Origin of the sequence: Prosthecobacter sp. (assembly GCF_034366625.1) — a bacterium.
GTDB lineage: Bacteria > Verrucomicrobiota > Verrucomicrobiia > Verrucomicrobiales > Verrucomicrobiaceae > Prosthecobacter.
Genome location: NZ_JAXMIH010000015.1, coordinates 1 through 57671, shown reverse-complemented (window position 1 = coordinate 57671; position 57671 = coordinate 1). Strand labels below are relative to the sequence as shown.

Annotated in this window: 40 protein-coding genes and 1 pseudogene (1 of these 41 running past the window's edge); 10 read left to right on the top strand and 31 right to left on the bottom strand. The window is 59.5% G+C overall.

Annotated elements, in window-relative coordinates:
• The 21 genes from U1A53_RS17715 to U1A53_RS17615 all read right to left on the bottom strand — a co-directional run.
• Positions 1-1344 carry the 5' portion of a glycosyltransferase gene (locus U1A53_RS17715; protein ID WP_322283023.1) on the bottom strand. Its footprint begins 291 nt before the window's first position, so only the first 1344 of its 1635 coding nucleotides appear in the window; its start codon is at positions 1342-1344; its stop codon lies beyond the left edge, outside the window.
• The gene (locus tag U1A53_RS17710; protein WP_322283021.1) at positions 1332-2414 is read right to left on the bottom strand and encodes a glycosyltransferase family 4 protein; all 1083 of its coding nucleotides are present in this window, start codon (positions 2412-2414) and stop codon (positions 1332-1334) included. The genes U1A53_RS17715 and U1A53_RS17710 overlap by 13 nt, the downstream gene beginning before the upstream one ends.
• A 14-nt stretch (positions 2415-2428) precedes the next feature.
• Positions 2429-2806 (bottom strand): DapH/DapD/GlmU-related protein, encoded by a 378-nt coding sequence (locus U1A53_RS17705; protein ID WP_322283020.1) that lies wholly within the window; start codon positions 2804-2806, stop codon positions 2429-2431.
• A gap of 61 nt (positions 2807-2867) precedes the next feature.
• Entirely contained in the window at positions 2868-4067 is a 1200-nt protein-coding gene (locus U1A53_RS17700) for a glycosyltransferase family 4 protein (RefSeq protein ID WP_322283019.1), read from the bottom strand.
• An 11-nt stretch (positions 4068-4078) separates the two neighbouring features.
• Positions 4079-5233 (bottom strand): glycosyltransferase family 4 protein, encoded by a 1155-nt coding sequence (locus tag U1A53_RS17695; RefSeq protein WP_322283017.1) that lies wholly within the window; start codon positions 5231-5233, stop codon positions 4079-4081.
• A gap of 27 nt (positions 5234-5260) precedes the next feature.
• On the bottom strand, positions 5261-6616 hold the full coding sequence (locus U1A53_RS17690) for an O-antigen ligase family protein (RefSeq protein WP_322283015.1): 1356 nt from the start codon (positions 6614-6616) through the stop codon (positions 5261-5263).
• A gap of 1 nt (position 6617) precedes the next feature.
• On the bottom strand, positions 6618-7292 hold the full coding sequence (locus U1A53_RS17685; protein WP_345786497.1) for an acyltransferase: 675 nt from the start codon (positions 7290-7292) through the stop codon (positions 6618-6620).
• A 7-nt stretch (positions 7293-7299) separates the two neighbouring features.
• Positions 7300-9534 carry a glycosyltransferase gene (locus tag U1A53_RS17680; protein ID WP_322283014.1) on the bottom strand — a complete coding sequence of 745 codons (2235 nt, stop codon included), beginning with the start codon at positions 9532-9534 and terminating at the stop codon, positions 7300-7302.
• A gap of 20 nt (positions 9535-9554) precedes the next feature.
• Positions 9555-10313, bottom strand: a complete 759-nt coding sequence (locus tag U1A53_RS17675; RefSeq protein WP_322283012.1) for an FkbM family methyltransferase — start codon at positions 10311-10313, stop codon at positions 9555-9557.
• Entirely contained in the window at positions 10310-10747 is a 438-nt protein-coding gene (locus tag U1A53_RS17670; protein WP_322283011.1) for an acyltransferase, read from the bottom strand. The genes U1A53_RS17675 and U1A53_RS17670 overlap by 4 nt, the downstream gene beginning before the upstream one ends.
• A gap of 204 nt (positions 10748-10951) precedes the next feature.
• A complete protein-coding gene (locus U1A53_RS17665) occupies positions 10952-11848 on the bottom strand; it encodes a glycosyltransferase (RefSeq protein WP_322283010.1) in 897 nt (298 codons plus the stop codon).
• Between the two features lie 14 nt (positions 11849-11862).
• A complete protein-coding gene (locus tag U1A53_RS17660) occupies positions 11863-13026 on the bottom strand; it encodes a glycosyltransferase family 4 protein (protein WP_322283009.1) in 1164 nt (387 codons plus the stop codon).
• Positions 13027-13057: 31 nt separating this feature from the next.
• Positions 13058-13960 carry a hypothetical protein gene (locus U1A53_RS17655; RefSeq protein WP_322283007.1) on the bottom strand — a complete coding sequence of 301 codons (903 nt, stop codon included), beginning with the start codon at positions 13958-13960 and terminating at the stop codon, positions 13058-13060.
• Between the two features lie 17 nt (positions 13961-13977).
• Positions 13978-14907, bottom strand: coding sequence for a glycosyltransferase (locus U1A53_RS17650; RefSeq protein WP_322283006.1), 930 nt, complete (start codon positions 14905-14907; stop codon positions 13978-13980).
• A gap of 28 nt (positions 14908-14935) precedes the next feature.
• Positions 14936-15877, bottom strand: a complete 942-nt coding sequence (locus tag U1A53_RS17645) for a glycosyltransferase (RefSeq protein ID WP_322283005.1) — start codon at positions 15875-15877, stop codon at positions 14936-14938.
• A gap of 8 nt (positions 15878-15885) precedes the next feature.
• Positions 15886-17157, bottom strand: coding sequence for a prenyltransferase/squalene oxidase repeat-containing protein (locus U1A53_RS17640; RefSeq protein WP_322283004.1), 1272 nt, complete (start codon positions 17155-17157; stop codon positions 15886-15888).
• Positions 17154-17780 (bottom strand): class I SAM-dependent methyltransferase, encoded by a 627-nt coding sequence (locus U1A53_RS17635; protein WP_322283001.1) that lies wholly within the window; start codon positions 17778-17780, stop codon positions 17154-17156. Before U1A53_RS17635 ends, U1A53_RS17640 begins: the two co-directional genes overlap by 4 nt.
• A 60-nt stretch (positions 17781-17840) precedes the next feature.
• The gene (locus U1A53_RS17630) at positions 17841-19103 is read right to left on the bottom strand and encodes an ABC transporter ATP-binding protein (RefSeq protein WP_345786498.1); all 1263 of its coding nucleotides are present in this window, start codon (positions 19101-19103) and stop codon (positions 17841-17843) included.
• A gap of 94 nt (positions 19104-19197) precedes the next feature.
• The gene (locus U1A53_RS17625; protein ID WP_322282998.1) at positions 19198-20049 is read right to left on the bottom strand and encodes an ABC transporter permease; all 852 of its coding nucleotides are present in this window, start codon (positions 20047-20049) and stop codon (positions 19198-19200) included.
• A 60-nt stretch (positions 20050-20109) separates the two neighbouring features.
• A complete protein-coding gene (locus tag U1A53_RS17620) occupies positions 20110-21480 on the bottom strand; it encodes a UDP-glucose 6-dehydrogenase (protein WP_322282996.1) in 1371 nt (456 codons plus the stop codon).
• Between the two features lie 20 nt (positions 21481-21500).
• Complete coding sequence (locus U1A53_RS17615) at positions 21501-22496, bottom strand: UDP-glucuronic acid decarboxylase family protein (protein ID WP_322282995.1); 996 nt, start codon at positions 22494-22496, stop codon at positions 21501-21503.
• 614 nt (positions 22497-23110) lie between these two features.
• On the opposite strand from U1A53_RS17615, the gene U1A53_RS17610 reads away from it, so the two are divergent.
• From U1A53_RS17610 to U1A53_RS17600, 3 genes are all read left to right on the top strand, one after another.
• Positions 23111-24262 carry an O-antigen ligase family protein gene (locus tag U1A53_RS17610; RefSeq protein ID WP_322282993.1) on the top strand — a complete coding sequence of 384 codons (1152 nt, stop codon included), beginning with the start codon at positions 23111-23113 and terminating at the stop codon, positions 24260-24262.
• Positions 24263-24390: 128 nt separating this feature from the next.
• Positions 24391-25797, top strand: a complete 1407-nt coding sequence (locus tag U1A53_RS17605; protein WP_322282990.1) for an exopolysaccharide biosynthesis polyprenyl glycosylphosphotransferase — start codon at positions 24391-24393, stop codon at positions 25795-25797.
• A 145-nt stretch (positions 25798-25942) separates the two neighbouring features.
• Positions 25943-26284, top strand: a complete 342-nt coding sequence (locus tag U1A53_RS17600) for a hypothetical protein (RefSeq protein WP_322282988.1) — start codon at positions 25943-25945, stop codon at positions 26282-26284.
• A 79-nt stretch (positions 26285-26363) separates the two neighbouring features.
• On the opposite strand, the gene U1A53_RS17595 is transcribed toward U1A53_RS17600, so the two are convergent.
• From U1A53_RS17595 to U1A53_RS17575, 5 genes are read right to left on the bottom strand one after another with little or no spacing between them, the layout of a single operon-like run.
• Complete coding sequence (locus U1A53_RS17595; protein ID WP_322282986.1) at positions 26364-28796, bottom strand: secretin N-terminal domain-containing protein; 2433 nt, start codon at positions 28794-28796, stop codon at positions 26364-26366.
• Positions 28793-29614 carry a hypothetical protein gene (locus tag U1A53_RS17590; RefSeq protein WP_322282985.1) on the bottom strand — a complete coding sequence of 274 codons (822 nt, stop codon included), beginning with the start codon at positions 29612-29614 and terminating at the stop codon, positions 28793-28795. Before U1A53_RS17590 ends, U1A53_RS17595 begins: the two co-directional genes overlap by 4 nt.
• 14 nt (positions 29615-29628) lie before the next feature.
• Positions 29629-30186, bottom strand: coding sequence for a hypothetical protein (locus tag U1A53_RS17585; protein WP_322282983.1), 558 nt, complete (start codon positions 30184-30186; stop codon positions 29629-29631).
• Positions 30173-31384 carry a hypothetical protein gene (locus U1A53_RS17580; protein WP_322282982.1) on the bottom strand — a complete coding sequence of 404 codons (1212 nt, stop codon included), beginning with the start codon at positions 31382-31384 and terminating at the stop codon, positions 30173-30175. Before U1A53_RS17580 ends, U1A53_RS17585 begins: the two co-directional genes overlap by 14 nt.
• A 5-nt stretch (positions 31385-31389) precedes the next feature.
• A complete protein-coding gene (locus U1A53_RS17575; protein ID WP_322282980.1) occupies positions 31390-32349 on the bottom strand; it encodes a type II secretion system protein GspK in 960 nt (319 codons plus the stop codon).
• 321 nt (positions 32350-32670) lie between these two features.
• On the opposite strand from U1A53_RS17575, the gene U1A53_RS17570 reads away from it, so the two are divergent.
• Both U1A53_RS17570 and U1A53_RS17565 read left to right on the top strand, forming a co-directional pair.
• Positions 32671-33861: a TIGR02597 family protein gene (locus tag U1A53_RS17570; RefSeq protein WP_322282978.1), complete on the top strand. Its 1191-nt coding sequence runs from the start codon at positions 32671-32673 to the stop codon at positions 33859-33861.
• 56 nt (positions 33862-33917) lie between these two features.
• The gene (locus U1A53_RS17565) at positions 33918-34571 is read left to right on the top strand and encodes a PEP-CTERM sorting domain-containing protein (protein WP_322282976.1); all 654 of its coding nucleotides are present in this window, start codon (positions 33918-33920) and stop codon (positions 34569-34571) included.
• A gap of 108 nt (positions 34572-34679) precedes the next feature.
• Here the strand turns inward: U1A53_RS17565 and U1A53_RS17560 are convergent, their stop codons facing one another.
• Positions 34680-36434 (bottom strand): hypothetical protein, encoded by a 1755-nt coding sequence (locus tag U1A53_RS17560; protein WP_322282974.1) that lies wholly within the window; start codon positions 36432-36434, stop codon positions 34680-34682.
• A 148-nt stretch (positions 36435-36582) separates the two neighbouring features.
• Positions 36583-38313, bottom strand: coding sequence for a hypothetical protein (locus tag U1A53_RS17555; protein ID WP_322282973.1), 1731 nt, complete (start codon positions 38311-38313; stop codon positions 36583-36585).
• Between the two features lie 297 nt (positions 38314-38610).
• Here U1A53_RS17555 and U1A53_RS17550 point away from each other — a divergent pair, with 297 nt between their 5' ends.
• From U1A53_RS17550 to U1A53_RS17535, 4 genes are read left to right on the top strand one after another with little or no spacing between them, the layout of a single operon-like run.
• Positions 38611-45699, top strand: coding sequence for a DUF1800 family protein (locus U1A53_RS17550; RefSeq protein WP_322282972.1), 7089 nt, complete (start codon positions 38611-38613; stop codon positions 45697-45699).
• A 6-nt stretch (positions 45700-45705) separates the two neighbouring features.
• Positions 45706-47169: a DUF1501 domain-containing protein gene (locus tag U1A53_RS17545; RefSeq protein ID WP_322282971.1), complete on the top strand. Its 1464-nt coding sequence runs from the start codon at positions 45706-45708 to the stop codon at positions 47167-47169.
• A 2-nt stretch (positions 47170-47171) separates the two neighbouring features.
• Complete coding sequence (locus U1A53_RS17540; protein ID WP_322282969.1) at positions 47172-47717, top strand: hypothetical protein; 546 nt, start codon at positions 47172-47174, stop codon at positions 47715-47717.
• Positions 47718-47722: 5 nt separating this feature from the next.
• Entirely contained in the window at positions 47723-48997 is a 1275-nt protein-coding gene (locus U1A53_RS17535) for a hypothetical protein (protein WP_322282967.1), read from the top strand.
• A gap of 37 nt (positions 48998-49034) precedes the next feature.
• Here the strand turns inward: U1A53_RS17535 and U1A53_RS17530 are convergent, their stop codons facing one another.
• A complete protein-coding gene (locus tag U1A53_RS17530) occupies positions 49035-49559 on the bottom strand; it encodes a hypothetical protein (RefSeq protein ID WP_322282966.1) in 525 nt (174 codons plus the stop codon).
• A gap of 212 nt (positions 49560-49771) precedes the next feature.
• Between U1A53_RS17530 and U1A53_RS17525 the strand changes: the two genes are divergently transcribed.
• Positions 49772-51793 carry a PKD domain-containing protein gene (locus U1A53_RS17525; RefSeq protein WP_322282965.1) on the top strand — a complete coding sequence of 674 codons (2022 nt, stop codon included), beginning with the start codon at positions 49772-49774 and terminating at the stop codon, positions 51791-51793.
• 42 nt (positions 51794-51835) lie between these two features.
• On the opposite strand, the gene U1A53_RS17520 is transcribed toward U1A53_RS17525, so the two are convergent.
• Complete coding sequence (locus U1A53_RS17520) at positions 51836-54409, bottom strand: PQQ-dependent sugar dehydrogenase (RefSeq protein ID WP_322282963.1); 2574 nt, start codon at positions 54407-54409, stop codon at positions 51836-51838.
• Between the two features lie 105 nt (positions 54410-54514).
• Positions 54515-57671: pseudogene (locus tag U1A53_RS17515) on the bottom strand (hypothetical protein); the annotation flags it as partial.

The following is a 57671-nucleotide window of genomic DNA, read 5'->3' as shown; positions in this document are numbered from 1 at the left end:
TGGCTTGCAAGCCAGCATGCCTTCTACGATGACGCGGCCAAAAGGCTCGGGGAAAACGGATGCGTGAACCACCACATCCGCCATGTCGAAAAACGGAAGTGTCTCAGATTGAAAACCCGCAAAGTGAACTCGGCCTGCAAGCGCCGGCACGGCAGCCTGCACATGCAATCTGCGGGCATATTCACGGTCTTCATCTGTGAACAGCGCATCTCCAAGCAGTACCGCGTGTGCATCTGGCATGGCTTGCAGCGCCTCCAAGAGGACATGCTGCCCTTTCCAGTGCGCCAGACGTCCGGCCATCAAAACAATCCACGCATCCGGTGGAATGCCAAGGCTGGAACGCCTTGATTCGATGTCCGCCGCCGTCGATCGGACTTCTGGAATGAGGAAACCATTCGGAATCACCACACAGCGCTCCGCACGGCCTCCGCTGGAGATGAAGGCGGCTTTCGTCGCCTCCGAATTGGCGATCACGGCGTTTGCAAAGGTGTTCGCGCAGAAAATCAGCAAACGACGGTTGAGCGCGCTGAAGTGTCCGTCCGCCACAATGTCGTGGAGATGGAACACCAGCGGACACCCGGCCAACTTGGCCGCAGGACCGCCGATGATCAGAGCCTTGGCGGTATTGGCATACACCACATCGAACGATCGTGCTGCACGTGCGATCCGCAGCATCAGATCGACCAGACCCGGCACACATCGTAAAGCGCGGCTCAAGCCAGCCTGTCTGTCCACTGCCGAAGCTTCATCGCCAAGCCTGAAAACTCTTGTTTTCACGCCTGCGCTCTCCAGTGCCGCACGAAACTCGCCGTCATGGAACAAAATTACTTCACTGTCAGCAGCACGTGCGGAGGCGATGTCGAGCAGCATCAGTTCCGCACCGCCCAGGCGACCAGTTTGATCGAGAAACAGCACCTGCGGCACGGCATTGTTGGGGTGCCTGCCGTTCATCAGCCGCTGACTGACCAGCCCGCTCGCAATTCCTATCACACATCCAAGCAGGCCCGCCCACAGATCGGCCATGTCCACCGCTCTGCCTGGAATCGACGTTTGAACCAGCTCAAGCAGCACATTCAGCAGCGTGATGATGCCGACCATCACAAACGCCCTGCTCAAAATCTTCTCCTTCGTCCCAAACGCCAGCCAGGCGGTGATCCCGAGAAGCCCGAACGCGCCCAGATTGAACCAGAAATCCATAAAATCGACATACTCCGACCACCGCACTGGCAGAAATGTGAGTCGCCGGTTGCCAATCGTCGGCTTCAAGGCCAGCCACAATCCAGCGGTCAACAGTACCATCAATGCAATGCGTGCGTTTCTCTTCATCATGATCATGGCTGCCATCCTGCTTCGCGGTAAACCTCGCAGACTCTCCGTGCGATGCTGTCCCAGGTGAACCCACGCATCACATGCTCGCGACATGCTTCGCGCGACGGCAGACGCAGCGTCCCATCCAGCCAGCCACGCAGTCCTTCGGCGATTTGATCTGCCCCCGTGCCTTTCAGCACCAAGTCATCTCCCAGGCCTTTCACCGTGTCAGGCAAACCACCCACGGGCGTCACCAGCACCGGTGTGCCGCAGGCCAGTGATTCGAGAGAGATCAATCCAAAGCCTTCCAGCGCCGCGCTCGGCACAATCGACAGGTCTGCTGCAGCATAAACCGAGGGCAGCACGCTTTCCGGGACGAACCCAAGAAATTGCACGTTCTTGGCCAGCCCCGCCCTCAGCACCTGCTGCTCCAGTTCCTCACGCAGCGGCCCCTGCCCTCCAATCATGAGCTTCACGTCGGGATGATGAACGGTGGCCTTGCCAAACGCCTCAATCAACGTCTCCAAACCCATTCGCCTGGCCAGCCGACGAACGCAGACGATGATCTTCTGCTTTTGCGGCCACACGAGTCGATGGCGTGCTTCCACGACATCGACGGGAGCGAACTTGTCTGTCTCCACACCGCCAGGAACCACATGCACGCGATCCTCAGACACGCCATACCCTTGGCAGAGCTGGTCGCGGAACGCCTTTGACAGGACGATGAAGCGATCTGCGCGTTGATAGACCGATTTTTCCATCAGCCGTTTGCAAAAGACCGTGTGTAGTTTCCCACCCTCGCGTTTCGATTCACTCGCCCACGGTCCGTGGAAATGTACCACATGCGCGTCCCAGCGCCGGCCAAGCACCGCAGGCAGCGCATAAAGCGCAAAATGAGATGCCAGCAGTTTTCCACGCTGTGGAATAACCTGCTGCCGTACCGCCTTCCACCTCTGCATGAGCGGCTTGTTCACCGGGCCGAGGCTGCTGTCTTCAGATGTCTCGCCAAAGCCATACGCCGTCGTCTGCACGCTCTGGCGGGCCAGTGTGGTGTTCAAGGCGTTGAAATAACGGTCCACTCCGCCTGCGGAAGCTTTCAAATGCATGCCAAGCTGTGCGATCATAAAGGTTGCGGCACTTCGCCGATCTTGCGGGCCGGATTACCGGCCCAGATTTCAAATGGGGGAACATCTTTCGTCAGCACCGATCCCGCTCCGAGCACGGATTTGCGACCGATTGTCAGTGGTGTGTTCGGTCTTGCCACCACAATGCTGTGTGCGCCGATGGTTGCATCGTCTTCGAGTTTGATAAAATGCGGAGAACCAATCCACGTCTCCGCCGCAAGCGTGACATGATGATAAACGCGGCAGCGGTTGCCGATGCGCACCTGCGGATGCATCACAATGCCCATCCCATAGTGCTCCAGAATCACGCCATCGCCCACTTCGGCCTCTGCAGGCAGCAGACACTTGTGCAGCGCGAAATTCAGCGTCTTCACCAGGCGCGCCGGAAGACTCCAACCGCGACGATGCAACTCGCGGCTCCACTTCCAGAGCAGTTCAGGACTGTGCAAACGCATGGCTTGGTTTGAGCGGCTGAAGTTTCTCGACGCACTCGCGCTCTTTGCTTGCGGCCGCGGTTCCAAAAGCGTCGATCATTTTCTGCGCCACCGCAGGCACCGAAATGTCTCGTTCCACCCAGCGACGGCCGTTTTCCGCAAGCTGACGGCGCAGCTTCGGTCCCATGACGAGCTGGCGCAGCACAGTGGCAAGTTCGTCCGGCTGACGCTGCGTAAACACAAGACCGCCTTCACTTTGACGGATGAGATGCGGGATCTCGCCAGAGTCTGAACCGACCACGGCGGCACCGCAGGCCATCGCCTCAGGAATCACGCGGCCAAACTGCTCCTCCCAGTTCGGCTGGGTCTCGGAAGGCAGCACCAGCATGTCCATCGAGGCCAGCCATCGCGGCGTTTCATCGTGCGGAACGTATCCAGCAAAGAAAACACGGTCACGCACCGCGCGTTCGGTCAGCAGACGCTCAAACTCCGGCTGAAACCCGCCCGTGCCCACCAACACCATGCACCAGTCGAGATCACGAATGCCACCAAGGGCTGTGGCGAGAGTGCGCAGACCTTTCGGCTCAATCAAACGGCCCACATAGCCGATCACGGGGGCGTTTGTCTGGGGAAAGCGTTCTGGTGGAGTCGCCCTCAAGCGCGGATGATAGCGTTCGGGATCCAGCGGCAGTGCACAGACTGTTTGTCTGCCGCGATAGCCTTTTGCTGACAACACATCCGCCACGCGATCGGTGATCGGCAGCGCAAAGCTCGATGAACGATACACCATGGATTCCAACCACGAGAACGGCCGCGGATACTGCTTGTTGATGTTCTGGCAGGAGTAGAAGCCAAATGGCACTCGGATGGAGCGATTGTTCGCCCAGCACACCTGCGCCGTGGCCAGAGCATATGGCTCGTGATTCATGTAGATCACGTCCGGTTTCAGTTCGCGCAGGAAGCGTTGCCAGCGCATGCGATAGACGTGGAAGATGATGCTGCCATTCTTCCACACGGCACAGCGGATCAGCGAAGTTTCCAGTCCTTGGCAGGGTTCCTGCCGCAAGGCATTGCCAAACTCATCATGCCAGCGGTCCGGGATCACCACGGTGATCTTCCAGCCGGTTTCACGCTGAATGCGCGCATAGATTTCCTGATTGAGCGCTGTGGCGCAGGAATGACTGACGACAAGAATGTGCATGGTGGTGAAAATCAGTTCGAGCTGCTCAAATAGGCCTTGTAGGCGTCCTCGGTCATCTGTGCGATCCGGTCCCAGGTGTAGCTCATCTCCACCCGCTCGCGTGCATTGGCACCCATGACCTTCAGATGATCCGGCTGCGCGCACAGCCTTCGTAGCACAGTGGCGATCTGCTCCGCATCATGCTCGATGAAGTCGCCATTCTCTCCTGGAGAGATGAAATCCTCCGTGCCGTTGATGCGCGTGGCCACCACCGGCAGTGCGCAGGCCGCAGCCTCGATCGTGGCGAGACTGAAAGCCTCATACCAACTCGGGAACAGAAAGAAATCCGCCGCGCCAAGCGCCTGCGGCATGTCCTTGCGGAAGCCGCCGAAGATGACGCGATCCGCCGCGCCTGCATCGCGTGCCATGTTGATGAAGCGCGCGCGGTCGGGGTCATCGCCGGCCACGAACAGTGTCAGTGGCACATCTTTGAGATGCCCCATCGCCTGAATGGCAAAATCGAGGCCTTTGCGCGCCCATTCGCCGCCAGCGAAGATCGCCATCAGTTGATCCTGCGGCACGTTGTTTTGCGCGCGCCATGCCTGGCGTGCTTCGGTGCTGAGCGGCTTAAAGCGCTCTGTGTCCGCCGCATTTGGCACGATCCGCACCTGCGCCGGACCGATATTGTAGTGCTTCTGCAACTCCGCCGCGACGCCACGCGACACCGGAAGGAACATGGGAGCCCTTCGTCCGGGCTTGTGCTGATACAGGCGCTTCTCTGCGGCGCAGGTGGCACTTAAATACAGCCAGCGTGTGAGACGTCGTGCAGGAGAAACTTTTTCATCACGGCCAAGACGGTCGAGGATCTGCTTCTTCGCCGGTTGGATGTTTTGAATGGTGACCACATTGCCTCGTTGTGTGTTGCAGCCAATGGTGTGGACAATTTCAAACTGGCCAGGACGCACACGGCGGTTCACTTCAAGATAGTAGCTGCCGAAGTCGATCACCTCCGCCCAGTTCACGCCTGGCACGCGATGCCATGCAATGCGCGAGAGGTCGAGGTCCTCCGCCTTGCGCGCATAGAGATGCACCTCGTGTGTGCGCGCCAGACGTTCGGCGACTTCGTTCACCGCGCGGGCGCTGCCGTCCCGGCGGTTGCAGTTGATCATGGCGTAGGCGATTTTCATTGTGATTTGTGTTTGAGTTTCAAAGTTTCATCCAAGAGCAGTGCGCGGCATGTCCCATGGCATTGAGGGAATGACTGCCGGCACCACCTGACGGGACTTCACGACGGGCTTCGTCAGGCGGTTGAGCGAGATGCCGAGGAAGACCCAGAAGAGCGAGAAGCCGCCGAAAACGTTGCCGACGTAGAGGAACACCAGGCAGCCGAGCAGCACGGCGCGGCCGGTGAAAAGGAAGGCGTCTTTGCCGCCCTGACGAATGCGACGCGTCAGTTCATTCCAGATTTGCGCCATCGCAGCGAAGAAGGCGAGACCACCAATCCAGCCGAACTGGCTGAACACCTCGATGTAACCGCTGTCACACCAGCCTTCCTTCGCACCGCCGCCGATGCGTCCTGCGCCGAAGCCGGAACTGCCAAGTCCGAGGCCCAGCGGGTGTTTCAGCACCCACGGAATGCCGGTGGTGAGAATTTCCAGGCGCCCTTGGTAAGAACCATCGTTCTGGATGTCCTTCACTGTTTCAAAGCGCTGTTGAATGCGCTCCGCACCAGGCATGTGTTCCAGTCCGTAGTTTGCACCGATGGACAGCAGCGCGGCAAAAAACAACACCCGGCCCAGGCCGCGTCCTTTGGACAAAGCTGGCTGCAACAACGCCACCAGTGCGACGATGATCAACATGCTGCGGCTCAGTGTCAGCAGCACCACCGAGAACAGCAGCAGGATCGTCAACCAACCACCGAGAATGCGCCAGCGCGGGTGCAGGATCATGGGAATCGCCGCCCAGGCCAGGAAGCTCGCACAGGGGCCACGTTCATGCATGGTGGAGAACACAGACATCTCTGTCGGCCGCAACTGACCGAGGTAGCCCACAAATTTCACCTCGGTGACCCAAAAGGCGTCCCAGGGAGGAATGGTGAGGTATTGATACCAACCATACAGCGCCACAAGCAACGCGGCATAACCAGATGACTTTAACCAGCGGTCTGCCGTCGCTGATGAAACCGGCGCCGTCGCTGCGAATAAGAACGCGCCAAAGCCCGCCATCCACTCGCCCATCGAATACACGGCTCCGATGCCCGAGTTCAGCACGCCCACCGCCAGTCCATGCACCAGCGCCAAGGTGATCAGAGCTGCGATCTTGCGCGTCTTCGGGCTGAGCTGGTTGAAACGCCCCAGCACAGGGAGCAGCAGCAGTGCGCTGACGACCAGCGGCGTCAGGCTGATGGTCGATAGCGGGTTGAAAGCCTCATTGATGTAGTAATCCACGAGTCTGCGGATACCACGGTTCAACGCGACGACGAAGAACACATAGTCGAGCAGATAACTGGAACGTGACGCGGCCAGATAGAAGGCCGGCAGCACGATCAAGATGGAAATGAGCCACTCCATGTCAGTGCGGGAGAAGTTCCTTCGGCAACGAGATCGTCGGCGGCTCGGCAGCGGCCCCCATTGCTGGTTCCAATCGATCAATCACGGGATTCCGACCCACCCAGGCCATCACTGGTGCAAACCATGACGACGGGATGTAATTGAAGCTCTCGATGTTGCGGGAACCGATTTCTTTGGCCGGATTGCCGCCAACCACGCTGAACGGACGGACGTTTTTGACGACAACCGCTCCTGCCGCGACCACGGCACCACGTCCGATCGTCACGCCCTTCAAGATCATCGCATCCGTCGCGATCCACGCATGGTCCTCGATCACAATCGGCGCGAAAACATGCTCATAAGTGGGCGAGTGAATGTCATGCGAGCCGGTGATGAGCCTGACGCCATCGTTGATCACGACACAGTTGCCGATTTGAATGCGCTCATGCGTCTGCATGCGGGTGATGCCGAGACAGCAGCAGTCACCGATGGCAAGATTTCTGGCGTCACCATGCACGGTCAGTTGCGCCATGACGGTGGAGGAGGCGATCTGCGCGCCTTTCATCCGCCAGCGCAGGGATTGCAGGCAGTAGCCCAGCAGCGGGGGCAGCGTCCAGATGCGCTTTAGCCAGGTGCGCACCCAGGCGCGGCTGAACAACTGCGGTTTGGTGCGGTGATGCAGAAGGAAAGTGATCATCGATTTTTCATCGAGCGGCGGCGGGAACTTGATCAGCCAACATGTTGTCTGCCCCGGTCTTCCGGCCAAGGCACTGCCTGACAGCCACGATACGGCCCGCCAGCGTGGCAGCGAATCGCTGCCACGGCTGACTTTTTGGGCGCAGCAGAAAATCAACGGCTCGCGCCAGTCCGGGGCAGACATGGCTGCCCACGCAGATCTGCCAAAGTGGAATCGTCCAGCGCACGAGGCCGCTTCCATGCTTCAAAGCCACCAAGGTTTCGTTAAAGGCGATGTCGCTGGTGCCAGTGAAGTTGAAGATGCCGCGATGCACGGTGTCTCCATCATGACGTGGCGCGACATTGTGAATGACCTGCACAGTGGGATCAAAAATCATGCGCTGCTTCTTCGTGCGTGCTTGAAGTCCCAAGGCGAGTTCCCAGTTCACCTGCGCGCCCTTGCCGCGCAACTCACGCTCAAAGCCGCAACGACGCAGGAAATCGCCGTTGAACAGACAGTTGGAGCCACGCAGCACCTGGACCAACCGCGCTTTGCCACCACCACGATGATGACCGCCTGTGATCCGCCCAAACCAGTGAATCAGGCCCACATCCTGAATCAGCGGCTCGGTCCGGCGCATCTCGGGGTAGTCCATCAGCAAGTCTTTGCCGCCAGCCGCCACGACATCCGGCCTGGAGCGCAAGTGAGCGATCATGGAGCTGAGCCAGTGCGGCGGGATCACCACATCATCATCCACCAGCGCCACCCAAGCGGCATCGCTTTCTGCCAGGCATGAATTCATGGAACCCACGACACCAACTCCTTTTGCCTCCACGGCACGAACCGGGAGCACACTTTCAAACTCACGAATCAGCTCGCGGCTTTGTTCATCATCCGCACGAACACCCACGAAGATCTGATCGACGGCTGTTTCCTGGTTTTTCAGGGCCTCAAGGCACCGCCGGAGGTGATCAGGTCGTTTGAGCGTTGGAATGATGACATCAATGCGTTCCATGTTCGGTTTCATGCGAGGGCTTGGTTCTGCGCAGGTGGTTTGAGTTACCGCGTGCAGGATGGTGGTGAACTGCTCGGTCAGGCGGCTGAGATCGAAATGCTGCTCCGCCAGCGCCCGGGACTCAGCGGGTGATCCTGCCGGTTGAGCACACAGTTGCACCAGTGCTCTGGCGAATGTCTCTGGACGGTCGTCAGCGAGATGAATGTCACGGGCGCAGAGGTAATCCGCGTTGCCGTTGGTGTGTCCGACGATGACCGGCAATCCGCAGGCCTGAGCCTCAGCGACGGATGAACCAAAGTTTTCTTCGTCGCTCGGCTGCACCAGCACATCATGCTGCTGGAGCAACGCTGGCACCTGCTCACGCGGCATGCCTTTGATCCACTTCAAACGATCCGGAAAGGGAAACGCCTCGATCAACTTCTCATAGCCGGGGATGAAGCCAGAGCCGCCGACAATCGTCGCCTTCACTGGCAAACCGCGCCGGATCGCTGTCTGCAAGCCATCCAGGAAGAGATCCAGACGCTTGCGGGGAATGATGCGGCCCAACCAGAGCACACGCAGGGGTGTGTCGCATGCTGCCGGGCCTGAAGGTGCCGGACGGAAGAGATCCAGATCAATCGGATACGGCATGGCCGAGGTGCGCGTCGGAGACACGCCATAACGATGGTGCAGTGTCTGGCGCGCTTGCTCGCTGCCAACAATGATGTGATCCGAATGCTTAAAATTTGGAAGTCCCACGACTGAGAGCCGAAGTTGCGCCAACAGCCACCACTTCAGTGCTTTCCAACGGCCCGCGAGCCTGCGAATCTCGTGATAACGGGCAACAATCGAGCGCGCATCGGTGCCAGGAGGCCCTTGCGCAAAGCTGACCATCGGCACCCCTTTCACGCGGCCAGGAACATAGTCGCCAAGCCACAGACAGAGATCATAGCGTCGGGTTTGATGCTCGCGCTGCATGAGACGCAGCAGCAAACGAAGGTAACTGGAGCAATCCCAGCGGCAGGCCAGAAAGCCGAGCAACGGCACCCGCTGCACCCGCGCCCGAAACCGGTCCGCGCGCACATTGTCCGTGCAAATGAAGCGAAATCCCACACGCTCGCCAACTGAAGGCCGTGGATCGACAAACGACGGCTTGGAGAAGAAGTCCACTTCGTGCCCGGCGTCCAACAGAGCGCGCAGCAGCAGTGCATTGGCCGAGGCCACACTGCCAGCCTGTTCAGAGACATATCCTGTCGCAGCGATCTTCATATCAGTGAGGCCTGAGTTTGCTAGGCACGAACCGCGTACGGAGTGCAACGCGCATGCTCCGTCGGCAGCGCCACGATGTCCGAACAGGTGATCTGATCCTGGGTGAAAGGCGTGGTGTCGCTGGCCGTCATGGATCGCCACGCGTAACCGACCTCACGCAGCAGGTTCTCAATGGCGATACCGGTTTCTCCCCCGGTGCATTCACAAACGAGCACCGGCCGGCACTGGCGCAGTGTCTCGATGCAACCGTTCAAAACCAGATGCTCAGCACCTTCGACATCAATCTTGATGACGGTCGGATCCGGCAGACCTGCACGCAGGCTGTCCAAGGAAAACACGGGAACCTCAAGCTGGATTCCCCCGGCCTCAAATCGGCCAAATCCACTCAGGCTGTTGGCTGCCGAGCGGTAGGCGGACAATTGAAACTGTACAGTTCCGCTGCTCTCCGAAACGGCAAATGGGCACAAGACAACCGGCGCCTCCTCGGCCAGCCGATACTTGCGGGAACGGTCAATGAGCGACGCGCACTGAACGTCTGCCTCGATGGCGATCACCCGCCCCTTCGCGCCAGCGAGCACAGCGGCTGCGTAGGTGAAAATCCCGCAGTTGGCACCCACATCCCAGACAGTGTCTCCCGGACGAATCCAGTTCTCGACACTTTGAAACAGATCCGCATGGATTGATGTCAAGCTGTGCAGGTAATAGCGCCGATAAGCCTGTGTTGAAACCAGAACACGACGGTTATGGAACATTGGCGGGAGTTTTTTGGAGAGAATCATGAATGTGTTGTTTGGCTGTTGGAATGTGATGGCTGAAGTGGTGTCCCGGATGCCCGCAGACGCCGTGCAGGCACCCCGGCCCAGGCTTCGCCTGCCGGAACGGATTTGGTGACGACTGATCCAGCCCCGATGATCGCCCCGCTGCACAGACGCACGCCTTTCAGCACGACGCATTGCGCGCCAAGCCAGACATTGTCCTCGATCACGATGGGTGAACCACGGCCCTGCTGAACATTCATCGGCTGGCCCGGCGTCGTTCCATGATCGCTGTCGATGAAGGTGCAGCCGGAGGCGATCAGGCAGTCGTCGCCGATGGTGATGCCCTCACGGATGTTAAACTCGGTGCCGCAGCCGATGAACACGCGATCGCCGATCTGGATGGAAGGTCCGGGCTTCCAGAAACCATCATGTTTGAAATAGACATCCGGTTCCACGGTGCAGCGACGGCCAATCGACAACTGATGAGGCCAAGGAACCCGCACCCGCGGAAGCCAAGTCCCACTCCCGATCCGCGCGCCGCGCAACCGCAGCAAGGTCATGCGCAGCCACTGGACAGGGCCAGGGAGCAAGTCACAACGCCGCGACGCCCGCTGGATAATTTCTTGGATACTCATCGGTGTCTTCGCTTCAACGAATGGCTACAAGCCGTAACGTCGCGGTGCTTTTCCCAGCGCTTGCTGCATTTCCCAAAACGGGCTGCGCGTGGACTTGGCGTGCTTCCACAACCAGGCAGGCAGCAGCCAGATGAACCAGGCAAACTCACGCGCAAAGACCACGCCTGCGCGCGCTGAATCCCAAGACATGCCTCTGTTGCGGAAGCGCGAGAGAATGACCATCGCCACATGCTTCGTGAGCAATAGGGCGAGCACACCTGGTCGGGCTCCCAAGTCGAGAGCGGAGATCACACGTGTCTCCCAGCGACGCGCGAGCTTGCCTGGTGCAGGCAGCGGCCTGCGCGGATGATGGACGGCAGCCTCGGGGACGAACCTGCACTCCTCGCCTTGCGCTTTCAGTCGTGAGGAAAACTCCATGTCTTCGAACGAGGGATTGAAGCGCTCATCAAATCCACCCGCTTGCTCGTAGAGGCTTCGGCGAATAGCAAAGTTGCAGGACGGAAAGAGATCCAGTTTCTCCAAAACCTCGGGAGCCTCCCATAGCAGTGAGCTGGTCGCAGGCATGGACCGTGTGAGACCGTGGAAGATGCCGTGATCGCCTGCTTCGTTCAAGACATCCAGATAAGCCTTCAAAAAACCAGGCTCTGGAATGACATCGTCATCAATGAAGATGAGCCATAGGCCGGTGGCATGGCACGCGCCTGCGTTGCGGTTGGCAGCAGGGCCGCAGCGTGGGCCTGGAATGACTTTGACCCAAGGAAACTGTGCCGCCAAGAGCTGGCGTGTGCGTTCATCACGACTGTCGTCTGCCACAATCACCTCGCAGAGCTGAGTGTCGAGCTGCGGTTGAAGAGTCTGCAGGCAACGCCGCAGGTCTTCAGGACGATTGCACGTCGGGATGATGATAGATGCGCGAACCATATCGAAGGTTTGCTTCAATTGAGCGAGACAGCTCCCCAGGCTTTCATGTGGGAGTCGAGCATGTGCTCTGCGGTGTAGTTCATCCGTTGATGCTGCATACCCGACACACCGAGCTGCAGGGCGTATTCCGGGTCTAACAGCAGCCGCAGCAGGCTCGAGGCCAGTTGCTGCGGCTGCTGATCAGCCCACACACCTGTAACACCATCTTCCACAAGCTCTCGGCTTGCTGGAGCAGTGCCACAAAGGACAGGTTTGCCATACGACCAGGCTTCGACATACACGATGCCAAAGGACTCGTGGGCGGATGGAAGACAAAAGACATCACAAGCTGCATAAGCATCAGCTTTCCGCTGCTCATCTGGACAACCAAGGTCGCGCACATTGGCAGGCGGTATGAGCGACAATCTCTGCTGATCGGCATCGCCAGGGCCTGCGAGGAGCAGCACCGCGTCTGAACACTGTCGTAACACCAGAGGCCAGGCCTCAAGCAGGGCCGGATAGCCCTTGCCCTCATCGCGACGACCCAAAAACAGCACGGTGGGTCGCTTAGAAATGTCCAGAGATTGACGAAGCCTCTCACCATCGCCATTCGCCTTGCACATGGGTGGCAGGCCGCACCGAACCAGCTTTGCCACAGGCACGCCGAGACTTTCCAAATGACGCTTCTCGTAATCCGACTGGCAAAAAATGGCGTCCGCCTGGCTGTAGAGACTGATGTCGATTTGATCGTCTCCCCAGTTTTTCGGATGCACCGCCGGCCAGATCGTAAATCGAGTTCCCGCTGTTCTGGCGGCCTTCATCAACGAGAAACCCAGAAAATCCCAGCCCGTGCCCACGAAGTGCAGCGCCTGGGTGTTTTGCAGCCGGGCAGCAAGCTTTGAAGGCGACAGCAGCTTGTTCATCAGCATTCGCAGCACCGGCAGCAGAAGAGGTCTTGATGCCAGACTGCGCAACACAGGCGTCCAGGATTGGAACGAGTTCCGTCCAGGAACCATCTCAACTGCCATACGGCCGCTATTCATGACAGCAAGAGATGGCAGGCTCGGTTCCGTCAGCGCCAGCAGGCTGACATCATATCTCGCAGTAGCAAAGAGCCCCTCAGCCAACCGTTGCTGGTAGGAGGCCAGTCCGCCGACAGACGTGGGGGCCAGCAAGGATGCGATGGAGATTTTAGTCACAGGTGATGATCTGTTCAGAAAAGAACGAAGCTCACACATCCACCGGCTTCCATTGCACCCAGAAGCGTTTGTCCAGCAGGCGCACGGTACGGTTCAGCAGGCGCACAGCCCAGGGCCAGTGGCCACGTTTCAGCGCTGCTTGCTGGCGTTGGGCTTGTTGGTCCTTCCACTCCTGGATCTCGGCGCGCGTGAGGAACTGATAGAAGAGATCATTGATCGGCAGATCCTGCTGGAGTGCTGGCCCTGCCCAATGAACAAGATAGGGCTTGCGTGTTTGATCGCGCCACAGCGATTCGAATTCGCCGGGATAATCGCCAGCCCATGTGGACTGCATCAGCACAGGCGGCAGCGTGAGATTCTTGAAGGGCACGCGCGCTTGCGCCACGAGCAAGTTAATGCCGACCTGATCGGAGCTGTAGTTCCGCAAGCAGACATGCTCGAACGGCTTGCCTTCGACCCAGCTTTTCAGTTCTTCCAATGTGGCAATGCGTCGATCGCAGGCGAACTGCCCCACGCTGAACAAGTTCTGATGCCATGTGGAACTTTGTGTCGAGAGAATAGCGGCGGTCTCGGGCTTGAAGCTGTGCTGTGGTTTGTTCCATTCGGTGCAACTGGCCACGAAGCCGTCATGCTCATCGAGCACAGCGCCAGGGTCGCGCAGGAACACCACATCGGCGTCCACGAACTGATAGTTCGCGACCGTCATGCACTGATACTTTCGCGTGAGCCGATGGGCTTTCTTCTCCGTGAGCCAGGCTTCCATGTCAGGCAGCTCCCACCACTCGCTGTTCGCGGGCAGGTCGAACTTGCGTTGGTCATAAGGAATCACCTTGATCGGCAGCGCGCATCCGGTGGCGCGCAACGAGCGTTCCAGCGCCAGGAATTGCAGACGCACCGGCTCATTGGCCATGGTGATGATGGATTCTAATTTCATGGTTGGTTATTCCGTGATCAGGCCGCGCACTGCCATTGTCCGCCGGCGATTTCCTCGGCGGCACGCTTTCGGCCTCTTCCTTGCGCACGCCAGACTTCACGCGTCGCAGGTGGCATGCGCATTTGGTTCCACCAGCGGCGCAGTGTTTCGAGTTTGCCGCGCGCCGTGCGAACCGGTGCGTTGTAAAGATGTCGAATGACCGTGTCGCTGTATTCGGTGCCTTCCAGGAGGCGCAGCAGATAGGCGTCTTCACACCGCTTTGCGGCCACTTGATGAAGAAGTGTCAACTTGGCGAAAAGACCTGTGCCATAGCCAAGCTTCAAAGCAGTCATGCAAATATCCACATCATCGCCGCCGACCAGTGAGCCGCCTGTTCTTCCCAGCTTCCCGGAGAGCGAGGAGGCTGCGCCGTCTGCATAGGCCTCGGCGACATCGCGCCTCAGGCAGAGGCCTGCACCAAAAGGAATCGTATCGGTGTCCAGGCCGAGATTGGACCATTGATCGCGCTCCAACCGGCGCACCGTGAGCAGATACTCATAAGGGCGGAACCACTCAGGCATCGGTGCTTCCAGGCTTGGCAGGCATTGTCCGCCCCAGGTGCCTAGTGATGGATGCGAGGTAGCAATTGCATGTGCGTGCTCAAGGTAGTTTGGATCAAGAATGCAATCGTCATCGACGAACACAATCAGAGGCGCCGTGCTTTCACAGATGCCGCAGAACCTGGCATTGGACAAACCGAGCTTGGTCTCTACTACATGCCTCGCTTTAGGATGCCATGAGAGATCGAAGAGTTTGGAAATGGGCGGCGAGGAAGCATTGTCCACCAGCACCAGTTCCCACTGCATGGCGTCAAGCGTTTGAGCCTTCAATGATTGCAGCGCCTTCTCGAGGAAGTCGCGCCTTGGATTGTATGCGCAAATGACAACAGAAAGAGTGGCTTCGCTCATAGGAGTGTGAGTGATTTTTGTGAATGAGTCAGGCTATCGTGGGACGCCGAAGTTTGGACACAAGGAAGTGGGGCACCCAGCGGACGGAACGAGCCAGCGCTCCGCGCCGAAGACCGGGAACGCGGAGGCTGCGAATCAAGTAGATCGCGGCGGTGCGGATGTGGCCCGAGTAGAAGGCGCGATCCGCGATTTGAAGATCCGATTGCGCCAGCGTGGGAACTTCTTGCTCCGCAAACATCACAGCCGCGTATTCATCAGCACCGATTCGCCTGATGGTCTCGGCGACCGCGAGAGCCTTCAGCCTGCGCCATGTGTGATACTTGGTATGATTGACGCTGGCTCGATGCTGCCTCCATAGCAGCAACGTTTCCGCAAGGTTGTGCAACTGCCCTACCTCACCCAGCTTGATGAACAGATCCAAGTCCTGCGCCGTCTCGAAGCGCTCGTCGTAGCCGCCGACTTGATGAACGCTGGCAGCTCTCATCATGATCGCGGGGTGGGTCATGGCTGCGCCATCGCCAACCACCAGTCGCTGACGGATGACATCATGGCTGGCGGGATGTGTTCGTGGAGCAATACTTCGTCCATAGGAATCGATCAGCATAACCTCGGAGCCGATCGCGACACACTCCGGGTGCGACTGCAAATAGTACAACTGCTTTTCAAATCGAGCTGGCAGGCAAACATCGTCGCCATCCATTCGCGCGATGTATTCGGCACTGGCAGCTCTCAAAGCCACGTTTAGCCCAGCCGTCAGTCCCTTCGAGGTATGCGCCACCAGTTTGATGCGATCATCCCTCTGTGCCGCAGACTGGAGCATGGACAAAGTGCTGTCGCTCGAAGCATCATCAATGACGATGAATTCGAAGTCCTGCATGGTTTGCTCAATAACGCTGTCGATCGCCTGCGACAAGTACTCTGCGCAGTTCTTCACCACCATGATAACTGACAGTTGCGGTTTAGATTGCATATGGACGCCTAGTTGTGTGAAGGTGTTCCGGAGACGGGCTTCCGAGATGAGCCGACGGACAGGCCAGTTTTGGACAAGACCCGGAGCCCTGCACGCTTGATGGTTCGCAGATGGTTGCGTCCGCAGTGCTTCGCGATGCGGAGCTGGTGCAGCCCTTCGAGGACGCGTTCCTCCAATGTCGCTGCCGGGCTCACAACCGACCAGCCATCGGGGCTTTGATGCCATCCCATGCCAAGTGCATTGCTGAATCGAAAGGGCACACCATGCAAGGCTGGTTCGCCTGGAAGCACTTCAGCGATGAGTGCGAGCGTGTGTATGCGGAACCATGTTGGAAAAGAGCAGGACACATTTGGTGCCGCGTCAGTCCCTGGAATGCCCATGTGCGTCTGAGGCCAGTCACGACTGTATGGGAACCCGCCGTCGGGATTCTGAGTGGCTAGGATATGTCGGAGACACCGGCGCAAGGCATGGCGAATCTCTGCACGGCGGTAATCAAGGCGTTTATAGCAGTGGATCAGTATGTCCACGGAATCGACATCCTCGCATGCCCCTGCATTGCCATTCGGATTGAACCCACCGTCATAGTGCTGGAGTTTCAAGACCGTATCCACCAAACCACGAATGTGGGGCAACAGATGGTTTTGATGGTAATAGACGAGGAGTTGATGATAGCCGCCATACACCGCTTCCATCGGCGAGCAGAAGCCATTTGTGCCCCATAGGCCGGTGGCTGGATCCATTGTGCGATCTAGCCATTGAAACCACGAGTCCAGAGCAGCACCGGCACCGGGATGCATTTCCGTATCGCGAAGATAGACCAACAGTTGGCCGACAAAGAGGATGTTATTGCCCTCGAACCACGCGTGTCGCCAGTTTCGGCTCTTCATCCATTGTTCGAGGTATGATTGGTCACAAAATTTGTGTGCTTCGAAGATGGGATGCTTGAGTTGAATGGAGAACTGCTGGCAAAACGGCAGCACTGAACAGGTAAGGTGCATCAGCAGGTGGCCGCGATCATGCATCACACCCGGCGCCGCCTCGAATCCGACAAGCTCAGGGCCGATGAGGAGTCCGCTCTCAGAATCCTGTGCAGAAGTAACGAACCGGCGGACGTTGTCCATAACCGGCTCATCCTCTCCCAGAAAGTGAAGGCCAAGGATCGCATAGCAAGTGCCGTAGAGGGTGATGGGACCACCGGGCTTTGAGCTGGCAAGCCCTTCGCCTTGACTGAGCAGAGACCGAAAAAAACCGGCCGCAGAAATGTTCCAAGGAACTTTCATGCTACTGGGTCTTTTTTGCAGGTCAGGTAAAGCACCGTCATCAAATCGACATCGTGACGCTCGCAGTTCTCGATCTTGAAGAAACCGTTGATCAGCGAGTGAATCTCGTCTGGTTGGTATTCGTGGATGTGATACGGATTCCCACTGTGGGGCGCAGTACGGCAATACGGTGACGAGATCAATAGCCTGCCTCCCGGTCGCAACACGCGATGAGCGTCGGTCATGAACCGTTGCCCCACATCCATCGGGACATGCTCAATGCCTTCCAGGCAGCTAACGACATCCACGCTCTCGTCTGGCAGATCAAGCTTTCCCATGTCGCCAACCTCAAACTTGACCGTGCTGCCATATCGACTCTTGGCTTCGCTGACTGCCTCAGGACTGAGATCATAGCCTATGATGGAGCGTGTGCCGCGAATAAGCGATGTGCCCCAACCCATGCCACAAGGGACATCAACAACGTCTTTGTTTGAACAGTAGCTGCTCACCCAGTTGTAACGCCACATGAAAGCCGCTCGGTAGGGGCTTCGCACCTTGGAAACCCAAGGAATGATGCCCTTGCGAAGTCGGAATTGCCACCGGTCTTGAAAGCCGGGTTCGTCAGGATGAGCACGTTCTGCCATATTGGAGGGTGGTTTCGTAATTTGAGGGAGGTTATGGGATCGTCATGATGATGGCGGCAGTCATTCGGCGCCGGCGAGGCATCCCCAATTCACGGGTAGCAAGACACGTCCTAGTTGGACCCCTCGACTGCCGAGGTTGAGCCTGACATGGCGTTTCCAGTCGAATATCTCGGAGGTTTTCGAATCCAAGACACTGAAAAAGAACTCCACGTAATCCGAATTGAACGGCATACTGGGAAAGCTCACATGAAATGATCCACATTTCGGCAACGCACCGAAGCTGACGCCCGACATAGCGTTGGTGCCCTGAAACAGAATGCCATCGCGATCACGCATGACGACATCCAGTACCGGCGGGGCTTGAAGATCGGCGTTGCGCTTATAGTCAATTTCCAGCGTCACTGCCGCCCCTGCCTCAATGGTGGTGACTTCTACTCCATTGCCGTCACGGAATCGACCAGCAGTGAAGGCAATCTTGCCCGAACCATAGACAGTGCTCCAATCGGTGCGCTCATGAACGGCCTCAAACTCCGCTTGCCCCATGTCACGAAGAAAATGCTCAATTGCGCCATCAGTTTCACCACCAAATTGCGTCTTTCCTTTTTTGAGATAGAGCACCTGCGTCGAGTACCGAGCAATCTGGTGCATGTTATGGGAAACAAGAATGAAGGCAGTGCCGCGCTCACGAAACTCAGCCAGGGTGTTGAAGCACTTGGCCTGGAAGCTGACGTCGCCAACAGCGAGCACCTCATCCAGGATCATCACATCCGGTTTCATCGCAGTGGCCACTGCAAAACCTAGGCGCACCTGCATGCCGGAGCTGTAACTTTGCACCGGCGAATCAATGAACTCCGCAATCTCAGCAAAGTCGATAATGCCATCGATTTGCTCGTCGATTTCTTTCTTGCTCAAGCCCAGAATGGCACCGTTGACATACACATTCTCGCGACCTGTGAGAATCGGATTAAAGCCGGCCCCGAGGGCAATCAGCGCACTGACTCTACCACGCATTGTAATACTGCCGTGGTCCGGCTTGATGAGACCATTGAGCATTTTCAGCAAAGTGGTCTTGCCCGCACCATTGTGACCGATCAGCCCAAGGCACTCGCCACGGCGGAGCTGGAAGGAGACATCATTGACCGCCCAAAACTCAGCGGGACGCAGATCACTTCCTGAAGGTGCCACCGGCAGGGCTGCGGAGCGGCGCTGCCATGGATTCATGTCGGTGACGACATCCTTGATGCCATACCAGAGGGACTTCTTGAGATCTCGGCAGAACTTCTTGGAGACGCGCTGGACATCGACGAGCACGTCTGATTCCACGACGGAACCAGAGCCTCCAGCGAGTGGAGTGTCGAGTTGCTGTTTTCGGAGGATGGCGGAGGGCTGCATAGCGGGAGTTATTTTTGGCAACGAATCAACCACCCATGCGGGCGATGAGGTGTGGCATGGCAATGCGGAAGGTGACCAGGCCGATCAGTGCGGCGGCGGCGGAAATCAGCGTGATGGCGGCAAAGGGGCCGACGAGGGTGAGAGCCTGAGCGGAGAGTGTTTCCCGCGCGGTCACCATCAAGGGCGAGATCGGATTCCAGGTGGCGAGGAGGCCCGCAAGCCCATCGGTTCGGGCAGGATAGACCACGGGTGTCAGCAGCATTAAAAACTGCGCGAAGATCGGAATGCTCTTCGACACATCGCCATACAGCGCACCCAACGGAGCCAGGGCGAGCCCGATGGCGGTGCCGCAGAGCAACAGACCACCAAGGGCTACGGGAAAGAACGCAAGGCCAGCATCCACCGGCACCTGCCACCAAATCATGACGCCGACGAGCAAAACCAAGCGCACGGCGAAGTTGAAAAGCACCATGTAGAAGCCAGCCATCAGAATGGCCTCCCGGGGGAAATTGATCTTGGCCAGCATGGATTTGGCGGCGCTGAGGGCCTGCACGGGAGCAGTCACCGCGTCCACAAACACCTGCCAGAGCAGCGTGCCCATCATGGCAAAGGCTGCATAGGGAACCGCACCGGTGTCAATCTGCACAATGCCCTGCGAGTTGAGAAAAATGAAAGTCAGCGAGGTCACCAGCGGAGGCAGGAACGCCCAGATGTAGCCAAGATAGGTCTGTCGGTATTGCGCGCTCAGATCGCGAACAAACAACCGCCAAGCAAGCTCCCGACCAGCGAGGATGTCGGTTCCAATATCTCGCAGCAGCTTGAGCGGATGACCCAGCAAGGCCTCGGGTGAGTAAGTGCGTTCGGGGAGTTGTGTCATGAGTGAATTGGGAAGTTGCGGACAGAGGAGATGCATGAACCTGCACCAGGCCGCATGAGTTCAGTTGTTTGGCAGCGGCTTGCCGATGCTGTACACCTTGAAGCCGGTCTGGCGCAGTTTCGCGTGATCGAGCAGGCTGCGGCCGTCGAAGATCCACGCGGGTTTGACCATGGACTGGTAGATGGCCTCGAAGTCGAGATGACGGAACTCATCCCACTCGGTGAGCACCAGCAGTGCGTGCGCGCCTCTGGCGGCCTGCGCGGCACTGGTGGCGAACTCGACGTTCGGGTCGTCGTCCTGGATGGCGAGATCTTTGCAGATCTGCGCGGTGGTGACCTTCGGGTCGTAGATCGAGACGTTGGCGCGTTCTTCGAGCAGATCGCGGCACACATAGATGGCGGCGGATTCGCGGGTGTCGTTGGTGTCTTTCTTGAACGCAAAGCCGAGCACGGCGATGCGCTTGCCGGTGACGGTGTTGAACAAGGTGCGCAACACTCGCTCTGCGAAGCGGTGCTTCTGCCAGTCGTTCATCTTGATGACTTGATCCCAATAAGCGGCCACTTCCGGCAGGCCGAAGTGGCCGCAGAGATAGACGAGGTTGAGCACATCTTTCTGAAAGCAGGAGCCGCCGAAGCCGACGGAGGCTTTGAGGAACTTCGGGCCGATGCGTGAGTCGGAGCCAATGGCGCGTGCGACTTCATCGACATCCGCGCCGGTTTTTTCACACAGCGCGGAGATGCTGTTGATGGAGGAGATGCGTTGTGCGAGGAAGGCGTTGGCGACGAGCTTGGAGAGCTCGGAGGACCACAGGTTGGTGGTGAGGATGCGCTCGCGCGGCACCCAGTTGGCATAGACGCTGACCAGCGCCTCCACGGCGGCCAATCCTTCGGGTGTTTGCTCGCCACCGATGAGGATGCGGTCCGGCTTGCTCAAATCGACGACGGCGGTGCCTTCGGCGAGGAATTCGGGATTGGAGAGCACTTGGTGCTTCAAACCTTTCGCGTCAGCACCCAGAATGGTCTGGATGGCCTCGGCGGTTTTCACCGGGATGGTGCTCTTTTCGACGATGATCTTGGGCGATTCTGCCACCTCGGCGATGGTGCGGGCGACGGACTCGACGAAACGCAGGTCCGCCGCCTTGTGCGCGCCGACGCCGAAGGTCTTCGTCGGCGTGTTGACGCTGACGAAGATGATGTCGGAGTCGTGTATGCACTCTTTGACCGCAGTGGAGAAGAACAAGTTCCGCCCGCGTGCCTGGCGCACAAGTTCATCGAGGCCGGGCTCGTAGATGGGCAGCTCGTCCGAGTTCCAGGCCGCGATGCGGTCGGCGTTGAGGTCCACCACATCGACGCGGATGTGGGGGCACTTGGCGGCGATCATCGCCATGGTGGGTCCGCCGACATAGCCGGCACCGATGCAGCAAATTCTCATGAGGGGTGTCAGTTTGAGGATCAGTTAAGGGCCAATTTCCTCACGGGGGCCTTCATCGGCCGGGGCTGGCGCGAGGTCGGGCCTTCGAGCAGTTGAGCGAAGTAGGCGATGGTGCGGTCCAGTCCGTCCGACAGCGGAACTTTAGGCTCCCAGCCGAGCTTGTTTTTGGCGAGCGTGATGTCCGGCTGGCGCTGTCTGGGGTCATCCGAAGGCAGCGGACGGAAGACGATCTTGGATTTGCCACCGACTTTCTTGAGCACCTGTTCAGCGAGTTCCAGCATCGTGAACTCACCTGGATTACCGAGGTTTACCGGACCGGTGAAATTGTCCGTGTCCATGAACTTCACGAAGCCTTCGATCAGATCATCGACATAACAGAAGCTACGGGTTTGAGTGCCGTCACCGTAGATTGTGATGTCCTGCCCACGCAGGGCTTGCACGATGAAGTTGGAGACCACGCGACCGTCATCCGGCAGCATGCGGGGGCCATAGGTGTTGAAGATACGCACCACGCGGATGTCCACACCGTTCTGGCGGTGGTAGTCAAAGAACAAGGTTTCAGCGACACGCTTGCCCTCATCGTAGCAGGAACGGAGGCCGATGGTGTTGACATGGCCCCAGTAACTTTCCGGCTGAGGATGCACTTCGGGGTCACCGTAGATCTCGGAGGTGGATGCCTGGAAGACACGGGCATGGACGCGCCGGGCGAGACCGAGCACATTGATGGCGCCCATCACGGAGGTCTTGATGGTCTTGATGGCGTTGTATTGATAGTGCGGTGGAGAAGCAGGACACGCGAGATTGTAGATTTGATCCACCTCCACACAGATCGGCTCCGTGATGTCATGCCGCATGAACTCGAAATTCGGGTGGCTCATGAGATGGGCGATGTTCTGCTTGCGACCTGTGAACAGGTTGTCCGCACAGATGATTTCATGCCCCTCGTTCAGCAGGCGTTCACAGAGATGGGAACCGAGGAATCCGGCTCCGCCGGTGATGAGTATGCGTTTTTTCATATGGATTAGTTCAATTATTCAGGTTTCAGAGGAGATCGATTCGACGGCTGTGTCACTTCTGTGAGCCAGCAAGGGGCTGTAGAGGCTGATTTCGCTTTGAAATTCCAGAGTCAGAACACCGCTTCATAATCAGTGCCGGTTTGTTGTAATGATCTCTGAGCCAATTTAAACAAGCTGCCGCCATTGGTTGAGTCAGTGCTCCACCCGGCCCGCCTTTGAACTGCCATAATCATCCGATACCGTCATGAGAACTCCACTCCCTCACGGTTCAGATGGTGGTAAGGCTTGTCTTAGGATGCGTAAGCCCTCGTGGGGTTGACCTAGGTGGCTAGTCAGACGCACACTTCGGTATCACCACGTTCACCCACATCCTCCGCAGTATTGCTCTCGCCTTTCTGGTGGTGTGTTTGTGCCTGCTGCCGGGATCAAATGTGAAACTGCCTTGGTCAACGCATCAACTTGTTGTGTGGCTGGCGTGCGGTTCCTTCATCTTCTGGTCCGTTTCAAAGATCACAGCCTGGAAATCTCCGCGTCCGCATGAACGTGCTGTCTGGTGGATCGCGGCTCTGATCAGTGGATGCGGATGGCTTGTCACAGGGTTTCCACGTGCCATCGTGGAACGATCGACTGGAGCGATCTTCGATCTGGACAAGAATCCGTGGACGGCATTTGGGACGATTGATCAGGCAACGTCCATGCAGGCCATGATCTCGATATCGGCGGCGTTGATGGTACTGCTCATGGCTCTGGACATCGCGTCCGAACGGCGAGGCCGTTATGTTCTGGTGCTGGCCGTGACGGTTTCAGGCTTTATCACAGCTGTTGCGGGGCTTTGTCTTCATACCTCCGCAGATCTCAGTTCACTCTGGCAAGTGCGCCATGTGCCGAGTTCCGTCTTCGGCCTGTTTTGGTATCACGGCAACGCGGCGGCTTTTTTAAACCTGGTCTGGCCGGTCAGCGTGTGGTTGTGCGTGACACTGCTGCATAAAGAATCGCCCACCTTTCCCCAGCAGATGGTGCTGGCGTGCCTGGTGGTCGCTGTGATGGTGCAGATCATCGCCGTTTTGGTGAATGTGTCGAAGATGGGACACCTCATGCTGGTTTTGGAGATGCTTCTATTAGTGGGCGGTGGTCTTGTGGCCTGGAAGGCACGTCTGGCCGAGCTGCCTTTCAGCGGCAGACGCATTGCGTTGCTTCTATTCATCGCGATCAGCCTGCTGGTTCTCGGCGCGTGGCTGAGCGGGGCGGGAACCGGACTGGGGCGTTGGAACATCTTTGCGGCACATCACTTCGATGATCCTGCCAGACGGCATGCGGCAATGATGGCGTTTCAGATCGGGCTGGATCACGGATGGGCGGGAACCGGCCCAGGGACTTTTGAATGGGTGGCGGTGCATTATTCCGCGCTCGATCCACTGCTACAGGAAGGGCGCTGGCGGCATGCCCACAATGACTATGCCGAATTCTTCGCGGAATGGGGATGGTCCGGGGCGGTCATCTTTGTCCTGGTGCTGGCACTGCCAGGAAGGCGGCTATGGAGTGCTCTGCGTCACGTGTTCTCCAAGGACAGCCGTCATGGGATGTCCTTTCAGCGCAAGGCGGGACTGATCTGCTTCTCCACGGCACTTTTTTCAGTGCTTCTGCATGCCGTGGTGGATTTCCCGTTGCAGATGGAGTCCACTCGATATCTCTCCGCCGCAGTGGCTGGACTGGTGCTCGCCATGACTTTTTCTTCCTCCCGCAGGGCATCAAGGCGAAGTGCTTAGCAAGGCTTGGTTTGGTTTGGAGGCAACGAAGCGGCTTCCATGTGTCTGAGCGCGGCCTAAGGCATTACTGATTGGAATCTAAGGCCTGTAATTCTGGAGTTTATTGCTGGTATGGAAGAATATTCCAAATGCAAGACTCCCTAAGCCAACGAGTTCGTGGATGGACGCCCTTTTTCGTCCTCGTGGACATCATTTCCGTGGCCGGTGCCTTTTTGGCAGCATTCATCTTCTCCCAACTGATCCCCCCTCACACTTTTGACCTAACGTGGGTACCACCGGTCAAAGAAGGTATTCTCCTGAGCTTGAGCCTCTGTGGGCTCGTGCTGCACACGGTCATCTGGTTGCGCGAGGGACATTATATGTATCAACTGCTGAACGGGCGTTCCTTCCGCATCTGCGCCGCCCAACTGCTTTTCCTAGCACTCACCCTGTTCATTTATCTCGCGCTTTGGCGCGACTACCAAGTTTCACGCAAGCTGCTGCTGTTCTTCCTCGCCCTGCTTGGCCCGTGTCTCTGGACCGGAAAAATCGTGTTTTTGCAACTGCTCAAGATCATGGGCAAACGCATCCAGCCCCGGCTGCGCATTCTGGTGGTTTGCGATGAAACCGGAGAAGACGCGACAAGGCAATGGTTCTCCAACAAGACGATGCTTGGCATCCACCTCTGCGAGGTTCTTGCCACCGAAGCTGATGCCTGCCACGAAACGTTCCTCGAGCATCGTCTTGAAGAAGCCATCAAGCGTGGACGCCCCAATCTGCTCATCTGGCGCCTGCCCACGGACGCCGCTCGCACTGAGAAGATCCGGCAGATCGCCGAATCCCACGGCACGCATCTGGCCGTGGATCTGCTGCCGATCGTGGGTGACATGGGATCGGTGCAGCTCACCGAATATTCGCAGATGAAGCTCGTCAGCCTGCACAAGCATCCGCTGGTCAGCCCTGCACATCGTTTCCTGAAGCGTCTGCTCGATGTGTCCATCAGCCTGCCAGTGGTGGTTTTCGTTCTTCCATTCCTGTGTGCCGGTGTCTGGCTCCTGCACCGGCTGTTTTCACCCGGCCCGCTTTTCTTCAGGCAGTCACGTTCTGGGGCCGACAGCCAGATGTTCCAGATCTACAAATTCCGCACCATGAATGTCAATCATGGCTCGGAAAGCGTCCAGGCTCGTCCCAACGATACGCGTATCTTCAAGTGTGGTGCCCTCTTGCGGAAGCTCAGCATTGATGAGATGCCGCAGTTCTTGAACGTGCTGCTGGGGAACATGTCCGTCGTTGGTCCCCGTCCTCACATGGCCGAGCATGACGCGATCTTCACTCTGGAGTGCAGCCAGTATGCACTGCGCCACACCGTGAAACCAGGTGTGACCGGCCTTGCGCAGGTTCGCGGCCAGCGTGGCCCGGTGGATCATGCCAGTGAGATCAAACATCGCGTCACCTCCGACATTGAGTACTGCCAGAACTGGTCGTTCTACCTCGATCTACAGATCATCGCCCGGACCTTCCTGCACGTCTTTTCCTTCCATGCCAAGTCATGCTGAAAGCCGGTCGGCTGACATATGACCAGCTTTGCATGCACAGACACATGTCAGATTATGGCGACGCTTGAGATTACGTGACGGTTTTGTCACATTAAAGCCTCCCTTTTGCCTTGCTGCGGGACGACGAAAAAGATAATTCCAACGCATGAGCAAAAAATTATCCAAGGCAGCGGCAATGGTTGAGAAGGTCTTCAGTGGTTCTTTTCCAACCGCAGACAAGGGAAGCAAGCTGGCGACCGAGAGGTCGAAGAAACTGAAAGAAGCGAAGCTGGATTCCCTGGTTGGCACCATTGTACACGCCGGGTGCATGGTGAACGGAACCTTGTATGTCCAGTTCAACTCGGGTGACGGCTGGGCAAGCGCCTGGCCAATGTGGGCCTATGAAGTGGCGCGTGAAGCCCTGCTGCATGGCAAATCCGTGCGGGTGATTTACCAAGGTGCCGCGCCTTATGGCGAGAATCTGGTGGCGGCACTGCTCGTTGCATGAGGTGACCGGTCTGCTTTCCGCTGGTGCCTGGAGCTTCGTGCTCCGCAAACACAGGCGGCAAGGAGCCGGCGAAAACGAATCACTCCGCTTTCGTCCTTTTAAACAAGCCTTTAAACTTGTCGAACAAACCCTTCTTGGGCGTTGCCACCGTCGGCGGCGGCAGCAGGTCGTTGGGCTTGTCTTCACGAGCCGGGATGGCGCGCGGGACGATGGTTTCTGGCATGTTTTCAAATTGGAAGGCTTTGTCAAAATTCTCGCTGCCATCGCCGATGCGGGCCTGCTCCAGCATGTGGGAGGTTTCATCCGGCAGGATGCGTGGCTGGACGAAGATCATCATCTCACGCCGTTCTTTGCTGGTGTTGGTGCTGCCAAACAGGTGCTTGATAATGGGGATGCGCACCAGAAACGGCAGGCCGCTCTTGTTCTTGGTGTCACGCTCGGTGATGAGGCCGCCGAGCATGGCGGTGGCGCGGTCAGGGACGATCAGACTGTTCTGCATGCCCTGCTCGGAGATGTTGGGCACGCGGTTGCCGCTGATGGTGGTGAAGCCGGAGACGTCGTTGTTCTGCTGTTTGAATTCGAGCATGACCTCGTTGTCATTATAAATGTGCGGCGTGATGTCGAGCTGGAGACGCACGGGGATGTACTGCGTGGTGCTGGTGAAGCCGAGACCGCCGCCCACAGCAGCGCCGTTGGTATAGGTCTGCCCGGCGATGGCGATCTGCTGGCCGATGTAGATGCTGGCAGACTGATGGTTGAGCGCGGTGATGGTGGGCTTCTGCAGCACATGGAAGCGCCGGGTGCTCTCGAGGGTCTGAAGGAAGACGTTGAGGTTCTTGTTGATCTGACCGTAGGCGGTGAGGCCGCTCAGCGAGGCAGGCCCGCCTGCGCCGAGGAATCCCGCGATGTCTTTCAAGTTGGAGGGATTGGCAAAGGCGGTGCCTTGTGTGTTGAGCACACCCCCGACGAGACCATCGCCACCGGCCTGCTTGAGTGTTTGAATCCAGTCGAGACCAAAGTTGAAATCGTCGCCGAGGGTGAACTCGCCGATGATGGCGGAGAGCAGGATCTGGCGCGGGCGCACATCCAGCTCATCGGCCAGTTCTTCGAGGGCCTTGATCTGTTCCGGCGGGCCGCTGGCGAAGAATTTAGAGCTGGCGGGGTCGGCAATGACCAGCGTGTTGCCGATCAGCACGCTGATGGGTTTTTTGGTGACTTCCAACGGCGTGCTCGATCCTGAACCGAAGGAGTTCGAACCCGACTGCCCGGAACCATAGCCACCACCGAGACTGGAGCCCATTCCTGAGTTGGAACCGAAGGCAGAGTTGGAGGTGTTGTTGCCAAAAGTGTTGCTGGTTGGCGTCGCGGGGGTGTTCTGCTGGGGGATGCCGCTTTGACCAGTGCCTTTGGCATTTCTCTGGAGGGCCTTTTCGGCGATGCCGAGAAACACGGTGAGATCGAGGTACTTGAGCTTGCGCGAGAAGTACCGTGTGGAGGTGGACTCAGCATCGAGTTCAAGCACGAGGCGTTCAATCTTCTGCATGTCCACCGGACGTGCGACGATCAACAGGCTGTTGGTCCTCGTGATGGCCTGAATGATGGGTTTGGAAGCCTCGGGACTGACGCCCCCGGCAGCACCGCCGAGTGAAACCGCTGTCCCACCGGCTGCCACCGCTCCAGGAGCCCCCCCAGGCGTTGGTGCCTGGCCTGAAGCACTGCGAAGCGCACCGCCGCCACTGCCGCCGAGGCCCAAGAAGGCGTTGAGCTGCTCAACGACTTCGGTGGCCTCTGAACGCTCAAGGTGGATGGTCTTTTGGACGGTTTCCATGGGCGGCACATCCACCTGCTTGGCGAGATCGAGGTAGGCCCGAATGGTCTGGGAGGCCTCGGTGATCACCAAGGCCCGGGCATTCGACATGGCGAGGATTTTGCCATACGGATGCAGCGGGATGAGCTGCTGGAAAGCTGTGGATGCTTCTTCAGCCTGTAGATTGCTGAGTTCAATGACATGAGAGACCACTTGGTCATTGTCAGGCAGGTCGGCTGCTCGCAAAATCATTGGCACTCCCTGCGACGAAGGCGAGGTGCCCTGCTCGGCGGCGACAAGCTTGAAAAGATCGGCCCCACTGGGAACCAGCGCATAGCCGTGCATGAGCAATCCCTTTTCGATGATGGAGCGGTACTCCTCATCACTGAACTCGCCGGGTACTTCGATGGTGACGGTGGCACTTTCGAGGCCGCGGTCTTTGAGAACACGGCGTCCCGTCACCCGATAGTATTCTCCCAGGACTTCAGCGAGAGGTGTGGCGGTGAAGCCGATGACATTTTTGCCGGAGGCGGGCTGCGGAGCAGCGGCTGGCGCGGCCGACGTGTTTGCAGGCGGTCGTATTTGGGGCGGGGAAACCGGGGCGTTTTGTGCAGCCAAGAGTCCGGGGATCATGCACAGGATGACTGCGCAGAGCAGGTCGATTTTGCAGGTCGATTTCATGATGACGGCGGAGCGGATGTTCATGGCGGAATCGCGGTGGCATTGGCCACGGGGGAGATCAAACGGCGCCGAACCGGCACCGGAGAGGCATTGGGATTGGCCGCCTGTGAAACAAGAGGTGAGGAAGGCATGGTTCCCGGCTGCGTTCCGATGGAAACCGTCAGATTCGCATTGCCGCCGACGCTATTAACTGCTGGCGTGACCGCGAGATCAACCGCTCCGGGCCGCGACACGCCAAGTTGCGCCAAGGCGGGCTGCGGAACGGAACCCTGCTGGCCAGGAAGAACGGGAGAAGCACCCACACGAGCTGTGCCGGGCTGAACAGCATTGCCTGGCTGGACAGGGGGCTGTGGCATGGGAACTCTGAGGGGGGGTGCACCAGCCGGCTGGCGCATCTGCTGCTGTTGCAGTTGCTGCTGAATTGCTGGCGCCTTGGTCGCCTCAGCGGCGGCCACCTGTTTAAGATAGCTGTCATTGTAGCGGATTTCGGACGTTTCTGCACCGAGTGTGACCTCGGCGGCGATGTCCTTGCGGCTGCTGCCAAGCTTCACGCTGTCGAGCTTCATCCCATTGGCAGCCGGCTGGCCTTTTTTGAGCCTGATGCGTTCGTTCGTCTTCGTATTGACGATCACGACCGTAGGATCTTCGGCGTCACCATAATAGGTGCCGATGGCGAGATCCTTGGCAAACGGAGCATTTTCCACCACCACCGGAGCTGTCTTCAAGGTGAACGGATTCTTGCCCCAGCCGGTTTCATAGCGCTCCACGGGATACACTTTGGGAGCGGTGAAAACCGTGGTCTCCTCTGCGAATGCAAAGCCGCAGAACAGGATGGCAAGCATGGGCAGGACACGCTTCATGATCCTGCCCCCTCCTTCGGCGTTTCAACGGCGGTGATGGCTGGCGCGTGGCGGCGGTTGATGCGCACCGTGGCAATGACTTTGGTTTTGTCCTTGGCATCCGGCACAATTTTCAACTGGGACACGAGTTGGAAGGATTCCGGCGTCAGCAGGCCATGCATCCAGCGAAAGACATCGGGCAGATCCCCAAGGACGGTGAGTGTCACCCCCACTTCATGGAAAAAGGCCTGCCGGGAAGATTCGTGCAACTGCTTCTTCTGCACCACCAGATTGTGCTTGGCCGCTGCGGCCAGCATTTCTTCGAGCAATTTCTCGCTGGCCTGGCTCTCGCTCGTCATCGTGGGCTGATTGACCTGCAGCCAGTCAAGACGCTGCTTCCAAAGCCCGGCCTCGGCCAGCATCGCTTGCGCCTCCATCTGCTTCAGTTCGAGCGTCTGTTCCCGCCGCTCAATGGCATGCTGCCGGCCCAGCAGACGCTGCGCAAGGATGGCTCCGCCAGACAAGGCGGCCAGGACGCCCAGAATCATGAGCAGCCTGCGTTCACTGGCCTTCATGAGCAGCCCCTCCGCTAAGTGTTCCTTCCGCGCGAAACTCCGCGCGGTTATCCTCACGAATCGCAGGCACGGGGAAATTCCAATGGTAGCGCTGCAACGGCTCACACGCGGCCAGCCGGTCCTTGAATCCGAGCGCGTGATTGACGGTCGTCGCCTCGCCGCTCACGATGAGCCTGCCGTCCGCGATTTGAAACTCCTTCAAACGAATGCCTTCGTTCGGCAGCAGCGACACGATTTGATGGAACAACTCCACCGGATAAAGGTCGGGATTGATCGCGCCCTCCATCTCCAGCCAGTGTGACTGCGCCTCGCGCACGAGGTCGATCTCCGGCTGCGCGGCGGCCATTCTCGCGTCCGTTTGATTCAAACGAGACTCACGCCATTGCAGGCGCAACCACCAGGCACCGAAGAAGCACAGGTAAACCATCGCTGCCGTCGCCATCAGCAGCAACTGCCTCTGCCTCTGCTGCTTTTGCTGCCGCATCACCGCCACTTGTGCCGGCAGCAGGCCGCTGGCATCTGCAGGAAGCCGTGGGTCAGGCCGTGGTTCCTTGATGACGGCGGCATCTTCAAACAAACAGGCAAGCTGCGGAGCAAAATCCGTTTCGCAGCGCGTCCACACATGGATGGCCGAGATCTCGTCGAGGAACCCGTGCGTTTGGAGCGCGGAGGACAGGTCACGCACTTCAAAAGCCGCATCCACATCCAGGCTGCGCGAAGTCAGCACGGCCACATGCAGCAATTTCGCCTCACGCGTGAACGCCACCACATAACGCCCCAGTTCCTTCCATACCGTCAGGCCGCTCGCAGGCAGGGGCAGCATCCGGGCGCTGGGCTCAAAGCCTTCGGCACGCAAGTTCTCCCAACCATGCCCGGAGGATTCCCCCGACAGCGCCACCGTTCCCACGAGCACCTGTTTTCCCTTTCGCGTGACCGGCCAGTGCGCCCACAAACGCGATCCACCTGCGTTAGTCAGGCCGAATCCCTCCCAGCGCAACGCCACGGCCTCATCGGGTGCGGCTTCATGGTTCAGAGACCAGAACGGCGCACTGTCAAAGGCGATGGCTTCGACTCCCATCACGCCGCCAGAGGCGTTTTCGACACGCTTCCAAGTACTATCGGCACCGGCAACCCATGACTCCCTGGCATCTTCACCTGGGAAGCTGAGTGTTGAAAGCGATGGGCGTTGAAACGACATGAGGGTCAAAGCTGACGCGTTCCCTCCACAGCAAATTCACGCCACTCGGTGATGCGCGGCATTCCCTCATTCTTGCGCACCAGCACCGCGATGCCGCAGCGCGCATCCCCCGCCGTACCGATGCTTTCGATGCGTAGCGTCGTACCGTGCAGCGTCAGCAAGGGCGTGACCTCCGCCGCCTGTTGTCCGGCCAGGCCCAGCAGCGCCAGCGTCTCCTCCAGACTTTCCAGCGGAGCGTCATCCGTTGTTTGCGGCAGTTCATCCAGCCCGCTGCGCTTCTGCACGAGCTGTTGCGCATTTTCCAGCGAAGCCCCCGTCGCAGCGGCGAGGACTTCGGCGGATGCCATGTTCACATCTAATTGTCCATTGCCTCTCAAGGTGAAGAAAGAACGCCAGTCCGGTTGGACGGCCTGGATTTCACCTGCACGGAGCATCAGATCGACTTCATCAAGGCTGACCAGTTTGCGATTCAACGGCCGGTCGGAAAGCCCCATCATGGTGTAATCGAGTTTCTCCGCGCTATCGGGCCGGCGTTTGAGATCATCCGCATCCGTCCAGTCCATCAGCGTCGCCACGAGGCTCTGGGCATCCGCAGGGGAAATGCCCCATGAGGTAAAAATGCGCTCCAGCACCGGCATGCGCTCTTCAGTGAGCAGTGCATTCAGGTTCAGTCTGCTTTCCTCCGTGCTGAGGATCACGTCAAAGTGCTCAATGCCCGACACCTTTCGCCTCAGCAGCGGATCGCCCGGCTGGATCATCGGGTGCGCCGCCACCGCCACGCCCATCTCCGCCAGTTGGCGTGCGCGCATCACGCCTTGCCGCGCCTGCTGCATGTCGCCATGCTGTTTCGAAACCGACACCGCCGAGACGATGAGAAACGACAGCACCGCCACCAAGCACAGCACCGCCAGCAGCACCGAACCTGCGGTTGCTGAAATGCGGCAGAGATGGAGACGATTATTCACCAACATGATAAGGCATGCTATGGGCCAGGTGCTCAAGTGACGGAATGCTCACACAATCCGGCGCTGTCAGTGAGGAACGCGTCTGGATTCGCACAAACAGCGAATTTTTGAAGGTCCTTGTCACAACAGGTGGATGGTATCGCCACTAGCCATATCCTGCAATCATGAAGTTGCCGGGGTGAACCGGCGGCCAGGCGGGCAAAATACCTCCAGATTTCATGTAACGTTTCCCCGTCCACGGGGTATAAACAGGAAGAACACAACCTCACTTTGGGCTGGACAATAAAAGTCCGACCTCCTAATCTCGAAAAAATCAAATCCATGAACAAGCTCCGCTTATTCCTCATCGCTCTCTGCGCGCTGCCACTCCTCTCCAAGGCAGTGGAAACCGACCCTGCCGGGTTCGTCACGGTCGATTTGGCCGGCAACTCGGACTCGTACGTATACATCCCGTTCAAGCGCTCGGCCGAGTTCGTCGGCACGGCGGCCTCTCTTTCAGCCAATGGCACCTACGATGCCGGTGAACCGTTCACGGACGGCAACAGCAATCAGATCTGGGACAATGGGGAGACCTTCACGGACACCAGCAACGTCATTGCCCTCACGGGAACCCCCGGCCTGACCGTCAATCAGTTCGTCTATGTTTCAGGCACGCAGCCCAAGCGCTATTACGTGTTCTTGAAATCCGGCACCCGGGTCGGCATGTACTACTCGGTTGTTTCCAATGCGGCCACTTCTTTGACGGTGGACACAGCGGGCGATGATTTGACCACGGCCATCAACTCAACCACTGCGCTGGAAGTCATCCCGTATGACACGTTGGGGTCAATTTTCCCAGCGGGAGCGGGTGTAAATCCAAGCTCCAGCCATTCTATTGCCGTTCGCCAAACAGAAATCTTGATTCCCAACAACACATCCGCAGGCATTGATCTCGCCTCACCTGTTTCTTATTATTATTTTTCTGGAGTTACTGGCGCTGGGCCCGGGTGGCGCAAGGCAGGGGTTTCTGCCGTCCTTGCCAACGATGATGTTTTGATGCCGGACACTTTTTTTGTCGTGAGACACAATATCGCCACAGCTACTTCTTTAACGTTCACGGGCACAGTACAGATGTCTCAGTTGGCAACCCCACTTGGAACCATCGCCAATTCCGTGGATCAAGACAACGCTGTGGCCCTTCCCTTCGCCACCGAGTTAACGTTGTCACAGCTAAAGCTCTTTGAGTCCGGTGCTTTTGCAGGTAGCTCATCTCACTCGATTGCTCTGCGACAGGACCAAGTTTTGGTGTGGGACAATTCGGTTTTGGGCAAGAACAAGGCATCTGGAACAAGCTATTATTATTTCACAGGTGCCTCGGGACTTGGGCCCGGCTGGCGCAAATCGGGTGTGACAGGAACCATTGCTAACGATGACGTTGTAATCGGACCGAACAAAGGAATCGTGATTCGTAAAAAGAGCACTGGAGCACCAGTGACTGCTATGTGGTCCGTGAAACCACCTTATGTGCCCTGAGTTATAATCGATAATTTCATTCGACTGAAACACGTAATGCTCTAAACATCCAAAATATGAACCGTTTGTTCGCCTTGGTTTTATCGTTGACTGTATTTACAGCCTATCAATCGCACGCATCCATTTCCTTCTTGGTGCAAAGCGACCTGTTGAAGAATTCTGGTGGAACCGCCATGATTCAAACAGGCCTTGTTCTTTTTGTTTCCAGCACCACTGACGCCACATTTGACAGCATTCTGGCTGGTTCTTCGACCTCGATTGGGAGCAGCTTGAATGGAGGTGATGACAAGGTCTTGTTTAAAACGGATCTTTCAAGTTATGGAGTCAATGGAGTTCTCGATCTCACAACAGGTGCCCTTGACCTTTCCTCAGTTTCTGGATGGAATACAGGGGATCCGCTCGCACTGCTTTGGTTCCCCACACTTACTACGGCATCTTCGACCATTGGTGCGGGCACTGAATATGGCTTCTACAGAAATGGGTCCGCCGTTGATAGCACTCAAGCTTGGGTTACTCCTGCTGACCCTACCAGCAACTATTTGTTGGGCTTTTTCACTCAAGATGGTGCCGAACTTAGCCCAGGACCAGGGGCTGCTAATACCGCTTCCGCCGGCAATGCCTCACTCACTGTTGCAGGCGTTCCCGAACCTAGCCGCTCGTTGCTCGGCCTGATCGGTTTCGGTGTTCTGGTCCTTCGCCGCCGTCGTTGATCCAGCTTCCCTCATCGGATTTTCCAAAAAGCCTGCTCGGATTCGTTCCGTGCAGGCTTTTTCTTTGGTGGAGAGTGTCCCCGACCAAGGAAGCCCGGCAGCCAAGGATCACCGGGCCAGCTCCAGAAACGCTTTTTCCTCCTGCAACAGGCTTTCGGTGCGGATTTTTTCGGCGATTTGGTAGGCTTGGGAGACTTCGCCACCAGCCACAGCCAGCAGACCGGCATAAACGGCTTTTTCTCCCGTGGTGAAGTCCTGAATGTCCCGCACCTTGCGCAGGGCGGCGGAAGCCTGGGCCAGATCATGCATTCGGTAGGCTTTCAAGGCTTCCAGCAAATGGGCAGAGGCACTCCTGGGGGAGATCCCACCATCCGGCAGGGTGGTTTCGAGTTCCACCCCGCGCAGGAGGCGCAGGTAGTCGCGGCGGTTGGAGTACTGAAGGTCGTCCGGTCTGAGCCGCAGGAGCTTGCCGACCAGTGTGGTCAGCAATGAGGTGTCTTTCTGAATGACGGCCAATTCCCAGCATTTCTCCAGCATCTGCACCTCGCGGGGGGAGCCAGGCTCCGCCAGAGCCTGGCAGGCCTGAAGCGCCAGATCCGTCATGTTCCAAGACTCGGCCAGACTGGCGGCTCCCAGCAGCGCCAGGGTGTTCTTTTCTGCAGCCCCCAGCAGGATGGCTTCTTCCAGATGAGTGCGGGTTCCTTTCACGTCCGTGGGATTCAAATTGCGCGAGGCTAGCGCTCTCCAGCCGGCAGCGCGGGCGTTCGAAACCGGCAGTTTTTTTCCTTTTTTTAGCAGATCCATCAACTCCTGCCACTTTTGTTGTTCACTCAAACCCTGCACTACCAAGGGAAATAGATCGGACGATTTCAGCAGGAGTTCCTCCGGAACAAGTTCCCTCACCCTAGTGTGCTCCTTCTCCCGAGCCAGCCACGCAGCCACTCGTGTCAAGAGGGCGGCTCCGCCCTCCCGGTAGCGCTCGATTTCTGCCTCGATTCTTTTAGAACGCTGCTCTGGATCCAGACGCATGAGGGTGGAAACGATCATCAGCCGGTCGTCCGGTGTGATGTCAGGGTATGTTTCCGCCAGTTTCAGCAGGTGTTCCGCCTCGGCCAGCGTCAGTTCGGTCCGTCGGCTCAGCATTCTGACCGCGTCCAGCCCAGTCTGGCCCCCGTTTGAAGCCAATTTAAAGAGGCGCTCAAAGGCAGAGCGCTGAATTTCAAGGAAAGTGCCGTCCAGATCTTTCACCGCTTTGCGGAAAGCGATCTCCGGTTCGTCGGGAAAGAGCTGGAAAAGTTGCCGCTCAACTTCTCCCGCTTCGCGAAAATTGCCCTCTTTGCGGAGCAGGTCGATGTTGAGTTTCATCGCCATCAGGCTGGAACGCTGGGAAGCTGGCATGCGGTTCCAAGCCGCTCGTGACCTCACCATGTCCCCGGCGGCAAAGCGTGCCCGGCTGAGCCACAGCACGTCGTCCGGCTGTGTTTTCCCTGCCGACTCCAGCTTTTCAAGGACATCCGCCAGGAGCGCTGGCTCGATGGCGGTTTTTTTCAGGTATTCAGCGAGAAGCCGGAGGAACTCCGGCCTGCCACGCGCGGCACCCTGCACCTTCTCGATCGCGCTCAAGGCTTCACTCAGATTCCCAGTCTCCATGGCCTGCCAGGCCCTCGTCATGAAGTAATCAGGTCCGCGCAGCCTGCCGAGATCAAACTTGTGCACCACCAGCCAGGTCATTCCCAACAGCACCAGTCCGATCAGCACCCACGCCAGAACGGCAAAATGGGAGAGGCTGCCGCCTTTCTTGGGAATCAGGGATTCGGCGTCGAATTCCGAGATCTCAGGTTTCGGTGGGAGCGGCGATTGCATGACAGTCGTGGAGATTCACTGGCGAAATGAAATAGACACTTCGTGACGGGGCTGGCAACAGCCACTTCCATCGCCGACCAAAACAAAAATGGGCGCTGGGGCAAGGACGGCGGCGAACATCGTGACGGCCCTCCAACGGCATGCCGAATCAGAGCGCCCTCTCCAGAAAAGCTTTTTCCCCTGCCAGCAGCAGTTCGGGGTGGATCTTTTCAGCCAATTGATAAGCAGCGGAAACCTCGCCGCAGGCGGCCATCAGGCCGACGTAAACGGCTCTTTCACCCGTGGTGAGATCGTCCGTTTCGCTGATGCTGTGCAGAAAATAGGAGACCAGAAACATGTCCTCCATCCGGTAAGCCTTGAGCGCCTCCAGCAGGAAGACCGTGGCGGCCGGTAAGCGGGCATCTGCGTCTGACAATTTCGCCACAGTCAGCTCGAGTTTCTCCCCACGCAGAAGACGCAGGTAATCGTAGCGCAGCACAAACCGACGGTTTTCCGGCCACGACGTGGCGAGTCTTCTGGCAAGCTCTTCAAGAATGTTGGAATCCTTCAAGGCGGCTGCCGCCTGCCAGCACTTTTCCAGCAGTTCAACCTCTTGCCGGGAACCTGGTTCTGCCAGCGTCAGATAGGCTTCGAGCGCCAGATCAGGCATGGCCCATTCCTCCGCCAGACGGGCGGCTCCGAGGACGGCGAGGGTATTTTTTTCCACCGCCCCGTGCCGGATGGCTTCGTGCACATGCTTGCGCGTCTCCTGCAGATTGTCAGGCTGGAGATTTTTGGAAATCAACGCCCTCCATGTGGCAACACGTGCGCTGGACACAGGCAGTTGGCGCCCCTTTTTCAGCATTTCCGACAATGTTGTCCAGTGCTCCTGCTCTGCCAGTCCTTGTGCCGTGAGGATGAACATATCCTCGGATCTCAGAGAGGCATGTTTGGACAACAATTTTTGCATCCTTTCGAACTCCTTTTCCCGTGCCAGCCATGCGGCAAAAGGCCTTATCTCGGCCGGCTTGCGGCTGAAGCGCTCCGTCTCTTCGTTCAGCAGGGCTTCCCTCTTTTCCGGAACCAATCGCATGATGAGAGAGATGATCTCCAATCTGTCAGGGGCTGCGGCTCTTGGATGTTTGTCCGCCAATTGCAGGAGTCGCTCCGTCTCCTGTCGTGTGTGGCCGGTCCTTTTTGTCAGGAGACGTATCGCAGTCAATCCATGCACATCATCGCGCCGTGCCATCTCCCACAAGCGGTCCCGTGCTGAGCGCTGAATCTCCGGGAATGTTCCATCAAGGTCTCTGACCGCCTTGTTCAGGGCAACTCCCGGATCATTCGCGAACTTTTCGAACATTCCACGTTCCATCTCAGCCGCCTCGCGTTGCCTGCCTTCTTGCCTGAGGAGCGCGAGCTCCATCTCCACAAACGCCAGGGTGGAGCGCATGGCTGCCGGAATAAGTTCCAGTGTCTCGCGTGCTGCTTGTGTCCTGCCCTCTGCGAGATGGTCACGGCACAGCCAGACGAAATCCTCTGGATTGAGCGCTCCTTGTACAGCAAGCCTGCCGATCACTTGTGACAGCAACGCGGGGTCTGACCGCGTTCCTTTGAGATAATCAGCGAGAACACGAAGAAACTCCGGCTTGTGACGAATGCCGTCTGGAATTTTTTGAATGGCCTGCAAAGCCGCAGGCCAGTCGTTTTGTTGTACCGCCTTTCTCGCATCCTCGACCAGATGGCCGGAACCACCCAGCAATTCGACGTCGAACTTTTTTTCAACCAGCCGGACTCCAAAATACAGCATCACAAAAACCAACACCCACACAAAACAGGCAAAGGGTGAGAACAGACGCTTGACTGCTGAGACCAGAGGGTTGGGGGAGATCGGATCAAGCATTTACAGAAGAGTGTCCAAGTTCGGTTCCAAGGCCGGAAGCAACACACTCTGGTTGCGCAGACAAAGGCATCGCGTTCGTGGGTTACAAATTCCTTCGCCGGAACATTTGTCACGGCTTTTTTGCCCGTTTTACCGGCCAGACTGATTTCCAACGCCGACGCTGAAAACTGGTCTGTTTGAATTGGATTGACTCACAATATGGTTTTTCTGTAACATGCCTGAGTAATTCATTTTCAGTTAAGTAAAACATCCGAAAGCATTCCGGCTTTTCCCGTAATTCAATATCTTCCAACCACCATGCCCATCCATCATTTCAGGATTCTAACCTTCCTGCTGATGCTTTTTTCGTTGGAGACGCTGGTCTCTGCCACCTCTGTCACTGATCAAAATAAATGGCCCGCCGGACAAGTACCAGTCGGCGAAACCAATGGCCCTGACGATCTGGATGACATCTGGCAGGAGCAGTTCAATGCCTGGGCCATTGATCCTGCCGGTGACACGGACAACGACGGCTTCATCAACAGCCTGGAGGCGGTCGCCGGGACAAACCCTTTCGTGGCGACGGACAGTTTCAAGATCGGCAACATGATCATCGTCGGCAATGCGGTAGTGTTCACGACGAAAATCGAGGCAGGAAAAAAGTACCGTGTCCTGAGTTCCGATGCACCAAACGGGCCGGTGTGGGCGGCCGAAACGCTGCAGACACCGGTCAGCGGCACCACGGAATACATTCCCTCTACCGACCAGACGGCGGCGACGATTTCCATCCAGACGCCTGGGGACACGAAGAAGTTCTACAAGCTGGAAACCTCGGATGTGAGTTCCAGCGGCGACGGCGTCTCCGACTGGGTGAAGCGCAAACTGGGCCTTGTGCCAGGAGACACGGACAGCAATGACGACGGTGTCTCGGACGTGGCGGAAATCACCCAGGTGTTGCAGACACCAGATGTGGTGACGGTGGAGGCGGAGACGGCATTTGCCTCCGAAGACGGAGGGCCGGCAGGGCTGCTCAGGCTGCGGCGAAATCAAAGTCTGATGGGTGCCTGGGTTTATTACACGCTGAGTGGCAGCGCGACCGCAGGGACAGACTTTACCGGCTTGTCAGGTTCCGTGTATTTTGCACCCGGAGCCAAGACGGCGACGATTGCCATCAGTCCAGGCATCGACTCTGCCCTGGAGGGTGGGGAATCAGTCATCGTGACATTGAACGGCGGGATGTCTGGTACTTCGACCCCGCTGGTGATCGATCAGACCAAAAAGCAGGCGGCGGTGATCATCAGCAACACGACCGCGCCCAGCGGAATGGGGCTGCTGGCACGCTATTACGACCACTCGAGCGGCACCTATGCGCATGCGGCGAATTTTGGCGATGCGGGCACCTATGTTTACACGAGATCGGGGACATCACCGAACTATACTGGGACCATCGTCATTCCGTACACCAAGACACCGGCGGTTCAGGTGGGACATGTGGTTCGGGTGACCTTCACGGGCGGCAACCTCAACAGCGCGACCTACAACAATCTCGATTACACCATCACGGCGGTCACACCGGGAACAAATTTCACTTTGAGCGTCTCCGGCGCCGGCCTGCCGACGAACAGCAGCAGCACCTGCAACTTCAGCATCCAGTCCTTCCCTCATCCTGCGGTGATCGAACGTGTGGACCCGACGGTGGACTACGAATGGATGGGCGGCACGCCGAACGGAGTGGGCGTGGTTGCAGCGGCAGGTACGACGGCGACGAATGTGCCGGACAATTACTCCGACACATTTGAAATGTATCTCAGTCCGGCGACGGCGGGCTCGTACCGCTTCCAACTCGACGCGGATGACAAAGCCCGCGTGCTGCTCGACTTGGATCGTAACGGCACGTTCGACCTGCCGGGCGAGGAGATTCTGGAGCATGGCTGGGATGGGGCGGCAACGCCGGAGACGATCGGCACCTTCAAGATCAGCGCCTCCTACAGTCTCGTGGTGCCCGCAACACCTACGGAGCGCTACAAAATGCGCGTGGAGCATGTGGAAACCACCAGTGAAGCACGTTGCCGGCTGCAATGGAGCCGTGATGGCGGCACCTTTGCCAACATTCCGCAGGCGGAGCAGTTCACGCACACGCAGGCGATGACATATGCCTTCACACGCTCCGCGTCACCGGTGACGACCGGGACAGCAACGATCACGCTGACCGCGCACGGTCTTTCGGTCGGAAACCAAGTGGCGCTGGCCTTTACCAACGGAACTTTGTTCAATCCGAACACCATCGATCCGAACGGCTACAGCGGCACTTACAGCGTCGTGACTGTGCCGAGTGCGGACACATTCACCGTGACGCTCAACAGCACGGGCAGCACCCTGCCTGCAAATCAAAGCGCGGGAGCCACCGGCTTCCTGGAGAACCGCTCCACGAGCACCACGACCGGTGTCTATAACAAGACCTATACGAATACGACTTTCTCGAACACGCCCGGACGCATCGGCACGAACACGGCGGTGACGGAGAGCAACAACGGCCTGTGGGGCACGGGAACGCCAGATTGGAACTTGATCAACGCGGACACCTTCACGGTGCGCTGGAGCGGTCAAGTGCAGCCGCAGTTCTCGGAAGAATACACCTTCGTGGTGCAGGCGGATGACGGCTGCACCCTGAAAATCAACGGTGCGGTGCAGGACCTCAAGATGCTGCCTGCGGCGAACAGCGGCGGCAGCACCTATTCCTACGACGCCACCACAGGCAACACGATCGTCACTTATACGAATTCGATTCTGAAACTCGGCAACATTGTGGTCGGAGAAAGCGTCCGGCTTGACCCGTCGACCGGCAATCTTGTGCTCGCAAACGGCAGCACCTATGCCTATGACGGCGTGACCGGGGATGCGGTGATCAATTACTCGAACCTCACGAATGTCACACCAGGCGGCTTTGCCGTCGGTGACTCGGTCGAGGTGGACCCGACCAGCGGCAGTGTGAATCTGGGCCAGCTCCCCTATGAAATCACTGCGGCCACCAGCACGACCTTCACGGTGAACTTCGGCGCGGGTCTCTTCTCCTCCGGCAGCGGCAGCATCAACGTCAGCGACAATCTCAACCGCGTGGTCACGGCGGTGACCCCCACCTCGTTCACGGTCAACTTTGGCGCGGGCGAATACGTCACCGGCACGGGCAGCATGAACTTTGATTTCGTGAACAAGTCCCTCAAAGACTGGTCCTCGAACGGCAACGAGCGTTTTGTCCGCCTCCCGATGCTCGGCGGCGTGCGTTACGACATCGAGCTCGATTACTGGGAAAGTGGCGGTTTCTCACGCTGCAGGCTCTACTGGTTCAGCCCCAGCCAGCCGAAGCAGATCATCCCGTCAGAGCGGCTCTATCCGGCCAGTACGGCTCCCGCGCCCGCCGCACCCACCATTGAAACAGACACTGTGGCCCTGGTGGGCGGTGCCTTTTCTCACCTCATCAAGGGAACCAACGGCAGCTCGGTCAGCGTCAGCGGCCTGCCTGACTGGCTCACTTACAACGGCGGTGTGCTCAGCGGCACACCACCTCCCGGTTCCGCAGGACTTTACCAGATCATGCTCACCCTCACGAACGCCGCAGGCACCAGCCATTCGTTGATCAATCTGCGCGTGGAGGAGGCCGCAGGCACCATCGTTCGTGAACATTGGAACGGCATCAGCGGGACAAGCGTGGCGGCGATTCCCACCAGCACCGCGCCCACCGGCACCACGAACCTGACCTCGCTCACGGCTCCCACGGACTTTGGCGATGACTACGGGGCGCGCATCCACGGTTACATCACCGCCCCGCTCACCGGGAACTACTACTTCTGGATCGCGGCCAGCAATGCGGCAGAGTTGTGGATTTCCAATGACACGGAGCCGGTCAATTCGGTCAAGCGTGCGTGGGTCAGCACCGGAACAGCCGCGCAGGAATGGAACAACGCCGGAGAAACGCATCAGAAGTCTCCCTGGCTCGCGCTGGAGGCTGGCAAACGCTATTACTTGGAAGTCCTGCACAAGGCGGGAACCGGTGCCGGGGACAATCTGGCCGTGGGCTGGCTGAAGCCCGGTCAGACCGGCAATACCCCGTCTGAAATCGTGCCCGGCACCGTGCTCTCGCCGTATGTGGCACCGCCACCAGGCTCCACACCGGGCACGCTCTACGTCGCCTCGATGCTTTCCCAAAATGGCGCGGCCACCAATGGTGTCGGCACCTCCACCCTGCGCCTGAGCGAGGATGAGAACACCGCCATCGTCAATTTCAGCTACAGCGGCCTGACCGGTGACCTCACCGACTGGCATGTGCATGTTGATCCGTATTTGACCCATGCCTCCGCCATCGTTTACGACGGCGTGGAGCCGGTGAATCCCAACGACGGCCCTCAGCCGGATGGCAGCCACCATTGGACCATCGAAGCAGTGGGCACGCTTTCAAAAGCGGACATCATCGAAATCATCAAGCAGGGCAAAGCCTACATCAATCTGCACACCGCGTTGTATCCGGCCGGTGAAATCCGTGGCAATTACACGCTGGCCAACGGTTCCCGCACCTTCACACCCCCGCCAGCGTCTCCCGCATGGACTGATGACCATGATACGAATGCCGGAGCCGTGCGCTTCCTCACCCAGGCCACGTTTGGCGCCAACATCACGGACATTCAGGCCCTGAAGGCCCTGGCCAGCTACGAAGCATGGATCGACGACCAGTTCACCAAGGCCGCTTCCATTCAATTGCCGGAAGTGCTCGCCCGTGAGCTCTCAGATGGCGGCGGTGGCGGTCAGTTTGACGAAACCCTCACCTTCAACGCCTGGTGGCGCAACTCGATCACCGGCGCGGACCAGCTCCGTCAACGCATCGCCTTCGCGCTGAGCGAAATCCTCGTGGTCTCCGCCCAAGGTCCGCTGGACAACCGGGCGGAGGCCATTTCGTATTATTACGACCGGCTCGCCACCAATGCCTTCGGCAACTTCCGTGTCATCCTCGAGGACATGACGCTCACGCCAACCATGGGCCGCTACCTCGACATGCTGCGCAACGACAAGCCAGATCTCACCGTCGGCCGCATTCCGAACGAAAACTACGCCCGTGAGATCAAGCAGCTCTTCTCCGTCGGCCTGTTCCGCATGTGGCCGGACGGCACGCTGGTGCTCAATTCCAAGGACTCGCCCATCGACACCTACACCCAGCAGGAGATCGTTGGTTTTGCCCATGTCTTCACCGGTTGGGACTATGGCTATGATGGTGCCTTCCGCACCTCCATCGGTGCCGCCACCAACTGGATTCGTCAGATGCGCGAAGTTCCCGCCCGCCACTTCACCGGACCCAAGCGCCTGCTGAACAACGAGGTTCTGACCGGTCTGACCACTGCGGGCGGCCAGCCACTGGACCCTTACGCCACCCACAACAGCACGCATTACAACGATCCCGCCTACCAGAACCTCCCGGCCCAGGAGCTCGATGTCGCGCATGACCAGCTCTTCAATCATCCGAATGTCGGCCCCTTCATCTGCCGCCAGCTCATCCAGCGCCTCGTGACCAGTCATCCCTCGCGTGATTACCTCTACCGCGTCGTCCAGAAGTTCAATGACAACGGTGCCGGCGTGCGCGGCGACATGCAGGCCGTCATCAAGGCCATCCTGCTCGATTTCGAGGCGCGCAGCAGCGCGGAGTCCACCAAGCCCGCCTTCGGCAAGCAGCGTGAGCCGGTCATGCGTGTCGCCAACGCCGCCCGCGCCTTCCGCCTGAACGGAGCCAGCGGCACCTACAGCCAGACCGGATCGCATGTGATCGCCGTCACGATGGCCAACAAGCTCGCGGGCGGCAACACGGTTTACCTGAGCTTCCCCCGCACCGTCGAACCGTTCCAGGCCGGGGACACCACACCAAACTCGGATACCTACACCGTTCTCAGCACGCCAGCCCCCACCAGCAGCCTGTTTTATGTGAATGCCAAGGGCTGGGTCGGCATCAGCACCTCCAACGGCACCACGAACGCGGGCATTTCCGGCACCTACTCTGTGGCGGCCAATTCCACCACGGCCACCATCACTCTGAGCAGTCACTGGCTGCCAGCCGGCGGCAGCGCCTGGCTGGATTTCGAACTGCCCGCCGGCACCGCCATCACTGACGGTGTTTACACCGCCGTCACCTCCACCAGCACCACCGGTGGCGGCACGACCTTCACCATCACCGTGCCCACGGACGGCGCAGCCCGTTCAGGCCGCGTCCGCATGGCCGGCTTCCGGGGCTCTTACACCGTGAGCAACTCCGGCCTGGCCTCGCCCAATGACAAGCTCATCACCTTTGATACCACGGACTGGATTACCGGCGGAGTCGCGGATCACCATCTCGAGGTCGGAGACACCGTCTTCCAGAACTTCACCGTCGGCAATCCACAGCCCACCGACGGCGTTTTCACCGTCGAATCCGTGCCCGATTCGAACACCTTCACCGTGCTCACCAGCGCCGCCATCGCCACGCAGGGCGGTGCCAACGATGCGGACAACGGCATGTGGATGTTCCCGCTGGTCAGCCAGCCGCTGACACGCAGCGGCAGCGTGGGCTCCCTGCCCAGCACCTTCAACATGGGCAACACCACCACCGACCTCGAGCAGACCCCGCTGAACTCCCCCACCGTCTTCAACTTCTTCGTGCCAGACTACAAATACCCCGGCGCCCTCGCCTCCCAGGGCATCTCCACGCCGGAGTTCCAGATCACGGCGGAAACCACCGCCGTGCGTCAGGCCAATTTCCTCTACAACGGCCTCTTCAATCCAGGCAACACCAACGGCATCAGCAGCTTCAAGACCGGCACCAATGCTCTGGTGCTCGACTTCAGTCCGTGGATGGGCGCCGCGCCCATCGCTGATCTCGGCCTCGGCGTGCCTGCCTTGACCTCGGTGCCTTGGACGCACAACCAGAACCTTGCCACGCTGATCGACCAGATGAGCACTCTCTTGATGGCGGGCCAGTTGTCCACCGAAGCCAAGGATTTGATCAAGAACTTCGTCGCCACTCCCATCACCTCGATCAGCCCCGGCACGCCGGCCACCAATCCGTGTGTCGTTGTCACGACCGTCGATCACAAACTCAACACCGGGGACACGGTGCTGATCAGCGGTGTGACGACCGGAACCTTCTCTCCAGCAGGAACTTTCAACAGCGCCACCGTCGCCCGCACCGTCACAGTGACGGGTGCCCGCACCTTCACCGTCACCGGTGTGACCTGCTCTTCCGCATCCACTCCCGTCGGCCTCACCAACGCGCACGTTTCCGCCGTGCAGTATAACCAAGGCAGCACCACCCCGAGTGACACCCAAAAGCGCGACCGCCTCCGCGCCATCATACATCTCATTCTCACCAGTCCCGATTACACCATTCAGCGCTGACCGCTCATGAATTCCGCCCCCAACATTCTCACACGCCGCAGCTTTGCCCGCAGCCTCGGTGGCCTCGGCCTCGGTGCCGCCGCCTACAGCAGCACCATCCGCGACCTGCGACTGATCAACTCCGTCATGGCGGCACCCACCGGCCCCTCTCCCACCGACTACAAGGCGCTCGTCTGCCTCTTCCTCTCCGGCGGCAATGACTCCAACAACTGGATCGTCCCCACCGACACCACCACCTTCAACAACTACACCTCCATCCGCGGCAATCTCGCGCTGCCACAGTCCTCGCTGCTGACCTTGCGCACCGGCCCTGGCGGCGCTGATCCCGCCTATCAGGACGCGGACGGGCACAATTACGGCTTCCATCCAAACTGCGGCGAACTCCAGACTCTCTTTGGCGAAGACAAGCTCGCGACCGTCTTCAACATCGGCACCTTGGTCCGCCCCATCACCCGCGCGCAATACCTTTCCAGCGCCACCGGCACCAAGCCCCCGCAGCTCTTCTCTCACAGCGATCAGGTCACCCAATGGCAGACCTCCATCCCCGATCAGCCCCCCGCCACCGGCTGGGGCGGGCGTGTGGCCGATCTCCTCAATGCTTGGGCCAATCCCAGCGGCAGCCTTTCCATGTCCGTCTCCCTCAATGGCGCGAACACCTTGGAAATCGGCAATCTGGTCTCTCAATACCATGTCTCCACCACTGGGGCCGTCACTTTGAGCGGCAACTTGATGAGCGGCACTGGCACCCGCGTCCGCGCCATGCGTGACATCCTCGCCCTCAGCAACACCAACCTCCAGCGCAAGGCCTACGCCCAGGTGCTCGACCGCGCCATCTACACCGGCGATCTGCTCAACACCGCCATCGCCCCCACCGCCCTCGACACCTTCTGGACCGTCCCCTTCCCGGTCACCACCCTCGGCAACCAGCTCAAAATGATCGCCCGCTTGATCCAGGCCCGCGGCCCGGCGGCCTTCAACATGCATCGTCAGATCTTCTTCTGCTCGGTCGGCGGTTACGACACCCACACCTCCCAGGTCACGTTCACGCCGACCCTCAACACCACCACCGGCAGCCACGCCACGCTCCTCAACGAGGTCAGCGAGTGCATGTTTGCCTTCCAGCGCGCCATGGAGCAGCTCGGAGAATCCAGCAACGTCACCACCTTCACCGCCAGCGATTTCTCCCGCACCTTCCCTACCAACAGCCAGGGCAGTGACCACGGCTGGGGCGCGCATCACCTCGTCATGGGCGGTGCCGTCCAAGGCGGCCGCACCTTCGGCAAGCTGCCCACTTTTGCCATCAACGGCCCCGATGACACCGGCACCGGGCGCTGGATTCCGACTCTTGCGGTCGATCAGCATTCCGCCACTCTCGCGAAATGGTTTGGCGTCCCTGACTCGGACATCCCGGTGCTCTTCCCAAACATCGGCCGTTTCTCCACTGCGGATCTCGGCTTCATGAATCCGTGAGGATGAAGAAATCGCTTCTGCTGGCAGTTCTCATCATCTGCACCGCCGTAGTCGCGGTCTTCCTGCTGCGTCCGCGAGATGCAGCCCCGCCTTCGACGCCAGAGATTTCCCCCGCGTCTTCCCCTGCGGCGAAATCGCCGGACGTGACGCAAAAAGTGAGTGCTCCCGTCATGCCGCCACCTTCGGTGCCACCGGCAGCATCACCGCCCGTCGTTCCAGCGTCGCGCACACCTCCTCCCCCGCGCGAGGATCATCCCGCGCGCGTCGAGGCCGACTCCATCGCCCTCAATCTCCGCCACTTTGGCCAGCGCTTCGGCGGCAATCCCGTCGGCACCAACGCCGAGATCGTCAAAACCCTCAACGGCGGCAATCCCCAAGGCGTGCGCTACCTCCCGCAGGAAAATGTGCGCCTGAATGACCAGGGCGAATTGATCGACACCTGGGGCACGCCCTACTTCTTCCATCAGTTGTCCGCCCAAAAGATGGAAATCCGCTCCGCCGGTCCCGACAAAACCCTCTGGACACGGGACGACATCATCGCGCAGTGATCTCCATGCACCGGCATTTTGTTTTCTGCTTTCTGCTTTTCCATTTCTGCTGTCACGCTCGCGCCGATCTGCCCGTCCCGCCCCAGGTGCTCGATCCCCAGACCGCTGCCGAAGCTTGGAACGTCATCCGCCTTTCCACCGGCAATGTCGCACGGCTGCTCAAAGAAGACCGCCTGCAGGAAGCCCCGCAGCAGATTTCCCTGTGCAGCCCTGCCCTGCGTCTGCTCGCGCGTGCTTCCACCGCTCCCGAACATCGTCAGTTGATCGACCAAAACACCGCCCTGGCCTTCCGCCTCGTCAACGACATCGCCCAGGCCGGCATGGCACAGACTCAAGCCACCGCCACCGCCAGTTTCGCACGTTTACAGGCCACGCTCGACGAATTGAAACCCGCCTTCGACCCGGCGGACGTCAACGCCGAGATCCACGTCTGCCCGCAGCATCCCGAACGGCTCTCGACCAAATCCGACGCGACCTGCCCTGTCTGCGGTGGCGTGCTGCGCGTCCGCCGCATTCCCTACACCGACGTCAACCCCACGCCGGTCACATCACTGACCAAGCTCAGCCTCGAATCCGAGGCCGTGCTCACGCAAGGCGTCGAAACACGGCTGCGCACCCGCTTGCAGACCATCGCTGGTCCACCCCTGGCCTCACATCAGCTCGTGTCGCTGCACGGCGCGCCCGTCCGCTTTCTGCTCGTGGACCAGACCTTGCAGGACTTCCATCTCCTCACTCCCACAGGCATGGATTCTCCAGGAATCTTCGAGTTCGCCTTCACTCCGGCCGTTGCCGGTCCCTACCGCCTGTGGGCCGAGATCGCCCCCGCTGAAACCGCGCTCCCTGAATATCCCGCCACCGACCTCGGCGGCGAGTTCAAGATCGTGAGCCGCGCCACCCGCGATTTTCTCGATGTCGTCAGCACCACCGTCGGCGGCTTTCGGTTTGACCTCACCTTCACCGGCGGAAACGGCGGCTCACCACCGCTGCGTCAGGTCAGCCTGATGCGCATCCACGTCAGCGACTCCTCTGGCCAGCCCGTCACCCGCCTGGAGCCTTTCATGAGCGCTTTCGCTCATCTCACCGGCTTTTACGACGACGGCAAAACCGTCCTCCGCCTCCACCCCGTCGGCGGCGACATCCTGCGCGAAGATCTGCGCGGCGGCCCCTGGCTCGCCTTCAAGATCCGTCCGCCGCAAGTCGGCTTCATCCGCTTCTTCTGCCAAGTGCGCGTCGATGGCCGCGTCATCACCGCCCCCTTGGGCGTGAACATCGTGCGCTGAAAAAGCGGCGTCGATGTTCTCTTCGGAGGCGACAGCCTCACGGCGTCGGCACACGGAAGACCTTGCCGGTGTAAGGGCATCTGACCGCCGTGCCCACAGACAGGCCCGTGACATCCACGAACTGCTGGTGGGGAGCATGCGGGCTGATCACGAAACCGGGACGTCCAGGAACGGCGATGCCATAGGGACGTTCAGCAATGGGAGCATGGATGACGTGAACGACCGGCAACGGCGGCTTCCGCACGAGCTTCACAGCCGTGTATGAGGCCACCTTCTGCTGCTGCGACGTGACAGGAACGATGAAAAGCCTGTGGCTGTAGGGGCACCAGGCTTTCGATCCCGGCGCCAGGCCTCGCACATCCACCAGACGCGGCGGCTGAGTGTAGGGGGTGCGCACATATCCCGGCAGTCGAGGAATGACCAGCCCGACTGGCAGGACATCGCACCGGCGCCATGAAATGGATGGCGGGTGGGCACGGGCGGAGAGGCTGCTCAGGCACAGTGCCATCGTGAAAACGGCCAAGGCAATGTTCTTGAGGCTGGAGGAGAGAGTCGTTTTCATGCCCGTTGCTGGTTCTGCCAGTCTCCCACATTACGCCGCCAAGCGCACGAAGGATGAGCGAACAGGAGCGTGCATCGGAGCGGCCTTTTAAAGCAGCGCACCTCGGCCTGGTTCGCGTCGGTGGCCGTGACGCCGTCTGAAAAAAATCTAACACTCGGCGGAAAGGATGGACAAAGAGCGGACCAATCTGCTATTTTATAATTTCCACAATAATGAACCAGCCTTCCTTTTTCTCTCTTCGTACGTCTTGCCTGACAGCCGTACTGATTCTGAACACTCTCCTCGGCATCACTGCCCATGCGCAGACCAACCGCCGGGGTGAGGCGTTCCCGCTGCAATCCTTCGCCAAGCACAGCCGTGGAACTGAAATCCCCGCCTTGCTGGGATCACGGCTGAAGCAAGTCGCCGCGTGGTATGACCGCACCGATGCCGAGCTGCGCGATCTCTGTCAGAAGGAAAGAACCCTCCGCATGGACCGCCAGGGCCGCCTTCATTTTGTGTGCGAGGGCCTGCTGCCCTTGCAAAACGCCGTGGCCAACGCCGAGACGACGACCACTGGCACCACAATCCCCTCCGGCCCCTTCCCCGTGGACCAAACCTTCCTGCTGCACAGCAAGCCCGGCGCCAGCAAGGTCATCTACCTCGACTTCGACGGTCACACCACCTCCGGCACCTACTGGAACAGCAACTTCACCAGCGGCGCGAACATCGTGACGCCGCCCTACAGCACCGACAGCACGACGACTTCCTTCACCACAACAGAACTCAACAACATCCAGGCCATCTGGCAGCGCATCGCGGAGGACTTCGCCCCGTTTGACGTGGACGTGTCCACACAGGATCCTGGACTCGAAGCGTTGCGTAAAACGACCACTTCGGACACGCAATTCGGCGTGCGCGTGTGCATTGGTGGCAGCAGCTACGATTGGTATGGCGCGGGTGCTGGAGGCGTGGCCTACCTGAACTCCTTCACTTGGAACTCGGACACCCCCTGCTTTGTCTTCACCGCCCAGCTCGGCAGTGGCAACGTCAAATACACCGCCGAGGCCGCCAGCCACGAGGCCGGTCACACCTTCAATCTCAGCCACGACGGCCAGGTGGCGCACGACAACATCGCAGCAGTCGGTTATTACCAAGGCCACGCCAACTGGGCACCCATCATGGGCGTGGGCTACTACAAGGACGTCACCCAGTGGAGCAAAGGCGAGTACCCTTACGCGAACAACACGCAAGACGACACCGCCATGATCGCCGGCATCACCGGTTACCGCGTTGACGAACACGGTGACAGCATCGTGAACGCCACACCGCTGACCGGCACGACCATCGACGCCGCCGGCATCATCGAGCGCCGCACGGATGCGGATCTCTTCGGCTTTACGACAGGCGCGGGTCCGATCTCCTTCAATGCCACGCCCGCAGCACTCTCGCCCAATCTCGACATCCAGTTCGCTCTCTACGACGGCCTCGGCAACCTCGTCACTTCCGCCAATCCCACCACACTCGGCGCTGCTTTGAGTGCCACGGTCACCCAGGGCACCTATTACCTCGCCATCGATGGCATCGGCACCGGTGATCCTCTCACCGCTTACAACGACTACGGCAGCCTCGGCCAGTTCCGCCTCACCGGCAGCATCATTCCGGTGGATGGGCAGGTTCCCATCGCCGTGGCGGATGCCTCCGCGCCCACAACGGGCACAGCCCCGCTCGCAGTGAACTTCTCCAGCGTCGGCAGCTACGATCCCGACGGCAGCGTTACCGCCTACGACTGGGATTTTGGTGATGGCACCGGCTCCACCGCTGCCAACCCCGTCAAATCCTACTCCGCCCCCGGCACCTACACCGCCTCCCTCGTCGTCGTGGACAACAGCGGCCTGTCCTCGGTGGCGGACACCGTGACCATTGTCGTGCAGAACAACAGTGTCGTTTATGTCGCCAACATCGCCATGAGCCGCAGCTCCACCAAGCAGGGCTACGCCGCCACCGCCACCGTCACCGTGAGGGATCAAAACGGCGCGCTCAAGTCCGGTGCCACCGTCACCGGCCAGTGGAGCGGCCTCACCACCGGCACCGTGTCCAAAAACACCAGCCGCACTGGCACCGCCGCGCTCACCTCCATCCGCACCAAAAACCGCGGCACCTTCACCTTCACCGTCACCGGCATCACCCTCTCCGGCTTCACCTACTCTCCCACCCGCAACACCGAGACCTCCGACTCCATCGCCACCCCGTGAGCGGCGATGTCTGACACCAGCTCGGCGTATGGGCATCATCCGTCACTGCCGGTCCACCCGCAGCCGCACAAACTTTCGGTCATTCGCTCCTGCGACCAGCGTCTGCTTCGCCGTCACGAGTTTCACCGTGCCGGAGAGCGTGTTGTCAGAGATGATCGAGCCGCCATTCAGTCCTGTCGCTGCGGCACCGCCGACGCTTTGAGCGATGGTGGTCCAAGTGGTGAGGTCGGTGCTGGTCTGAAGCTGGTAAGTGAGATCGGTGGCGGCGCTGTCACGCCGGAAGGTCACGGTGAGATCCGTGGCACCACCCGCCGCCGGTGTCTGGCCCGTGCTGAAATCACTCGACGCATTGAAGACGATGGGACTGAAGCCATAGGCATACTCGATCTGGTTCTTGACGCCATCGCCGTCGTTGTCGCCTTCGGGATCGACGAACTGGCCGGGGACGTTGCTTGGGAAATACGTCGTGAGCCATGACTCGAAGGGAGTGGCGGGCGGGGCGGAATACGCCGTGTGATTCACCGTCAGCTTTGGCCGGACGCTGGCAGTGGACGCCTCACCGCTGTAAATGCGTTTGGCCGTCTGCGCATTGGCTTCATCCCCCAGCAGAATCCAGCCGAAGTTGGTCGCTGGCGTGCCGACCCAGTTCTGCACATCGGCGGTGAGCTGCACCCCGGACCACGTTCTTGCACCGCTGGTGCCCACATCCGTGGTGGCGGTTGCGGCTGGCACATAATCACCGCCAGGAGTGGTCCAGGTCTGGGTGCTAAAGAAGCGGTGAGTCCAGGTGGCATCGTTGGGGGTGGCGGCCACTCCGGTGCCGCCGGTCGGGTTGGCGAACGAGGTGCCTTCACCCCAGTCTACATTGAGGCGGAACAGACTCATCGGCGTCGGGTCACCAAAGCCGAACTCCACCGTGAGCTGAAGGCTGGCAGAGTCCACCGTCGTCGTGCCGCTGGGGAGGCCGGTGAGGTCAAAGGCCAGCAGGCCGCGCCGGGGATTGGAACTGGCGGTGTTCCCGGCATAGATGCGCTGGCCCTGCGCATTCGAGTTGTTCGCCACTTCTGCAAACATGGTGTTGTCCTTGCTCGGTTCGAGTGTCGCCGTGCCAGAAGCTCCCGGGATGGCTGCCACGATCTTGTACACTCCGCCGGCTGGCATACCGGCGTCGAGTGCCAGCACGCCCGCCGTGGTTTTCAACCCCACATAGATCTCCCCGCTCTCATCTTCTCCCAGACAGTAGATGCGCTGCCCGACGATGGGATTCGTGCCAAGGAGCGGCAACGCCTGCGTGAGCGTGAAGACGCCGCTGAGCGGCGCGGTTTCTTCCAGCCCCATCATGCGGCCATTGGAGGCGCCCGAGGTCGTGCCATAGTCACCGAAGACATACTTCCCTTGCAGCGCCGGGATCGCGGCACCGCGGTAAATGAAGCCGCCCGTGATGGAAAGGCCGAGCTTCGGCAGCAGCGTCGGCGGGTCCCCCACCGGGATGTTGGTGTGAGCATACACCGCGATGGGATCGACGAGCGCGTCGAGGTCGGCTTGCGGCAGCGTCATGTTGGTGCCTGGAGGGGAGGCAGCGGCGGCGTTCGAGGAAAACAGCGGGAACTCCAGGCCTTCCTTGTAGCGCCAGCCGTAGTTGCCGCCCGCGACAATGATATCGACCTCCTCGACGCGGTTGCCGCCCACATCACCGCAGAACAGGCGGTTCGTACCGCCGGGGCGTTTGTCGAAGGAGAAGCGCCACGGGTTGCGCAGGCCGTAAGCATAGATCTCTTTTTTGAGGCCCGGTGTCAGATCATTGAAGAAGGGATTGTCGGTCGGGATGCTGTAGGTCAGCGGGCCGGCACCGTCTGGATCCAAGGGGTCGATGCGATGGATTTTCCCGAGGTAGCGCGTCTTGTCCTGCCCGTTGCCGAGGGCGTCGGTGGGCTTGGCTCCGCTGCCGCCCGTGTGACCGACGTTGTTGTCCTCCTGCTGGCCGCCATCACCGCAGCCGAAGTATAGATAGCCGTCCGGGCCAAACTCGACCTGGCCGCCGTTGTGGTTCGATTGCGGCTGGGTGAAGACCAGCAGCCGCCGCTCGGAGGCCGGATCGGCAACGTTGGGGTTCGACGCTGAGACCTGGAACTCGGCGATGATCGTGACGCAGTTCGGCGTGTGGTCCGCCACCGGCGGCGGCGGATCGACTCCCGCGACGTAGGCCTTGTTGTAGTTGAGGTAAAACTTCCCAAAGCCGGGCAGCGGCTGATGGTTGATGTCCTTCTTGTTGTAATTGGGGTGAAAGGTCAGACCGAGCAGGCCACGCTCGCTGTAGTTGGTACCGACAGACAGCACCGGGCCGGGACCGTTGTTCGGTGGCGTGTTGCTGGCGCTGGCGATGTTGAGGAACGGCGTGGGCAGCAGCATGCCGCCCTGAATGATGTGGATCTTCCCTGGCTGGTCGCAGACAAAAAGACGTCCGCTGCCGTCCCCTGCGGATGTGATGGTCGTTGGAGCGTAGATCTGCTTCAGCACAACGGGTTTCAGATAAAGCGTCGGAAACGCCGCCTGCGCCTGCCGTTGCATCAACCCGGTCAGCAGCAGACCGGTGAGAAGTGTGAATCGAAGGAGCATGAGAGCAGCTTGGTTGAAAGCCAGATTACCGGTCCGTGGGGGCCGGTGTCGATACAAACCTTCGGTCCGTCAGTGCCGCGCCCACGCATGGCTCACGCACTCGTATTATGGCCCCGTGACTTGGATGCGATAAAACGCCTGGCCTGCCAGTGTGGCGGGGTCGATCAGGGTCACAGTGGCGTCAGATGCCAGCGGACCTTGCGGGCTCCCCACAGGTGTCCACGATTCTGCAGTCATCGTCGCGTTGCGCTCCAGGAGGTAGGTGCGCCCGGTCTTCCCGGCGGTGGTCAACGTGAAGGTGCTGCCGCTCTTCTGCGCGGTTTGCACCTTGAACACATCCGTGTTGCTGTTCGGATTTGTCCCTGCGGTGTATTCGGCGGCGTTGTTGAGTCCGTCGCCATCAGGATCGGCGGCGTCCGCGCCGCTGCCGCTGTTCGTGCTGCTGCCAAAGTTCGCCTGCCGCCAGCTTTCCTGCGGACTCAAGACCACTGACAAATCGTAGCTGTAGGTGATGGTGGCGAGTTGCCCGCCAACCACCGTCACACTCGGCGATGTGGGGGCCTGATAGCCCGCCACCGTGGTCAGTTGCAGCACATAACTCCCGGCGTTCAGCCCGCTCTTCTGCGCGCCACTGGCACGGTAACTCGTTTCAGGACTCAAGCGCCAGCCGCCCCCGGCGCTGATCGCAGCCGCTGGTTCGATGAGCACCTTGAGCGCCCCCGGGTTACCCGCGCTGCCGATCACGCTCACACTGGTGTGCGTGATGCCGCCGCCGGTGTTGTTGCCGCCACCGTTGCCGCTGACTTCCGCGCGGTTGAAGAGATCAATCACCGCGCTGTCAATCGCGCGCACCACGGTTTGATTCGTCCCGCCGAGATAGATCGCGGCCGGGTAGTAGTTCCCGCCCTGATACTGCACGCACAAGGGCCCGCCGCTGTTCCCGCCGCTGCTGCGGATGCCCGCAGTCGTGAACGTGCGGCCAAACGCGGCGGTGAACACCACATTCGCCGGTGCCGTGGCATGCATGCGCCCCTGGCTCGTCGTGGCGATGCCATCGACCGGGTAACCCACCAGCATCTTGTTGGCATTCGAGAGCAGAAACTCGTTGTCATTCAAATCACTCGCCAAAAAGCCGCCGTAACCGCCACGGCCTGCGTCTTCCTCGAAGTACAGCGCCGCCACGTCGAGATGCTGCGACTGCGGTGACGAGGTGCCTGGTGAGTTGTCGAGGATGCGCTGCGCTGCGTAGCCGTCGAAGATGTAATACCCGCGTGGAGTCTGCGGCTTCGGCTCGTAGGTGCCGCGATGCCGTTGAAACAGCCATTGCAGCCCCTGCACGGCGGCGAGCGTGCCATCATCAAAGACGACATGGCCTGCGGTGGCCACCACCCGTGCTTTGACGACGAAGACGGTGCTCGATCCCACCGCGCTGCGGATCTGGCCCACATGCGCATACGGTTTGGTTTGATCCGTGGCGACGGCGGAGAAGGCGAGTTCGGCGGGCGGAACGCCGGTTGGCGTTTCCGCGATGAAATAGGTGATCGTCAGCGCGCCGGTCTGGTTGGCGCTGATCGTGGCGTTGGCGTTCGGCGGTGTGGTGTGGCCGGAGACCGGTTTGCACTCGATGAGATAACTGCCGGGGATCAAACTGGTGAGCGTCGCGCCGCTGTCGCGCCACTGCGTGTCATCCTCGCCCAGCAGCCGCCACTGCGCGCGTCCGCTGCCGGTGGTGATGGAGTCGGGCTTCAGCGTCACGCTCAGCCCGCCGCTGCCGGTGACGGCGGCCTCGTAGTAATCACGCGCGAGCACCGTGGCCGCCTCCCCGCTGATCACACTGACGACCTCCTGCGGCGGCTGGATGTGCCCCGGCACCGGACGGAACTCGATCTCCCGCGTCCCTGTCGTCAAACCGCTGGCCGGCACGCCGGAGGCGCGCCACTGCTGCTCACCGATGAAACGCCAGCCGTGCAGCAGGCCCGCAGGCGCGAGATTGACGAAGACGAAACCCTGCGCGTCCGGCGCGGCACTGGGGAAGGTTTGATTCAAGCCTGAGAGCAGATCCAGGGTGAAGGTGCCCACGCCGCTGGTGGTCGTGCCGCCTGCGTTCACCGCGCGCAGCCGGTAGTGGTACGTCACACCTTGAGAGAGATTGAGCAGGCTGCCATTCACCGGCGTGTCCACGTCACCCGTCACGGTGGCCGGGGTGGTAGTGACGCTGGCGGGAAACGTCACGCCATCGGTGCCGTAGTCGAAGAACACCTGCGCGTCCGCATTGTGCGCCCGCACCGTTCCGCTGAGACGAACGCTTGTGGTACTCAGCGGTGCAGCACCACTGCTGGACACGCTCGGAGCCGGAGCCTGCGCCACGAAGGTTTGATCCAGCCCCTCGATGGGGACAGGCGTGCCGGAGTTGTTGGCAACGACGCGAAAATGATAGGTGCCGTTGGCGACGAGGCCCGTCACCATGGCGAACACTGTGACCGCTCCCGTTCCTGCTGGGATGGTCTGCACGGAAGTGGTCTCGGTGTAGATGCTCGTCAGGCCGTAGTCGAAAGAGACCGTGGTCACACGTCCATTGGGAAAGACCACCCCGGCCAGCGTGGCTTCCGAGGCGCTCACCGTGGTGGCAGCAGCCGTGACTGCCACGGGCGGATCAGGGGCGGTGGTGAAGGTAGCGTCGCTGCCATAGGTGGTGCCGCCGAACAGCGTGGCGGCATTCACCGCGACAAGACGGAAGTGATAGGTCGTGTTCGGAGCCAGTCCGGTGATGCCAGCGCTGAGGTTCACCGACGTGGTGCCGTTGCCACAAGCCTGATCCGCAGTCACGCTGCCGTAATTCGACGTGAGTCCGTATTCAAAGTGGGCCGTAGTCGCCAGACTGTTGGGATTGGCGCTGCCAGCCAGCGTGGCGGCAGTCTTGCTGACGTTGCTTGCCACACCAGTCTTGGTGATGGGCGGCTGGTCACTGCCAAAATACCTGGCGAGGGTGAAGACGTACTTGCTGCCGTTGTAGGAGTAGCCTGCGACCACGATCCTGCCGTCGGTCTGCAAGACGACACTATGCGCGACGGCAGCTTCGCTGCCGATGTGGGTCGTCACCTTGCCAGTGCTGTGAAAGCCCGTGTCGAGGCTCAGATCCGCATTGTAGCGCACCAGCGCGAAGTCATACGCGTTGGTGTTGCCGTTGTAGGACGCTCCCACGGCAATGATCCTGCCGTCTCCTTGCACGACACCACTTTTGCTAGAGTCGATCCCGATGCCA

Coding starts and splice junctions, on each gene's coding strand:
- U1A53_RS17600 (WP_322282988.1), top strand. CDS start 25,943: ATGAGCAAAAAATTATCCAAGGCAGCGGCAATGGTTGAGAAGGTCTTC.
- U1A53_RS17605 (WP_322282990.1), top strand. CDS start 24,391: ATGCAAGACTCCCTAAGCCAACGAGTTCGTGGATGGACGCCCTTTTTC.
- U1A53_RS17700 (WP_322283019.1), bottom strand. CDS start 4,067: ATGCACATTCTTGTCGTCAGTCATTCCTGCGCCACAGCGCTCAATCAG.
- U1A53_RS17640 (WP_322283004.1), bottom strand. CDS start 17,157: ATGAAAGTTCCTTGGAACATTTCTGCGGCCGGTTTTTTTCGGTCTCTG.
- U1A53_RS17655 (WP_322283007.1), bottom strand. CDS start 13,960: ATGAAATTAGAATCCATCATCACCATGGCCAATGAGCCGGTGCGTCTG.
- U1A53_RS17595 (WP_322282986.1), bottom strand. CDS start 28,796: ATGAACATCCGCTCCGCCGTCATCATGAAATCGACCTGCAAAATCGAC.
- U1A53_RS17710 (WP_322283021.1), bottom strand. CDS start 2,414: ATGCATTTGAAAGCTTCCGCAGGCGGAGTGGACCGTTATTTCAACGCC.
- U1A53_RS17520 (WP_322282963.1), bottom strand. CDS start 54,409: ATGCTCCTTCGATTCACACTTCTCACCGGTCTGCTGCTGACCGGGTTG.
- U1A53_RS17530 (WP_322282966.1), bottom strand. CDS start 49,559: ATGAAAACGACTCTCTCCTCCAGCCTCAAGAACATTGCCTTGGCCGTT.
- U1A53_RS17645 (WP_322283005.1), bottom strand. CDS start 15,877: ATGCAATCTAAACCGCAACTGTCAGTTATCATGGTGGTGAAGAACTGC.
- U1A53_RS17590 (WP_322282985.1), bottom strand. CDS start 29,614: ATGCTTGCCATCCTGTTCTGCGGCTTTGCATTCGCAGAGGAGACCACG.
- U1A53_RS17535 (WP_322282967.1), top strand. CDS start 47,723: ATGCACCGGCATTTTGTTTTCTGCTTTCTGCTTTTCCATTTCTGCTGT.
- U1A53_RS17570 (WP_322282978.1), top strand. CDS start 32,671: ATGAACAAGCTCCGCTTATTCCTCATCGCTCTCTGCGCGCTGCCACTC.
- U1A53_RS17565 (WP_322282976.1), top strand. CDS start 33,918: ATGAACCGTTTGTTCGCCTTGGTTTTATCGTTGACTGTATTTACAGCC.
- U1A53_RS17685 (WP_345786497.1), bottom strand. CDS start 7,292: ATGATCACTTTCCTTCTGCATCACCGCACCAAACCGCAGTTGTTCAGC.
- U1A53_RS17680 (WP_322283014.1), bottom strand. CDS start 9,534: ATGAAGATCGCTGCGACAGGATATGTCTCTGAACAGGCTGGCAGTGTG.
- U1A53_RS17585 (WP_322282983.1), bottom strand. CDS start 30,186: ATGAAGGCCAGTGAACGCAGGCTGCTCATGATTCTGGGCGTCCTGGCC.
- U1A53_RS17625 (WP_322282998.1), bottom strand. CDS start 20,049: ATGACACAACTCCCCGAACGCACTTACTCACCCGAGGCCTTGCTGGGT.
- U1A53_RS17665 (WP_322283010.1), bottom strand. CDS start 11,848: ATGGTTCGCGCATCTATCATCATCCCGACGTGCAATCGTCCTGAAGAC.
- U1A53_RS17675 (WP_322283012.1), bottom strand. CDS start 10,313: ATGATTCTCTCCAAAAAACTCCCGCCAATGTTCCATAACCGTCGTGTT.
- U1A53_RS17555 (WP_322282973.1), bottom strand. CDS start 38,313: ATGCTTGATCCGATCTCCCCCAACCCTCTGGTCTCAGCAGTCAAGCGT.
- U1A53_RS17540 (WP_322282969.1), top strand. CDS start 47,172: ATGAAGAAATCGCTTCTGCTGGCAGTTCTCATCATCTGCACCGCCGTA.
- U1A53_RS17695 (WP_322283017.1), bottom strand. CDS start 5,233: ATGAAAATCGCCTACGCCATGATCAACTGCAACCGCCGGGACGGCAGC.
- U1A53_RS17650 (WP_322283006.1), bottom strand. CDS start 14,907: ATGAGCGAAGCCACTCTTTCTGTTGTCATTTGCGCATACAATCCAAGG.
- U1A53_RS17560 (WP_322282974.1), bottom strand. CDS start 36,434: ATGCAATCGCCGCTCCCACCGAAACCTGAGATCTCGGAATTCGACGCC.
- U1A53_RS17580 (WP_322282982.1), bottom strand. CDS start 31,384: ATGTCGTTTCAACGCCCATCGCTTTCAACACTCAGCTTCCCAGGTGAA.
- U1A53_RS17550 (WP_322282972.1), top strand. CDS start 38,611: ATGCCCATCCATCATTTCAGGATTCTAACCTTCCTGCTGATGCTTTTT.
- U1A53_RS17545 (WP_322282971.1), top strand. CDS start 45,706: ATGAATTCCGCCCCCAACATTCTCACACGCCGCAGCTTTGCCCGCAGC.
- U1A53_RS17525 (WP_322282965.1), top strand. CDS start 49,772: ATGAACCAGCCTTCCTTTTTCTCTCTTCGTACGTCTTGCCTGACAGCC.
- U1A53_RS17615 (WP_322282995.1), bottom strand. CDS start 22,496: ATGAAAAAACGCATACTCATCACCGGCGGAGCCGGATTCCTCGGTTCC.
- U1A53_RS17690 (WP_322283015.1), bottom strand. CDS start 6,616: ATGGAGTGGCTCATTTCCATCTTGATCGTGCTGCCGGCCTTCTATCTG.
- U1A53_RS17620 (WP_322282996.1), bottom strand. CDS start 21,480: ATGAGAATTTGCTGCATCGGTGCCGGCTATGTCGGCGGACCCACCATG.
- U1A53_RS17635 (WP_322283001.1), bottom strand. CDS start 17,780: ATGGCAGAACGTGCTCATCCTGACGAACCCGGCTTTCAAGACCGGTGG.